This is a genomic window from Ruegeria sp. CK2 (assembly GCF_056536585.1).
In genome coordinates this window covers 115343-172065 of the sequence record NZ_JBQFPW010000006.1, presented here as the reverse complement: position 1 = coordinate 172065, position 56723 = coordinate 115343, and the positions used below count along the sequence as shown (strand labels likewise).

Annotated in this window: 56 protein-coding genes (2 of these 56 running past the window's edge); 32 read left to right on the top strand and 24 right to left on the bottom strand. The window is 56.3% G+C overall.

Translation table 11 applies throughout. The annotated features are described in order from the left end of the window. From addA to ACR0BU_RS11690, 4 genes are all read left to right on the top strand, one after another. Window positions 1-2709, top strand: the 3' portion of a protein-coding gene (gene addA, locus ACR0BU_RS11705) for a double-strand break repair helicase AddA (protein WP_480737399.1). It extends 651 nt beyond the left edge of the window; 2709 of the gene's 3360 nt are visible here — the last part of the coding sequence; the start codon falls outside the window, past its left edge; its stop codon occupies window positions 2707-2709. Window positions 2710-2769: 60 nt separating this feature from the next. Further along, the gene (trxA, locus tag ACR0BU_RS11700; RefSeq protein ID WP_298935853.1) at window positions 2770-3090 is read left to right on the top strand and encodes a thioredoxin; all 321 of its coding nucleotides are present in this window, start codon (window positions 2770-2772) and stop codon (window positions 3088-3090) included. 73 nt (window positions 3091-3163) lie between these two features. Further along, complete coding sequence (locus ACR0BU_RS11695) at window positions 3164-3514, top strand: Lin0512 family protein (RefSeq protein WP_480737401.1); 351 nt, start codon at window positions 3164-3166, stop codon at window positions 3512-3514. Beyond that, window positions 3511-3873 carry a Lin0512 family protein gene (locus tag ACR0BU_RS11690; RefSeq protein ID WP_298935855.1) on the top strand — a complete coding sequence of 121 codons (363 nt, stop codon included), beginning with the start codon at window positions 3511-3513 and terminating at the stop codon, window positions 3871-3873. Before ACR0BU_RS11695 ends, ACR0BU_RS11690 begins: the two co-directional genes overlap by 4 nt. Window positions 3874-3933: 60 nt before the next feature. Here ACR0BU_RS11690 and ACR0BU_RS11685 read toward each other — a convergent pair whose 3' ends face one another. After that, complete coding sequence (locus tag ACR0BU_RS11685; protein ID WP_298935856.1) at window positions 3934-4128, bottom strand: DUF1127 domain-containing protein; 195 nt, start codon at window positions 4126-4128, stop codon at window positions 3934-3936. Window positions 4129-4325: 197 nt separating this feature from the next. On the opposite strand from ACR0BU_RS11685, the gene hslV reads away from it, so the two are divergent. Next, window positions 4326-4883, top strand: coding sequence for an ATP-dependent protease subunit HslV (gene hslV / locus ACR0BU_RS11680; RefSeq protein WP_298935857.1), 558 nt, complete (start codon window positions 4326-4328; stop codon window positions 4881-4883). On the opposite strand, the gene ACR0BU_RS11675 is transcribed toward hslV, so the two are convergent. Next, window positions 4875-6116, bottom strand: a complete 1242-nt coding sequence (locus ACR0BU_RS11675) for an MFS transporter (protein WP_480737402.1) — start codon at window positions 6114-6116, stop codon at window positions 4875-4877. The two genes, hslV and ACR0BU_RS11675, sit on opposite strands and share 9 nt — an antisense overlap. Window positions 6117-6319: 203 nt before the next feature. On the opposite strand from ACR0BU_RS11675, the gene hslU reads away from it, so the two are divergent. The 3 genes from hslU to ACR0BU_RS11660 all read left to right on the top strand — a co-directional run bounded on the left by hslU (window position 6320) and on the right by ACR0BU_RS11660 (window position 10048). Beyond that, window positions 6320-7627 carry an ATP-dependent protease ATPase subunit HslU gene (gene hslU / locus ACR0BU_RS11670; RefSeq protein ID WP_480737404.1) on the top strand — a complete coding sequence of 436 codons (1308 nt, stop codon included), beginning with the start codon at window positions 6320-6322 and terminating at the stop codon, window positions 7625-7627. A gap of 106 nt (window positions 7628-7733) precedes the next feature. Next, entirely contained in the window at window positions 7734-8831 is a 1098-nt protein-coding gene (locus tag ACR0BU_RS11665; protein ID WP_480737405.1) for an alpha/beta hydrolase, read from the top strand. Further along, window positions 8828-10048 (top strand): MFS transporter, encoded by a 1221-nt coding sequence (locus tag ACR0BU_RS11660; protein ID WP_480737406.1) that lies wholly within the window; start codon window positions 8828-8830, stop codon window positions 10046-10048. The genes ACR0BU_RS11665 and ACR0BU_RS11660 overlap by 4 nt, the downstream gene beginning before the upstream one ends. Here ACR0BU_RS11660 and ACR0BU_RS11655 read toward each other — a convergent pair. Genes ACR0BU_RS11655 through ACR0BU_RS11645 form a run of 3 tightly spaced genes read right to left on the bottom strand, consistent with a single transcriptional unit; the run spans window position 10045 to window position 12331 of the window. After that, a complete protein-coding gene (locus tag ACR0BU_RS11655; RefSeq protein ID WP_480737408.1) occupies window positions 10045-10632 on the bottom strand; it encodes a Smr/MutS family protein in 588 nt (195 codons plus the stop codon). The two genes, ACR0BU_RS11660 and ACR0BU_RS11655, sit on opposite strands and share 4 nt — an antisense overlap. Beyond that, window positions 10632-11672: a murein transglycosylase A gene (gene mltA, locus ACR0BU_RS11650; protein WP_300071238.1), complete on the bottom strand. Its 1041-nt coding sequence runs from the start codon at window positions 11670-11672 to the stop codon at window positions 10632-10634. The genes ACR0BU_RS11655 and mltA overlap by 1 nt, the downstream gene beginning before the upstream one ends. Continuing rightward, complete coding sequence (locus ACR0BU_RS11645) at window positions 11669-12331, bottom strand: Tim44/TimA family putative adaptor protein (protein WP_120633028.1); 663 nt, start codon at window positions 12329-12331, stop codon at window positions 11669-11671. Before ACR0BU_RS11645 ends, mltA begins: the two co-directional genes overlap by 4 nt. 108 nt (window positions 12332-12439) lie before the next feature. Between ACR0BU_RS11645 and ACR0BU_RS11640 the strand changes: the two genes are divergently transcribed. Together ACR0BU_RS11640 and secB are read left to right on the top strand one after the other, a co-directional pair. After that, window positions 12440-12940, top strand: a complete 501-nt coding sequence (locus ACR0BU_RS11640) for an FxsA family protein (RefSeq protein WP_480737410.1) — start codon at window positions 12440-12442, stop codon at window positions 12938-12940. A 54-nt stretch (window positions 12941-12994) separates the two neighbouring features. Further along, entirely contained in the window at window positions 12995-13495 is a 501-nt protein-coding gene (secB, locus tag ACR0BU_RS11635) for a protein-export chaperone SecB (RefSeq protein ID WP_298935867.1), read from the top strand. A 24-nt stretch (window positions 13496-13519) separates the two neighbouring features. Here the strand turns inward: secB and dnaQ are convergent, their stop codons facing one another. Genes dnaQ through ACR0BU_RS11615 form a run of 4 tightly spaced genes read right to left on the bottom strand, consistent with a single transcriptional unit; the run spans window position 13520 to window position 16254 of the window. Continuing rightward, on the bottom strand, window positions 13520-14242 hold the full coding sequence (gene dnaQ / locus ACR0BU_RS11630; protein ID WP_298935868.1) for a DNA polymerase III subunit epsilon: 723 nt from the start codon (window positions 14240-14242) through the stop codon (window positions 13520-13522). After that, window positions 14235-14828 (bottom strand): dephospho-CoA kinase, encoded by a 594-nt coding sequence (coaE, locus tag ACR0BU_RS11625; protein ID WP_480737412.1) that lies wholly within the window; start codon window positions 14826-14828, stop codon window positions 14235-14237. The genes dnaQ and coaE overlap by 8 nt, the downstream gene beginning before the upstream one ends. Next, entirely contained in the window at window positions 14825-15658 is an 834-nt protein-coding gene (locus tag ACR0BU_RS11620; protein ID WP_299890590.1) for a shikimate dehydrogenase, read from the bottom strand. The genes coaE and ACR0BU_RS11620 overlap by 4 nt, the downstream gene beginning before the upstream one ends. Next, window positions 15655-16254, bottom strand: a complete 600-nt coding sequence (locus ACR0BU_RS11615; RefSeq protein WP_299890592.1) for a Maf family protein — start codon at window positions 16252-16254, stop codon at window positions 15655-15657. Before ACR0BU_RS11615 ends, ACR0BU_RS11620 begins: the two co-directional genes overlap by 4 nt. A 403-nt stretch (window positions 16255-16657) precedes the next feature. Here ACR0BU_RS11615 and ACR0BU_RS11610 point away from each other — a divergent pair, with 403 nt between their 5' ends. From ACR0BU_RS11610 to ACR0BU_RS11580, 7 genes are all read left to right on the top strand, one after another. Further along, window positions 16658-17107: a CopD family protein gene (locus ACR0BU_RS11610; RefSeq protein ID WP_480737414.1), complete on the top strand. Its 450-nt coding sequence runs from the start codon at window positions 16658-16660 to the stop codon at window positions 17105-17107. A 125-nt stretch (window positions 17108-17232) separates the two neighbouring features. After that, window positions 17233-18504, top strand: coding sequence for a transcription termination factor Rho (rho, locus tag ACR0BU_RS11605; RefSeq protein WP_298935873.1), 1272 nt, complete (start codon window positions 17233-17235; stop codon window positions 18502-18504). Window positions 18505-18534: 30 nt separating this feature from the next. Beyond that, window positions 18535-19821, top strand: coding sequence for a tRNA uridine-5-carboxymethylaminomethyl(34) synthesis GTPase MnmE (mnmE, locus tag ACR0BU_RS11600; RefSeq protein ID WP_480737415.1), 1287 nt, complete (start codon window positions 18535-18537; stop codon window positions 19819-19821). Between the two features lie 12 nt (window positions 19822-19833). After that, window positions 19834-21696, top strand: coding sequence for a tRNA uridine-5-carboxymethylaminomethyl(34) synthesis enzyme MnmG (gene mnmG / locus ACR0BU_RS11595; protein WP_480737417.1), 1863 nt, complete (start codon window positions 19834-19836; stop codon window positions 21694-21696). Then, on the top strand, window positions 21693-22313 hold the full coding sequence (gene rsmG / locus ACR0BU_RS11590; protein WP_480737418.1) for a 16S rRNA (guanine(527)-N(7))-methyltransferase RsmG: 621 nt from the start codon (window positions 21693-21695) through the stop codon (window positions 22311-22313). The genes mnmG and rsmG overlap by 4 nt, the downstream gene beginning before the upstream one ends. Further along, window positions 22306-23109 (top strand): ParA family protein, encoded by an 804-nt coding sequence (locus ACR0BU_RS11585; protein WP_298935878.1) that lies wholly within the window; start codon window positions 22306-22308, stop codon window positions 23107-23109. Before rsmG ends, ACR0BU_RS11585 begins: the two co-directional genes overlap by 8 nt. A gap of 20 nt (window positions 23110-23129) precedes the next feature. After that, a complete protein-coding gene (locus ACR0BU_RS11580; RefSeq protein ID WP_480737420.1) occupies window positions 23130-24026 on the top strand; it encodes a ParB/RepB/Spo0J family partition protein in 897 nt (298 codons plus the stop codon). Here the strand turns inward: ACR0BU_RS11580 and ACR0BU_RS11575 are convergent. The 4 genes from ACR0BU_RS11575 to rph are packed head-to-tail and all read right to left on the bottom strand — an operon-like array spanning window position 24016 to window position 26841. Further along, complete coding sequence (locus tag ACR0BU_RS11575) at window positions 24016-24369, bottom strand: YbaN family protein (RefSeq protein WP_299081172.1); 354 nt, start codon at window positions 24367-24369, stop codon at window positions 24016-24018. The two genes, ACR0BU_RS11580 and ACR0BU_RS11575, sit on opposite strands and share 11 nt — an antisense overlap. 3 nt (window positions 24370-24372) lie before the next feature. Beyond that, complete coding sequence (gene hemW, locus ACR0BU_RS11570; protein WP_480737422.1) at window positions 24373-25527, bottom strand: radical SAM family heme chaperone HemW; 1155 nt, start codon at window positions 25525-25527, stop codon at window positions 24373-24375. Then, the gene (rdgB, locus tag ACR0BU_RS11565) at window positions 25517-26131 is read right to left on the bottom strand and encodes an RdgB/HAM1 family non-canonical purine NTP pyrophosphatase (protein WP_298935882.1); all 615 of its coding nucleotides are present in this window, start codon (window positions 26129-26131) and stop codon (window positions 25517-25519) included. The genes hemW and rdgB overlap by 11 nt, the downstream gene beginning before the upstream one ends. Further along, the gene (gene rph, locus ACR0BU_RS11560; RefSeq protein WP_480737423.1) at window positions 26128-26841 is read right to left on the bottom strand and encodes a ribonuclease PH; all 714 of its coding nucleotides are present in this window, start codon (window positions 26839-26841) and stop codon (window positions 26128-26130) included. Before rph ends, rdgB begins: the two co-directional genes overlap by 4 nt. A gap of 112 nt (window positions 26842-26953) precedes the next feature. Here rph and hrcA point away from each other — a divergent pair, with 112 nt between their 5' ends. Continuing rightward, entirely contained in the window at window positions 26954-28018 is a 1065-nt protein-coding gene (gene hrcA, locus ACR0BU_RS11555; protein ID WP_298935884.1) for a heat-inducible transcriptional repressor HrcA, read from the top strand. A gap of 10 nt (window positions 28019-28028) precedes the next feature. Then, window positions 28029-28592 carry a nucleotide exchange factor GrpE gene (locus ACR0BU_RS11550; protein WP_298935886.1) on the top strand — a complete coding sequence of 188 codons (564 nt, stop codon included), beginning with the start codon at window positions 28029-28031 and terminating at the stop codon, window positions 28590-28592. A gap of 57 nt (window positions 28593-28649) precedes the next feature. Here ACR0BU_RS11550 and mutS read toward each other — a convergent pair whose 3' ends face one another. Then, on the bottom strand, window positions 28650-31265 hold the full coding sequence (mutS, locus tag ACR0BU_RS11545) for a DNA mismatch repair protein MutS (RefSeq protein ID WP_480737567.1): 2616 nt from the start codon (window positions 31263-31265) through the stop codon (window positions 28650-28652). 160 nt (window positions 31266-31425) lie between these two features. On the opposite strand from mutS, the gene ACR0BU_RS11540 reads away from it, so the two are divergent. Further along, window positions 31426-33681 (top strand): NADP-dependent malic enzyme, encoded by a 2256-nt coding sequence (locus tag ACR0BU_RS11540; protein WP_299081167.1) that lies wholly within the window; start codon window positions 31426-31428, stop codon window positions 33679-33681. A gap of 3 nt (window positions 33682-33684) precedes the next feature. Beyond that, entirely contained in the window at window positions 33685-34557 is an 873-nt protein-coding gene (locus ACR0BU_RS11535; protein WP_299890609.1) for a ribokinase, read from the top strand. Here the strand turns inward: ACR0BU_RS11535 and msrA are convergent. The 3 genes from msrA to ACR0BU_RS11520 all read right to left on the bottom strand — a co-directional run bounded on the left by msrA (window position 34554) and on the right by ACR0BU_RS11520 (window position 37003). After that, on the bottom strand, window positions 34554-35225 hold the full coding sequence (gene msrA / locus ACR0BU_RS11530) for a peptide-methionine (S)-S-oxide reductase MsrA (RefSeq protein WP_480737425.1): 672 nt from the start codon (window positions 35223-35225) through the stop codon (window positions 34554-34556). The genes ACR0BU_RS11535 and msrA overlap by 4 nt on opposite strands. Before the next feature lie 115 nt (window positions 35226-35340). Next, window positions 35341-35622, bottom strand: coding sequence for an SCP2 sterol-binding domain-containing protein (locus tag ACR0BU_RS11525; protein WP_480737427.1), 282 nt, complete (start codon window positions 35620-35622; stop codon window positions 35341-35343). A gap of 154 nt (window positions 35623-35776) precedes the next feature. Next, a complete protein-coding gene (locus tag ACR0BU_RS11520) occupies window positions 35777-37003 on the bottom strand; it encodes an argininosuccinate synthase (RefSeq protein ID WP_480737429.1) in 1227 nt (408 codons plus the stop codon). A 118-nt stretch (window positions 37004-37121) separates the two neighbouring features. Between ACR0BU_RS11520 and ACR0BU_RS11515 the strand changes: the two genes are divergently transcribed. Both ACR0BU_RS11515 and ilvA read left to right on the top strand, forming a co-directional pair. Beyond that, a complete protein-coding gene (locus ACR0BU_RS11515; protein ID WP_480737430.1) occupies window positions 37122-37718 on the top strand; it encodes a hypothetical protein in 597 nt (198 codons plus the stop codon). A 133-nt stretch (window positions 37719-37851) separates the two neighbouring features. After that, a complete protein-coding gene (ilvA, locus tag ACR0BU_RS11510; protein ID WP_299081153.1) occupies window positions 37852-39078 on the top strand; it encodes a threonine ammonia-lyase IlvA in 1227 nt (408 codons plus the stop codon). Between the two features lie 2 nt (window positions 39079-39080). Here the strand turns inward: ilvA and ACR0BU_RS11505 are convergent, their stop codons facing one another. Then, window positions 39081-39410, bottom strand: coding sequence for an Hpt domain-containing protein (locus tag ACR0BU_RS11505; RefSeq protein ID WP_299890620.1), 330 nt, complete (start codon window positions 39408-39410; stop codon window positions 39081-39083). Window positions 39411-39553: 143 nt separating this feature from the next. Between ACR0BU_RS11505 and ACR0BU_RS11500 the strand changes: the two genes are divergently transcribed. After that, window positions 39554-40849, top strand: a complete 1296-nt coding sequence (locus ACR0BU_RS11500; RefSeq protein WP_480737432.1) for a PP2C family protein-serine/threonine phosphatase — start codon at window positions 39554-39556, stop codon at window positions 40847-40849. On the opposite strand, the gene ACR0BU_RS11495 is transcribed toward ACR0BU_RS11500, so the two are convergent. Then, window positions 40846-41289, bottom strand: coding sequence for an NUDIX hydrolase (locus ACR0BU_RS11495; RefSeq protein ID WP_298935898.1), 444 nt, complete (start codon window positions 41287-41289; stop codon window positions 40846-40848). The genes ACR0BU_RS11500 and ACR0BU_RS11495 overlap by 4 nt on opposite strands. Before the next feature lie 76 nt (window positions 41290-41365). Between ACR0BU_RS11495 and hslO the strand changes: the two genes are divergently transcribed. The 8 genes from hslO (at window position 41366) to ACR0BU_RS11455 (ending at window position 50611) form a co-directional block, all read left to right on the top strand. Beyond that, window positions 41366-42352, top strand: a complete 987-nt coding sequence (gene hslO / locus ACR0BU_RS11490) for an Hsp33 family molecular chaperone HslO (protein ID WP_480737434.1) — start codon at window positions 41366-41368, stop codon at window positions 42350-42352. Beyond that, entirely contained in the window at window positions 42345-42941 is a 597-nt protein-coding gene (locus ACR0BU_RS11485; protein WP_480755746.1) for a CoA pyrophosphatase, read from the top strand. The genes hslO and ACR0BU_RS11485 overlap by 8 nt, the downstream gene beginning before the upstream one ends. Further along, window positions 42938-44092, top strand: coding sequence for a CCA tRNA nucleotidyltransferase (locus ACR0BU_RS11480; RefSeq protein ID WP_480737437.1), 1155 nt, complete (start codon window positions 42938-42940; stop codon window positions 44090-44092). Before ACR0BU_RS11485 ends, ACR0BU_RS11480 begins: the two co-directional genes overlap by 4 nt. 197 nt (window positions 44093-44289) lie before the next feature. Further along, complete coding sequence (locus ACR0BU_RS11475; RefSeq protein WP_480737439.1) at window positions 44290-46128, top strand: ABC transporter ATP-binding protein; 1839 nt, start codon at window positions 44290-44292, stop codon at window positions 46126-46128. Next, window positions 46125-47957, top strand: a complete 1833-nt coding sequence (locus tag ACR0BU_RS11470; RefSeq protein WP_480737441.1) for an ABC transporter ATP-binding protein — start codon at window positions 46125-46127, stop codon at window positions 47955-47957. Before ACR0BU_RS11475 ends, ACR0BU_RS11470 begins: the two co-directional genes overlap by 4 nt. A 39-nt stretch (window positions 47958-47996) precedes the next feature. Further along, entirely contained in the window at window positions 47997-49226 is a 1230-nt protein-coding gene (locus tag ACR0BU_RS11465) for a class I SAM-dependent RNA methyltransferase (RefSeq protein WP_480737443.1), read from the top strand. 21 nt (window positions 49227-49247) lie between these two features. Then, window positions 49248-50033: an ion transporter gene (locus ACR0BU_RS11460; RefSeq protein WP_480737444.1), complete on the top strand. Its 786-nt coding sequence runs from the start codon at window positions 49248-49250 to the stop codon at window positions 50031-50033. Between the two features lie 59 nt (window positions 50034-50092). Continuing rightward, complete coding sequence (locus ACR0BU_RS11455; protein WP_298935907.1) at window positions 50093-50611, top strand: L,D-transpeptidase family protein; 519 nt, start codon at window positions 50093-50095, stop codon at window positions 50609-50611. Between the two features lie 4 nt (window positions 50612-50615). Here ACR0BU_RS11455 and ACR0BU_RS11450 read toward each other — a convergent pair whose 3' ends face one another. From ACR0BU_RS11450 to galE, 5 genes are all read right to left on the bottom strand, one after another. Beyond that, window positions 50616-52052 (bottom strand): nodulation protein NodH, encoded by a 1437-nt coding sequence (locus ACR0BU_RS11450; RefSeq protein WP_480737446.1) that lies wholly within the window; start codon window positions 52050-52052, stop codon window positions 50616-50618. A gap of 6 nt (window positions 52053-52058) precedes the next feature. Then, window positions 52059-53759: a DUF5927 domain-containing protein gene (locus ACR0BU_RS11445; RefSeq protein WP_480737447.1), complete on the bottom strand. Its 1701-nt coding sequence runs from the start codon at window positions 53757-53759 to the stop codon at window positions 52059-52061. Beyond that, window positions 53756-54742 (bottom strand): glycosyltransferase family 2 protein, encoded by a 987-nt coding sequence (locus ACR0BU_RS11440; RefSeq protein ID WP_299081116.1) that lies wholly within the window; start codon window positions 54740-54742, stop codon window positions 53756-53758. The genes ACR0BU_RS11445 and ACR0BU_RS11440 overlap by 4 nt, the downstream gene beginning before the upstream one ends. Window positions 54743-54928: 186 nt before the next feature. Next, complete coding sequence (locus tag ACR0BU_RS11435) at window positions 54929-55972, bottom strand: glycosyltransferase family 2 protein (protein WP_480737449.1); 1044 nt, start codon at window positions 55970-55972, stop codon at window positions 54929-54931. Between the two features lie 7 nt (window positions 55973-55979). Beyond that, a protein-coding gene (gene galE, locus ACR0BU_RS11430) for a UDP-glucose 4-epimerase GalE (protein ID WP_298935913.1) crosses the window boundary here: on the bottom strand, window positions 55980-56723 show its 3' portion. The gene runs 240 nt beyond the window's last position; only the last 744 of its 984 coding nucleotides appear in the window; its start codon lies beyond the right edge, outside the window; the stop codon is at window positions 55980-55982.

Genomic DNA, 56723 nt, shown 5'->3' with positions numbered 1-56723 from the left:
TTTGATGAGAACGCTTTGGTATCTCGGGTTTTTTTAGGCGGTGAGGTCGACCTGATCCGGTCAATGCTTCCAGCTTTGATCGAAAGCGGTGGCAATAACGCCAAGGCGGCAGAGAAGCTCGCCGCATTTACCGATGCTGGATTTGGCTCACTACGCCCGTTAGAAGGCGTGTTCTTGACCGGTAAGTCCGCGAAAGACCCCTTTACCGCCAAAATCAACGGGTTTCCGACCAAAGCTCTGCGCGAAGGCGTACTCGCTGATCGGATACCGCAGCTAGAGGCCTTCATGCTTCGGATCGAAGCCGCACGGGAACACCGCCTGGCCCTTGTTGCTGCGGAAAAAACGGCTGTTCTGCATCGATTTGCCGCTGCCTTCCTGCCCGAATACGAACGACGCAAGCAATTGCGTGGCTGGCTGGATTTCGATGATCTGATCCTGCGTGCGCGTCAGGTACTGAACGATCCGGCGGTGGCTGAGTGGGTGCTTTATCGTCTTGACGGCGGCATCGACCATATTCTGGTGGACGAGGCCCAGGACACCAGCCCGGATCAATGGGATGTCGTCGAAAAAATGGCGCAAGAATTCACCAGCGGGGAAGGCGCCAGATCCGGGGTTGAGCGCACGATCTTTGTGGTCGGCGACAAGAAGCAATCAATCTATTCCTTTCAAGGTGCAGACCCGCAGGCGTTTGATCGAATGCAGCTCGAATTTGGGCGAAAACTGGCGGAATCAGGCTCTAAACTGTGGGATTCAACGCTTGAGTATTCCTTCCGATCCTCCAGCGCGATCTTAAACCTTGTCGATATCCTGTTTGAAAACCACACAGAGGCGGGGTTTCACAAGGAAGCCCAGCACCGCGCCTTCAAAGCCGATCTGCCCGGTCGCGTGGATTTGTGGCCGGTGGTGGAAAAAGTCGAAGATGACACCGAGGGAGACTGGACCGATCCAGTCGATCGCCCCGGCGCGCGCCATCACACGATGATCTTGGCAGAGCGCGTCGCCAAAGCGATCAAGACGATGATAGATGACGGAACAACGATCCCTGAGGATGGTGAAACTTCGGGGCGGTTCGTGCGCCGGAAAGTTGAACCGGGTGATTTCCTGATACTGGTTCAGCGCAGATCCGACTTGTTTGCCGAGATCATTCGCGCCTGTAAGTCCGAAGGCCTGCCTATTGCGGGGGCTGACCGGCTGAAGGTTGGCGCCGAGCTCGCCGTCAAAGACTTGGCCGCTTTGCTGAGTTTCCTTGCTACCCCAGAAGACAGCCTATCGTTGGCCACCGTCTTGAAATCGCCGTTGTTTGGATGGTCAGAACAACAGCTTTTTGATCTGGCCCACCGCCGGGATGAACAATTTCTATGGGCGGCCTTGCGCAAGCGCAGCGCTGAATTCCCTGAAACGCTGTCCGTTCTCAACGATCTGAGGGGTCAGATCGACTTTTTGCGCCCTTATGACCTGATCGAGCGCATCCTGACCCGCCATGACGGACGGCGCAAATTGCTTGGCCGTTTGGGAGCCGAGGCTGAGGACGGTATTAACGCGCTGCTGTCGCAGGCCCTGGCGTATGAGCGGACTGATATTCCCAGCCTGACCGGATTTCTGGTGTGGATGCAGACCGATGATCTTGAAATCAAACGCCAGATGAGCGGTGTCGGCAATATGATCCGGGTCATGACGGTGCATGGCTCCAAGGGTTTGGAAGCACCCATTGTCATACTACCGGACACCGGCAAACGACAGCCCCCCCGCGACGCCGAGATTATGGTCGCGGGTGGCACACCGTTGTGGAAAGTTCCTGCGGATGCGTCGCCCAAGCTTGTGTCGCAAGCGCGGGATGAAGCGCGCAGCAAGGAAGAAAACGAACGGCTGCGATTGCTATATGTGGCTCTAACACGGGCAGAAAAGTGGTTGATCGTTGCGGCCGCTGGCGATGTCGGCAAAGATGGAACCAGCTGGTATCGGATGGTCGAAGCCGCGATGGAGCGGGCAGGGGCAACCGAATTGCCGAACTCGGACATCCGAAGATTATCGCATGGGGATTGGGACACCCTCCCTGTGGTCGAGCATGCTGAAACAATGCGGCCGCATATCGATTTGCCGGATGTATTCCTAAAACCCGCGCCAGAGCCGGTGATCCCCGCAGAAACACTCAGCCCGTCAGATCTGGTTGGCGCCAAAGCGTTGCCCAGCGATGTCGGGCAGGATGAAGTGGCGGCCAAACTTCGCGGAACCCGCCTGCATCTGCTGCTGGAACACTTACCCGGAACCGAGCAGGACCTATGGCCACAGCTTTGCGCCAGGGTTCTTCCCGATATGCGCGAAGCAGAACGGCAAGACCTTTTGTCCGAGGTCAACCGCGTCCTAACCGCTGATCATTTGCGACCGATCTTTACTGATGACGCGCTGGCCGAGGTCCCGATTTCGGCAGACCTGAATGGGCAGCGCATACACGGCGTTGTGGACCGTCTGATCGTGACGGAAACTGAAGTCCATGTGGTTGATTTCAAATCAAATGTGACCGTTCCAGCCCAGGCCGGGAGGTGCCCTGAGGGCCTGCTGCGGCAGATGGGCGCCTACGCGAAAGCCCTGGCGCAAATCTATCCGGACAAACAGATCCGAACCGCAATTCTGTGGACCCGAACAGCCGAGTTGATGTGGCTGCCACACGATCTTGTGACGGACGCGGTGTCGCGTAACCAGATATCTTGACCTCCCCCGCGGCGGCACCTACGTTCACTCCCCAAGCGCATCTCATTCAGGAGACAGAGTATGTCGACCGTAGCCGTCACCGACGAAACATTTGACGCCGAAGTCAAGAACTCGGACGTCCCAGTTGTTGTAGATTTCTGGGCCGAATGGTGCGGACCCTGTAAGCAAATCGGTCCCGCCCTGGAAGAACTGGCCTCTGAGTACAACGGCAAGGTGAAAATCGCCAAGGTCGATGTGGACAGCAATCCAAATGCCGCCGCCGCTATGGGCGTGCGCGGCATCCCCGCCTTGTTCATTTTCAAAGACGGTGAGGTGGTATCCAACCGCGCTGGTGCCGCCCCCAAAGCCGCGCTGCAAAGCTGGATCGACGAATCCATCTGATCTGGCAGTAACAGTATCATCAAAAGGCGCCTCAGATCGGGGCGCCTTTTTTGTTGAGCGAAGGGAACAGCTGATGGCAAAAACGCGGGTTCTTGTGGAATTCGGAATGGGCACGTCGCTGCGACGCACGGACTACACCGAGGCAGCGTTGCGTGCCGTCAAAGACGCGCTGTGGCACAACTCGGTCAATATGGCCGAGCTGTTCGGGTTTCCGAAGGAAGCGATGATCATTGATGTCGAGATCGGGGTGCAGCAACCGGATCAGGTTGATGTGGAGGCGCTAAAAGCTGTCTTCCCGTACGGCCAGCCCAACATTTCCGTGACCAAAGGCGGTTTGGACATCAACAAGCCGCATGGCGATGGCCGCACGGTCATAGCCAACGCTGCCCTGATTGTCTCGTTTAACATGGAGCCCGCGCAATGAGTGAAAAACGTATCATTCTGGAAATGGGCACGGGAAACGACCTGTATGGTCAGGATTACACCAAGGCCGCGCAACGCGCCGTGCAGGATGCGTTGCACCATTCTTCAATCACACTGTTTTCCAAGCTTGGCATCGACCATTCGGAAATGCGTGTATCCGTGACGATCGGTGTGCAGCAGCCCGACGCCGTGGATTGCGATCTGGTTGCCGCCGATCTGCCACGGGGTCGCGCCAAAGTTCGCGCCGTCAAAGGCGGGCTGGACGTCACCGACGATGAAGCGGGCACACGCCATGTTATCGCAACGGCCGCGATCGAGGCATTTTTGCCGGATCAAGCCGGCAAATATGTGCAGAGATGACAAAGAAAAAGCCGCTCGGATATCCGGGCGGCCGTTCCGTTACCTAGATCCGGGTTGGGATCAGAAGTTTGCGATATCCGCGCGCACCAGCCCGATGTCTTCCAGCTGAGCGTCAGTCAGATTCACCAGAATCTTGCGTGTCTTGCGGGCTTCATTCCATTCGACGGCACCGTCGAAAGCTTTGATGAAGGCGTCCACTACGTGCAGGATGAAAGCTGCTCCGAGCGGCGCATGAATATTTGCGGTCGTTGCCATTTGCGCAGTCCTTGTATTTGAAACAGCCGACCCCTTGTCGGTTGTAGGGCTCATGTAGTCTGTAGGGTGCGGACTCACAATTGCTGGTCCGGTAACCCCGGATTGCGTCCTGTGCATATCTTTTGTGCGGTTTATGAACGGGTTGCGCCAAAGACCTACCCGACCCATATAGGGTGCCGACGATAGTGGAGGCTTACATGGCAGACAGCGACTTTCCCGGATGGCACGGCACAACGATCATTGGCGTAAAAAAGGGCGGTCAGGTCGTCATCGCCGGTGACGGGCAGGTCAGCCTTGGCCAGACCGTGATCAAGGGCACTGCGCGCAAAGTGCGTCGTCTGTCACCCGGTGGGTTTGAAATTGTCGCCGGGTTTGCAGGATCCACAGCAGACGCTTTCACGTTGTTGGAGCGTCTGGAAACCAAGCTTGAGGCAACGCCTGGCCAACTGGCCCGCGCCTCGGTCGAGCTGGCGAAGGACTGGCGCACAGACAAATACCTGCAAAAACTTGAGGCGATGTTGATTGTCACCGACGGTAAAGACTTGTTTGTGATCACCGGGGCAGGGGACGTGCTGGAACCCGAACATAACGTGGCCGCCATCGGATCGGGTGGAAACTTTGCCCTTGCCGCCGCCCGCGCCATGATGGAAAGCGACAAATCGGCCGAAGACGTCGCCCGTCAGTCCATGGCGATCGCGGCTGATATTTGCGTTTACACCAATGGCAATCTGACGGTCGAGGCGATCTCAGGCTAACAAAGCTGAGATTTCTTTGCCCTTCCAGCGGCGGTGCATGCCGATCAGCCCGAGGATCGCCGCAACAATCACGATGTAATAGGGCACACGGATGTCGATGCTCATCAAGCCTCCGCCGATCAGGGACATCACCCCGCCAGCAAGGCAGAACACTGCCGTTGTGACCCCCATAACCCAACCCTGATCCGTTTCACTGACAGCCGAGGAAAACAGGCCCAAAAGGGTTGGGTATGAAACGCCGAAGAAGAAGTAGAAGAAGAACACGGGGATGTAGCTGAGCACGCCGCTGGGGCTAAAAGCAAAGGCGAACCCGCTAACCATCATGACCACAAGCGACGTGTAGATGATCGCGTGTTTGCTGAACCTCTCTTGCGCGGGTTTGACAAGGAAGGTGCTGGAAAAGGCCAGCGCAACGCCAATAACCACCATCGCCATGCTGCCGCCGATCACCCCATAGCCAAAAGCACTAGTGAGGAAATTGTCGACAAAGACATAAAAGGTGACATTCGCGATCATGAACAGCGCATAGACAGGCAGAATTTTCAGGACCATCGGATGTTCGCGCACCGCAATCAGGCTGTCTGTGATGTCGCGTGGACGGAACACAAACGCGGCGCGTTCAGTCCGGGTGTCCTTGAAGAAAAACGTCACCAGGAAGATCGCGATGAGAACCAGAACAAACGCGCCAAAGAACGGCGTTTTCAATGTTGCTACGCTGCCCAGCAGGGCGGTATCTGACAGCACTGCACCGATGATTGGCCCTCCGACCAGACCAAAGCTGACGCCGGTGATGATGTAACCCATATTGCGGTCGCGATCCGCCGCATCAGTGCTGCCATCAATCATGGCCGCCTGCGCAATAGGCTGGTTTCCGGCGGTGAACCCGGTGATGGACCGACCCACGATCAAAAGCAGCAGACTGTTTAGGTACAAGGCCACAATGGTCAGCGCGTAGCCCGCCAATGCGCCTGCCAGACAGACCAGAAGCGCATTTTTGCGACCGATCGAGTCCGAGACTTTCGAGACATAAACAACGCCCAGAAACCAGGACAGAAAGAAGCAACCGATCACCAGGCCATAATACAGGTGCCTACGGCCAGATGGCGTACTTTCCGGAAGGAATCCTGATTTTGTCTCCATGATTAGTGAGTTGATAATCGGGAAAACCAAGCCCTGCCCGATCAGGTCGACAAACACGACAAACAGCAACGTGATTTTGGCAATCTTTGTCATTTCGCAATCCTGACCACTCAAACCATTGAAATCACTTTAGCAGACGCTGATCGTTTGACCTATGGCGCTGTTGGTGGAAAGCAATTGCAAACCAAAGACGCCGTTGCTAACCAACGCTGCCAGCGAAATTGGCTTGGTTGTTTTCATGGTCGCCGTGATTACCTATGCCAAATGTCACCAATGCCGACCGAAAGGACTGCCCCTTGACCGACCTAACCCCGCGCGAGATTGTCTCGGAACTGGACCGTTTTATCATCGGTCAGAAAGACGCGAAACGCGCAGTGGCGGTGGCGTTGCGCAATCGCTGGCGGCGCAAGCAGTTGGCTGATGATATTCGTGATGAGGTCTATCCAAAGAACATCCTGATGATCGGGCCCACCGGCGTGGGTAAAACCGAAATCAGCCGACGTCTGGCCAAGCTGGCACGCGCGCCTTTCATCAAGGTCGAGGCAACCAAATTCACCGAGGTCGGCTACGTCGGTCGCGACGTGGAACAGATTGTCCGTGATCTGGCCGACGCTGCCATTCTGCAAACCCGCGAATTCATGCGCGAAGATGTGAAAGCAAAAGCCTATGAAGCCGCCGAAGATCGCGTGATCGAGGCCATTGCCGGAATCGACGCCCGCGACGGCACGCGCGAAATGTTTCGCAAGAAGCTTAAAGCAGGCGAACTGGATGATACGGTCATTGAGCTTGAGGTTGCCGACAGTTCGAACCCGATGCCGATGCTCGACATTCCAGGCCAACCCGGCAGCCATATGGGCATGATGAACCTGAGCGATATCTTCGGCAAAGCCTTTGGCGGACGTACTGTCAGACGCCGGATGACCGTCGCGGAAAGCTATGATCTTCTGATCGGGGAAGAAGCGGACAAGCTACTGGACGACGAAACCGTCAACCGAACCGCATTGGAGTCCGTGGAGCAAAACGGCATCGTATTCCTGGACGAGATCGACAAGGTCTGCGCGCGCGCCGACGCCCGCGGTGGCGATGTAAGCCGCGAAGGTGTGCAGCGAGATCTGTTGCCCCTGATCGAGGGCACGACTGTGTCCACCAAACACGGCGCGGTGAAAACTGACCATATCCTGTTTATTGCGTCGGGCGCGTTTCACATCGCCAAGCCGTCGGACCTGTTGCCAGAACTTCAGGGCCGTTTGCCTATCCGGGTCGAGCTTCGGGCGCTGACTGAAGAGGATTTCGTGCGTATCCTGACGGAGACCGACAATGCCCTGACCCGTCAATATACGGCCCTGATGGGCACCGAAAAGGTCACCGTTGATTTCACCAAGGATGGCATCGCCGCGCTGGCACGCATTGCGGCCGACGTAAACCAAAGCGTTGAAAACATAGGCGCACGTCGACTGTACACGGTGATGGAGCGTGTTTTCGAAGACCTGTCCTTTGCTGCACCCGACAAAGCAGGGGCGGAAATCACCGTCGATGCGCAGTTTGTTAGTGACAATCTGGGTGAATTGACCAAATCCGCTGACCTGAGTCGTTACGTTCTGTAACCAAATCAGCCAGAATTCGCTGCTTTATCGCAAGCGTTCACCTGTTGTCACTGGACGCGGTGCAGGAAATGAATAGCGTAGCGCAACGACACTCCGAGGTCTGATTGTGCTGCGCTATTTTATTATTCTCCTGACTGCTGTTACCTTGACTGCTTGTGTGGATCGCTCGATTTCCGAAACCGTCCCAAGCGCGCTACGGGTTGGAACACCCGAAACGGTCTTTGCCGTGACGTCGCGCGCACGCGAACCGGATGGGTCATACGGGTATCGCAGGGCAGAGCAGCTGCGGTATCTGGAGATGACGGTGTCAATTCCGCCGTCCCATACGCCGGGGACCCTGAAATTCTCTTACGCCGACCCGAATCCAGACAAACAATTTGTCTTGGCCGATGTTACCGAGTTTTCCGGCCCGCAAGATCTCCGGAAACGGCTGACAGGTGTGAAAGAAGTCACCATTTTTGTTCACGGGTACAATGCAACTCAGACCGAAACCGCGTTTCGGGCTGCACAGCTGTCGCATGACATCGGAATTCCTGGGTCGATCCTGATTTATTCCTGGCCAAGCCAGGCCCGCGGGATTGGCTATGCTTATGATCTGGACAGCATGTTGTTTGCGCGGGACGGGTTAGAGCGCACGATCCGCGAGCTAAAAGCGATGGGGGTGACCCATGTGAACGTTCTGGCGCATTCCATGGGCGGCGCCCTGACAATGGAAATGATGCGTCAAGCAGAGCTGCGGAAACCTGGCTGGTCCAGACGTAACATTGAAGGCGTCATTCTGATTTCGCCGGATCTGGACGTAGATCTGTTTCGAACGCAGATGGACAGCATCAAAAACCCTCCGGATCCGTTTGTTGTGATGGTGTCAAAAAAGGACAAGGTCCTGAATATCTCGGCCCGGCTGCGCGGCACTGCTGACAGCAAAAGGTTAGGCAACATAGACTCGATTGAGCAACTGGAAGACTACCCGATCAGCGTGATCGACACGACCGCGTTCAACAGCGATGCTGGGTCATCGCATTTCGTTGCAGCGACGTCGCCTGCGCTTTTGTCCATCCTCAGCTCTGTTCGGCGCGTCAACAACACCTTCGGACGCGACCGACCGGGGGTGAAAGCCCTGGTTCCAGCGACCGAAATCAATACTGACGGCGCCACAGAAATCGTATTGACCGAGACGGGAGCGGCACAGGTCACCTCTCCGTGACACAGTTTCACCTGCGCCAATACCTGCGCCAAAATGCAACCTGGCTTGGCGCAGGGGTTTTGTTGACCTTTCTGTCCAGCTTTGGTCAGACGTTCTTTATCTCGATCTTCGCGGGTGAAATCCGGTCAGAGTTTGGGCTAAGCCATGGCGCGTGGGGTGGGCTATATACGCTGGGCACAACCGTTTCGGCCATCGTGATGATCTGGGCCGGCGGGTTGACCGATGTCTTTCGTGTACGTGTCCTGGGACCGATTGTTTTGGCCGGTCTGACATTGGCAGCCGTTGCCATGGCGCTGAATTCCTGGGTGGTTCTGCTGCCTGTTGTCATCTTCTTGTTGCGTCTTTTTGGCCAGGGGATGAGCACACACCTGGCCCTGGTCGCAATGGCACGCTGGTTCACAGCCACGCGCGGTAAAGCCCTTTCGATTGCGGCAATCGGATTTGCGATTGGTGAGGCACTGCTGCCGCTGACCTTTGTGGCTGCAATGGTGCTTCTGGATTGGCGCTGGCTGTGGATGTTTGCTTCCGGCATCACCCTTCTGGGTATCCCTGTATTGATGCGTTTATTGCGACAGGAAAGAACACCGCAAAGTCTGGCTGACAAATACTCGTCCACCGGCATGCAGGGCCGTCACTGGACCCGGCGTGAGGCTTTGTTCCATCCGCTGTTCTGGTTCATTGCGCCCTCAGTGCTGGCGCCATCCGCCTTCACCACCGCGTTCTTTTTCCACCAAGTCTATCTGGCCGAAGTCAAAGGCTGGCAACATATCCAGCTGGTCGCCCTGTTCCCCATCTTCACCGCCGTATCACTGCTTTCGATGTTCGCCACGGGATGGGCTTTGGACAAATGGGGCACTGCACGCATGATGCCGTTCTATCAGCTGCCCTTTGCCATGGGCTTTGTCACTCTGGCGATGTCGACCACGATCAGCGGCGCCATGGTCGGGTTGGTGTTTCTGGGCCTAACCGTCGGGGCAAACAACACGTTACCCAGCGCCTTTTGGGCCGAGTTCTACGGTACGCGGCATATTGGGTCGATAAAGGCGCTGGTCACGGCAGTCATGGTACTTGGGTCAGCCATCGGACCGGGTCTGACCGGCATTCTGATTGATTATGGCGTTTCGCTCGACACCCAGTTCCTGTGGATCGGGGCATTCTTTCTGCTGGTGTGCCTGTTAGTGTGGATCGGGGTGACCCGTGCCGCACGTACACTCTAACGAGTACGCCGCAAATAGACGTAGTAAGCGCCGTCGCCGCCATGGCTGATATGGGCAGGCGAAACCTGCATCACCGCCTGCGCCAATGGGTGCAGAGACAGCCATTTCGGCACCTGATTGCGCAAGACGCCACGCGGCGTTGGAATCGGCCCGGGCTCATCCCGGTCTTTTCCCTTCCCGGTCACCACCAGAACCAAGCGCTTGCCCTGTGCCTGCGCATTCAAGATGAAGCGGATCAGCGCCGGATGGGCCGTATCAACCCGCATACCATGTAGGTCAAGCTTGCCTTCGGGCTTCAGCTTGCCGCGTTTCATCCGATTGAACGCCTTGACATCCATCTGAACCGGCGCCGCTCTGAGCGTTTCGGTTACTGAAGGCTTGAGGCTGTTCCCGGATGGTTTTGCGCGGTGGTTTTGCCCCAGTTCGAATGCGTCAATCCGGGGTTTCGGACTTTTCTTTGGCTTTGGCTTGGGTAGGGGTGTTGGATGAACAGCCTGCGGGATTTCAGGGTGCAACCGTTCCGCCTTTTGCGCGACCTTCCGCCAAAGCTCCACCTCTTCAGCTGTCAGTTTGCGCCGGGTCATCAGAATTCATCCGGCAACAAGGCGTAAGCGCGTTGTATCGGCAGTAATACCACCATTCGACCCGGATCTTTCAATTGCCCGGCGGCCTGACCCGCTTCATCTCCAGTACCGAAAAAGATATCGGCCCGCTGGGCGCCCTTGATGGCCGATCCTGTATCCTGCGCGATCATCAACCGGCGGATCGGGTCTTTGCCATCCTTTTCCACCCAGACCGGTGCGCCAAGCGGCGTAAAAGCAGGGTCGGCGGCAATGCTGCGCATCGTGGTCACGGATCGGTTCATCGCCCCCAACGGCCCGAATTCCGGCGCCACCCGTGTGACTTCGCGGAAAAACACATAGGACGGGTTGTGAAATAGAAGCTCTGCGCCGGCCTCTGGGTTCTTGCGCACCCATGCGCGGATCATCTGGGCGCTGACCTCATGCGCGCCTAAGATACCACGCCGAACCAGCTCGACCCCGATTGAGCGATAGGGGTGTCCATTTGCGCCGCCATATCCGACGCGCAAAGCGCCGCCATCTGGCAAGCGCACACGGCCCGAGCCCTGAATTTGAAGAAAAAACAGTTCGACCGGGTCATCGACCCACGCAATCTCTAACCCGCGGCCCTGCATCGCATCGCCAGTCAGAATGTCACGGCGGCTGAGCCATTGCCCGGCTTCGCGGGCCTCGGGCGGCATCTTGTAGATCGGGTATTTGAACCGATCCGAACGCGATCTGGACCCATCAAGTTCTGGTTCGAAATATCCGGTAAACAGCGCGTCATTCCCGTCCTCAACCAGAACAGGCCGGAAAAACAATTCGAAAAATGAACGGGCGGCATCGGCTTCATACGATCGGGCCGCACCACAAAGCGCCCGCCAATCTGGCCCAGCCAGATCACCACATGTGTTCAAAAAAACCGAAAGGGCTGCCCCGTGATCGTCGGCAGCCCAGCCATCAAGATCTTCGAATGACAGGATAGAGCGCGTCGCCTCTGCTCCGGCGGCGCTGGCAGAGGTCATGACACCCACCAATAGTAGCGACCGGAGCGTTGCAATCATGCGTCCGTGGCAACAAGCAGCCAGTTTGGATCGTCCTTGCCCATTACTCGGGCAAAGGTCCAGCTGTCCTTTTGGCGTTTGATCGTATTGGGGTTGCCTTCGATGATATCACCACCGCGATCACGCACGACCGATGTCAGTTCGCCCACAAAGCGCATGGTGATTTCCGCCTGATTGGTATCCTTGTCGAATTTTGCATCCGACAGTGTGGTTTCGCGCACACCAACAAATTCAGCTTCGATTGTCAGACCCTGATCTTCGCGCGCGGAAACAACCGATACGAAGGTGTCGAACACCTCTTCCGACAGGAACGGCTGAATCTCGTCAAGATTTCCCTTCTCGAAGCCCATCACGATCATCTCGTAAGCGCCGCGCGCGCCCTGCACGAATTCTGTGACGGAAAAACTGGGCTCGACCCGCTTCATCGCAGCCAAAGTCTGGGCCTGATCGCTGTCTTCGGGCACATGATCCGTAATGTCATGATCCGGACCACCTTCAATAACTTCGAAATCGCCACGGGATTTGCTTGCATTGGGCTGCTGTTGCAGCGGTGGTTTTTCGAAACCTTCGCGCGTGCCCAAAACGCTTCTCAGGCGGAGGATCAGGAAAACAGCAATGCCAAGTAGCACCAAAAGCTGGATCATGGGGTGGTTGCTCATTTCATTCTCTTTTCAGCGCCGAGACTTTGTGTACACGGCCTCATGCCACTATGTAGGTGACAGTTGGTGGCAAGTCCACAGCCCCAGCTATGAGAAAGGATAGCGCAAATGTACCTGTTCTTGGCATTTTTGTTGGTGCCTATCATCGAAATCGCTCTGTTCATTCAGGTTGGCGGGTTGATCGGTCTTTGGCCTACGCTTGCGATTGTAGTCCTGACAGCGGTTTTGGGCACCGTTCTGGTTCGGACACAAGGTCGCATGGCACTGGGACAATTGCAGCGTTCATTTGCCGAACTTGATGATCCGACCGAGCCGCTTGCCCACGGCGCCATGATCCTGCTGTCGGGGGCATTGCTGCTGACGCCGGGCTTTTTCACAGACGCAGTTGGGTTTGCCCTGTTGATCCCGGGCTTCAGGATGGCGGTTTTTCGCTATCTGAAATCCAAAGTCAAAGTCACTCAGTTTCAGATGGGTCCAGGCCCTGGCTTTCAAAACACCAAAGCCCCGTTTGGTCAGGGTGACGTGATTGACGGAGAATTCACCGAGGTTCGGCCCAGAAAAAACCCTTCAAAGCCGTCCAAATGGGTAGAAGGCCCGCCCGAGCATTGAGGTGTCGCGCCCAACTTGCTAAGCAGTGGCGATTTTTACATTTGGAGTAGATCCATGGCCGAAGAAAACGCTGCAGAAAACACTGCGGCACCATCCGCCCCGCAGGTTCAGATGCGTGTTTTGGGGCAGTTCATCCGGGATATGTCGTTTGAGAACGTGATGGCTCAAAAAGGCGTGTCCGGGGATGTTCAGCCCGAAATCGCCGTTCAAGTGAACCTCGATGCCAAGAAGCGCCCGACCGATAATCAATACGAAGTGTCGATCAAGCTGAACCTGAAATCTAAGGCCAAAGGTCTGGAAGACGTGCTGTTCCTTTGCGAGCTTGACTACTGCGGTCTGTTCCACATCGAAGGTGTGCCAGAGGATCAACTGCATCCGTTCCTGATGATCGAATGCCCGCGGATGTTGTTCCCATTCCTGCGCCGCATCGTCAGCGATATTACCCGTGACGGTGGCTATCCGCCGGTCAATCTGGACAATATCGACTTTGTCAGCCTGTATCGCAATGAGTTGGCGCGCCGCCAGGCGCAGCAGGCGCAAAGCGCTGACGCTTAAGGTTTTAACCCGCGCCTGACCGGATCAGGCGCGGGTCCAAAGGGCGTTTTCGCCCAGCTTCTCAACAAAAGTCTCATGCGCTGCTTGCTCATCTTCGGTAATTCGAGATGGCAGTGCCGTTGCGCGTGGGGATGGGCGCCAGTCATCACCGCCACCTGCGGCTGTCGAACCCGATGCAGACAGGCCAAAATCGGGTTGCCGCCCGCCGATCAGCTCCAGATACACCTCGGCCAGAATTTCAGAGTCGAGCAAAGCGCCATGCAATACCCGGTTCGAGTTATCGATGTTGAACCGCCGGCACAGAGCATCCAGCGACGCGGGCGAGCCCGGAAAGCGTTTGCGCGCAATCGCCAGCGTGTCGAGCGCCTGATCCATCGGCAGCGGCGGCAGGCCCATCCAGCCAAGTTCGGCGTTCAGGAACTTCATATCGAACGACGCATTGTGGATCACCAGTTTCGCGTCGCCAACAAAATCGCGGAATCCCTGACCCACTTTGGCGAAGACTGGCTTGTCTTTCAGGGTCACCTGACCTTTTTCAATCGGGCGCGGTGGCTCCAGAAGGTCGGGTCCAATGCCGTGAACACCAAACGCCTCTTCGGGCATGGATCGTTCCGGGTTGATATAGACATGATAAGTTTCGCCGGTGGCCACGTGGTTCCACAGCTCAACCGCGCCGATCTCTACAATCCGATCACCGCTTTCGGGGTCAAATCCCGTGGTTTCGGTATCGAGTACAATCTCACGCATCTGCCAATCTCGCCCGTATCTGCCTGACCACATCCTGCACCTGTGCGCGGGCATGGTCCAGTGTGTCGGTGACAATCACATAATCCGACCGCGCAGATTTTTCGTCATTTAGCATCTGTTTGGCGCGGATCTGTTCAAACTGTGCCTCGGTCATCGTTCCACGCTCCATCACACGGCGCGTCTGCTCCTCGGCTGGGATCGACACGCAAGCCACGGCGTCCATTGCCGCGTCACCCCCAGTTTCAAACAACAGTGGGATGTCAAACACCAAAATATCTGCGGTCGTGCTGTCGCGAAATGCGGCCCGATCTGCAGCCACCAGTGGATGCACAATCGTTTCAATGGTTTTCAAGGCTGCCGGATCACCTGAAATAATCTGCTTTAGCGCGTCCCGGTTCACGGCACCATCCGCGACCGCAGAAGGAAAGGCAGTTCTCATGGGCTCAACCGCTGCGCCACCTTTTGAATACAGCCGGTGAACGGCATCATCCGCATCCCAAAGCGCACATCCTTCGTCGACAAACATTTGTGCTGTGGTGCTTTTGCCCATTCCAATGGACCCAGTCAGACCCAAGGCGAAGCTCATGCCAAAGCAGCAGCGCGGGTGTCTGCGTCTACGTCAGGGCGAATTCCAAACCAGCGCTCGAATCCAGGTACGGCTTGGTGCAACAGCATTCCCAATCCGTCGACCGTGGTGCATCCAGCATCGTCAGCTGTTTGCAAAAGACGCGTTTTCAAAGGGGTGTAGACCAAATCGGTGACCACAGCACCGGGCTGCAACCCATCCAACGGCACCCGCAATTCCGGCTGGCCCTGCATGCCCAAAGATGTTGTGTTGACCACCAGCTCTGCGTTTTCAATCACATTACCCGCCTGAACCCAATCGACCACTCTAATGCGCTGGCCGAACTCCTCTTTCAAATGATCCGCTCGGGCCCGAGTTCGATTGGTCAGCAGTATTTCCGGAACTCCGGCATCCGCAAGGGCCTGCAAGACAGCACGCGCCGCGCCTCCGGCGCCAAACACAACGGCCGGGCCATCCGAGGCGCTCCAGTCGGGCGCACCGCTGCACAGGTTTTCCATGAATCCGTATCCATCCGTGTTGTCGGCATGAATTGACCCGTCGTCACGAAACACCAGCGTGTTCGCAGCGCCGATGACCGTCGCCCTGTCCGACGCGTGATCGGCCAGCCGCAACGCAGCCTCTTTATGTGGAACCGTAACGTTTGCGCCGACAAAGCCCGCCTTTGGCAATGTTCGCAAAACGGTCTCGAGATCTACCGGAACCACGTCCATTGGAACATAATGCCCCGGCAAACCATAGGTTTTCAGCCAATGACCATGCAGCTTGGGTGAGCGCGAGTGCCCAATGGGATGCCCAATCACACCAGCCAGCGGAACCCGAGTGTCCGTCATTGATCAATCACCCCTTTGACAGCCAGAAAATTTAGCAGCTCCAGTAAAGGCATACCCAAGACGTTAAAATAGTCCCCGTCAATGGTGGCGAACAGGCGCACGCCTTCTTCTTCCAGCTTGTAGGCCCCGACAGCATGGCGGATGCTGTCCCAATTCCGCGCGACATAATCGTTCAGATATGCATCGGAACTGGCGCGCATGCGAAGACGTACCTGGCCAACATGCCGCCAGACCGGTTCACCATCCTGATAGATCACCGCAGCTGATAGCAGCATGTGCCGCTTGCCCCGCATCATCTTAAGCTGCGCCAACGCCTCTTCTCGCGTATCGGGCTTTGACAACAATCGGCCCTCAAAATCCAGAACCTGATCGCACCCAAGAACCATTGGCCCCGGGTTCTTGTCACTGATCCTGCGCGCCTTCATTTCTGCCAGCGCGTCCGCAACATCGCGGGGCGGGGCATCCTCTGCCAACAGCGCGCGTTTCATGGTATCCTCATCTACGCGCGCGATCTGAACGGTATGAGGCACCCCTGCGTTTTCCAGCAGCTGCGTTCGGATTGAAGACCCTGATGCCAGGATGATGGGGACAGACATGTGGACAACCCCGTGCGCAAATCATTGAGAGTTCTGGGGTGCTTTTTATGGTTTTCCGGTTGACACGCAACCCTGGGAGTCTCGCGTCAGACTTCCCCGAGTCGCCCTAAAAAAGTCCAGCAGGGACAAGAATAATTGTGACAAAAGGAACAACTCAAGTTTCCGGAACTACCCAGAGAGTTATCCCCACCAGAGTGATGATATTTTCGTTATAAGTACTTGTTTTAATTGTGTTAAATTTCGTATTAACAGAATCACTTGTGATGGAAAAGATTCTGTCCACCTGGGGAAAACATAGGTGTAAAAAAGTAATCCACTGATTCCGGCCTCCCTACAAAACCATCATCCTTTTTCTTTTCTTATATTTTTATTAGGTAGGTCCCGAACAAAGCCGAGAACCAAAATGACCGATCTTCTTTTCACGCTGTACCCATGGGTGAAGTCGCTTCATATCATGGCCGTCATCTCGTGGATGGCTGGTCTGTTCTATCTTCCCAGATTGTTCGTCTATCACGTCGAAAAAGCGCAGTCCGTCGATGGGGCGCAAGAGATTTTCTTCGAAATGGAGCACAAGCTGCTGCGCGTGATTATGGGACCCGCAAGTATGGTGGCCTGGGTGTGCGGATTGATCATGGTCTTTACTCCCGGCATCGTCGGCTGGGATTACAGCTGGCCCTGGGTCAAAGGCGCAGCTGTGATCGGCATGACGTGGTTTCATCATTGGCTGATGGCACGGCGTAAAGACTTCTTAGAGGGGCGTAACACGCTCACAGGGCGTCAGTACCGCATGATGAACGAGGTTCCCACCGTCTTGATGGTAGTGATCGTTCTGGCCGTGATATTGAAATTCTGAGGCCTGTTTGACTCCGACCGCTTTGGCGCTTATGAAAGGCGCAACACGCCCGTCCGGGCGGCGTATCTTCCAAGTTGAAATTCCATTCTGGTGCCGCGATCCCTGCGGCCGAGGTCCGTATCATAATGACTACTGAATCCCTAAATCTGGCTGATCTGAAAGCCAAAAGCCCCAAAGACCTTCTGGCCATGGCCGAAGAGCTGGAAATCGAAAACGCCTCGACCATGCGAAAAGGCGAAATGATGTTCCAGATCCTGCGCGAACGCGCAGATGAGGGCTGGGTCGTGGGCGGTGACGGTGTGCTTGAGGTTCTGCAGGATGGGTTCGGCTTTCTGCGGTCGCCCGAGGCGAACTATCTGCCCGGCCCGGATGATATCTATGTCTCTCCGGATATGATCCGCCTGCACTCGCTGCGCACCGGTGACACGGTCGAGGGTGATATCAAAGCCCCTGATGAGAGTGAGCGCTATTTCGCGCTAACCAAAGTTACCAAGATCAACTTTGAAGAGCCCGAGAAAGCCAAGCACAAGGTTGCTTTTGACAACCTGACACCGCTCTATCCGGATGAGCGTCTGAAGATGGAGATCGAAGATCCGACCATCAAGGACAAATCGGCCCGCGTGATTGACTTGGTCTCACCCATCGGGAAAGGCCAGCGGTCGCTGATCGTGGCACCTCCACGGACCGGTAAAACGGTCATCCTGCAAAATATCGCGCATTCGATCGAACAGAACCATCCGGAGTGCTACCTGATCGTTCTGCTGATCGACGAACGCCCGGAAGAGGTGACCGACATGCAGCGTTCGGTGAAGGGTGAGGTTGTTTCTTCTACCTTCGACGAACCGGCGACGCGCCACGTGGCTGTGTCTGAGATGGTGATCGAAAAAGCCAAGCGTTTGGTCGAACATAAACGAGATGTTGTTATTCTTCTCGATTCAATCACAAGACTTGGTAGGGCTTTTAACACAGTAGTCCCATCTTCGGGTAAAGTTCTAACCGGTGGTGTGGATGCAAATGCCCTGCAACGACCGAAGCGTTTCTTTGGTGCGGCACGGAATATCGAAGAGGGTGGCTCGCTGACCATCATCGCCACCGCGCTGATCGACACTGGTAGCCGGATGGACGAAGTGATCTTTGAAGAATTCAAAGGCACCGGTAACTCGGAAATCGTGCTGGATCGCAAGATCGCAGACAAGCGCGTGTTCCCTGCGATCGACATCCTCAAATCCGGTACGCGGAAAGAGGACCTGCTGGTCGATAAGGGCGATCTGGCCAAGACCTTTGTTCTGCGCCGCATCCTCAACCCGATGGGCACCACCGACGCGATTGAGTTCCTGTTGTCCAAGTTGAAACAGACCAAGACGAACGGTGAGTTCTTCGATTCGATGAATACCTGACACAGGTCTTAACCGACGCGAGGCCTTCGAATGGATACGATCTTCGCCTTGGCCAGCGCACAAGGCAAAGCCGGAGTGGCCGTCATTCGCTTGTCTGGCCCGCACGCGCATCACGCTGCAGCCACTCTTACTGGCGGAGAGTTGTTTGCCAGAGGTATGAAGCTGTGTACGCTTCGTGACTCGTCTGGGTCACGTTTAGATGATGGGCTGGTTCTGACCTTCCAGGCACCCGCAAGCTTTACCGGCGAAGATGTGGCCGAACTGCAGATCCACGGAAGTACGGCTTCAGTAAACGCTGTGCTGCGGTGTCTGTCCGAGGCGGATGGCCTGCGCTTGGCAGACCCCGGTGAGTTCACACGTCGGGCCTTGGAAAACGGAAAGATGGATCTGACGCAGGTCGAAGGACTTGCGGATCTGATTGACGCCGAAACTGAGGCGCAGCGGAAGCAGGCTCAGACCATTCTTGCCGGTAAGCTGGGCGGGCTGGCGGAACGATGGCGACGCGATTTGATACGTGCAGCCTCTCTGTTGGAAGCGGTCATCGACTTTGCTGATGAGGAGGTTCCAACAGATGTGACACCCGAAGTACATGATCTTGTATCGGGTGTCATGACCGATCTGAAACGCGAGGCGGCCGGTGTTAAGATAGCCGAACGGATCCGAACCGGGTTTGAAGTTGCCATTGTTGGTCTGCCGAATGCAGGAAAATCCACATTGTTGAATGCATTGGCCGGGCGTGAAGCGGCGATTACATCTGAATACGCGGGAACGACCCGGGATGTCATCGAAGTCCGAATGGATCTGGCGGGATTGCCGGTGACTTTGTTGGACACGGCAGGATTGCGGGACACCCAGGACTATGTAGAAAACCTGGGAATCGAGCTGGCCAGAAAGCGCGCCGAGGCGGCAGACCTTCGGGTGTTCTTGACGGAATCACCAAAGGAACTGGGTGTTCCAATGCAAGACGGTGACATCCAGGTTTTGCCCAAAGCAGACCTGCGAGCAGAGTCAGACGGTGGCATCTCTGGTAAGACGGGGCAGGGTATCGATACGCTGATATCCCAGATTTCGTATATAATCGGTCATAGATATACTAGCCATGGTATCGCCACACGCGAACGTCATCGTGTTGCGATTGTTAAAGCTGTGGATGCTCTTGGATCAGCAATGGCGGTTCTGGAATCAGGCCCAGACTTGTATGATATCGCAGCGGAAGAGCTGCGAACTGCGATCCGGGCCCTTGAATCTCTGGTCGGAAGAATAGATGTCGAAACCCTGTTAGATGAAATCTTCTCCAGCTTTTGTCTCGGTAAGTGAGGAGTGTTTCACGTGAAACATTCGAATTTCGATGTGGTTGTGATTGGTGCAGGTCATGCGGGCACCGAAGCTGCGCATGCGGCCGCGAGAATGGGTGCGGCCACAGCTCTGGTAACGCTGTCGGCGGCAGATATCGGTGTTATGTCCTGTAACCCGGCAATTGGAGGACTGGGAAAAGGGCACCTGGTGCGAGAGATTGATGCACTGGATGGTGTCATGGGCCGAGTTGCGGATCGTGCGGGTATCCAGTTTCGCTTATTGAACCGTAGGAAGGGACCTGCCGTTCAAGGACCGCGCACGCAAGCGGACCGGTCGTTGTACAAGGCAGCGATGCAACAGGAAACTCAGGGCCAAGAACATCTTTCGGTGATCACTGGCGAAGTCGTTGATTTTCTGATGGATGGTGATCGCGTTGCAGGAGTGAAGCTAGGCGACGACTCAGAGATCCCGGCACGTGCTGTCATCCTGACATCCGGCACCTTTCTGCGCGGCGTTATCCATATCGGCGACATTTCTCGCCCGGGTGGCCGTATGGGGGACCGCCCCTCTGTCAAGCTGGCCGAGCGTCTGGACAGCTATAAACTTCCCATGGGGCGGCTCAAAACTGGTACTCCACCGCGTCTGGATGGCCGAACAATTGACTGGTCCGATCTGGCTCGTCAGGACGGTGACGACGAACCGATACTGTTCTCGTTCCTTTCCACATCGGTTATTGCGCCGCAAATCGCTTGCGGAATCACACACACGAACGAACGCACACACGAAATCATCGAAAAGAACCTGGCCAAATCTGCGATGTATGGCGGCCATATCGATGGCGTAGGGCCAAGATATTGTCCTTCGATCGAAGACAAGATCGTTCGGTTTGCCGACAAGGACTCTCATCAGGTCTTCCTCGAACCCGAAGGTGTCAACGATCATACGATTTACCCAAACGGTATTTCGACCTCTCTGCCACAGGATGTTCAGCTAGATTACGTGCGCTCGATCAAAGGGCTTGAAAAAGCTGATATTCTGCAACCGGGATATGCGATTGAGTACGATTACGTAGATCCGCGCGTGCTGACCGCGTCCTTGTCGCTGCCAGAAATCCCGGGACTATATCTTGCGGGTCAAATCAACGGTACAACAGGATATGAGGAGGCGGCGGCCCAAGGTATGGTAGCTGGCCTGAATGCGGCGCTGGAAGTTCATGCCCGTGAGCCTGCTCACTTCACTCGGGCGGACAGCTATATTGGCGTTATGATCGATGATCTGACGACACGTGGTGTTGCTGAACCTTACCGCATGTTCACCTCTCGGGCCGAGTTCCGCCTTTCGTTGCGCGCGGACAATGCCGATCAACGCCTGACACCACTCGGCCTGAATCTGGGGTGCGTAGGCGCGACCCGACGATCTCATTTTGAGAAGAAAATGCACCAACTTGATGCAGTAAAATCAAGACTGACCGACCGAACTTTTACGCCAAAAGAGGTGCGGTCCGCGGGCATAAACATCAATCAGGATGGGAATCGTCGCGACGGTATGGCGATCCTTGCATTCCCGGATGTTTCTTTTGATGGTTTGTTGCCTTTGATTCCTGATCTTCACGATGTTGAACCGGGAATCCGCCAGCAAGTCGAGCGTGATGCACTGTATGCGAATTACATTGCCCGACAACAAAGGGATGTCGACGCAATGAAGCGCGATGAAGCTTATGTAATCCCGCGGGTATTTGACTATTTCGCGCTGGATGGATTGTCATCCGAGATGAAGCAGAAGCTTTCTCAGGCCAAGCCAGAGAACATCGCGCAGGCCAGTCGGGTGGAGGGGGTTACGCCGGCTGCCCTAACACTGGTTCTTGCCAAACTTCGCAAAGAAGCCAGGCGCGCATGACACCCGAGTATTCTCTTTTTAAGGATTTGAATGTTTCACGTGAAACATTTTCCCGGCTCACAACATACGTCGATTTGGTAAGGCGATGGAATCCCAAGATCAATCTGGTCTCTCGAAACAGCCTGTCGGAAATCTGGGAGCGTCACATCCGTGATTCCGTTCAAGTTTACAGATGTGCTGATGAGTTTCGAAGCTGGGTGGATCTTGGCAGTGGTGGCGGTTTCCCGGGTATGGTTTGCGCCATAATGGCAGCTGATGAATCGCCGCGAGCCCGTTTTTCGCTTGTAGAAAGCGATCAAAGAAAGTCCGCGTTTCTACGCAGTGTCGCGCGGGAATGCGGCCTTGATTGCAAAGTCATCTCCAAGCGAATCGAGGCTGTTGATGGGCTGGGCGCAGATATAGTATCAGCCCGAGCTTTGGCAGATCTGCGCACGTTATTGTCGTTTTGTGACAGGCATTTAAGTAAAAATGGGACAGCTTTGTTGCCGAAAGGCGCAAACTGGAAAAAAGAGCTAGGCGAAGCGCGCGAGGAATGGAATTTCGACGCGGAGCCGATTACAAGTTTAACTGAACCCCAGGCCGTTATCCTTAAGATCAAAGGAGTATCACGTGGTTGATCTGTCTCGTCCTTCAGGGCCTCGTATTATTGCGGTAGCCAATCAGAAGGGCGGGGTTGGAAAAACGACGACGGCGATCAATCTGGCAGCGGGTTTGGCTGAAGCTGGCTGCAGGGTTTTGGTGGTTGATCTTGATCCACAGGGAAACGCATCAACCGGCTTGGGTGTAGAGGATCGGGATTGGACCACTTATGATCTGATCCTTGATGACGCGCCGCTTGAGGCGGTTGTACAGGAAACGGAAATCGGCGGCTTATATGTTGTTCCGGCGACTGTGGATCTGAGCTCGGCTGATATTGAGCTCATTTCGAATGAAAAACGCAGCTATCTTTTGCATGATGCATTGCGCCAAACCGCAATCGATCCATTTGAGCTAGATTTTGTCCTGATTGATTGCCCGCCATCGCTGAACCTGTTGACCGTGAACGCAATGGTCGCGGCCCATTCCATACTGGTTCCGCTGCAAAGTGAATTCTTTGCTTTGGAAGGGCTTTCGCAACTCATGCTCACGATTCGAGAGGTGCGGCAGACCGCGAATCCGGACCTGAGAATCGAAGGTGTTGTGTTGACCATGTATGACAACCGCAACAACTTGTCCCGTCAGGTCGAAAAGGATGCACGTGACAATCTGGGAGAGATGGTCTTTAAGACCAAGATACCCAGAAATGTGCGGGTCAGCGAAGCGCCGTCTTATGCGCTGCCAGTTTTGCAATATGACTCGGGCTCGCTTGGAGCGATGGCTTATCGGCATCTGGCACGCGAGGTCATGCACAAGAACAATAAAGCCGCCGCCTGAGCGGTAGTGAGGAGGGCGACGTGAGCGCCAAAAAGACAAAACCAAGGGGCTTGGGGCGCGGGTTGTCTGCCCTAATGGCCGATGTCACGCAGGATTCCGAGGGGCGCTTGCCGACGACGTCGCGGCGCCCTGACCTGAATGTTCCGATTGAAAAGCTGCGCGCCAACCCAAACCAGCCACGCCGGACCTTTATGCCCGAGCAGCTAGATGAACTGGCTGCATCGGTGAAGGAAAAAGGCATCATTCAGCCTTTGATCGTCCGTTCAGTGGGTGGTGGCGCGTACGAGATCGTAGCGGGCGAACGGCGCTGGCGCGCTGCGCAAATGGCACAACTGCATGAAATCCCTGTAATTGTTCGTGAATTTGACGACACCGAGGTTCTGGAAGTCGCGATTATCGAAAACATTCAGCGGGCAGATCTGAACGCGGTGGAAGAAGCGGCAGGCTACAAACAGCTTATGGACCGCTTTGGCCACACTCAAGAAAAGCTTGCCGAAGCGCTGGGAAAAAGCCGAAGCCATATCGCCAACCTTCTGCGCCTGCTTTCGCTGCCAATGGATGTGCAGTCGTTTGTAATACAAGGAAAACTATCTGCCGGGCATGCAAGGGCTTTGATCACCGCAGAGAATCCGTCAGAGCTGGCCAAGATCATCGTTCGCGATGGTTTGTCGGTGCGTGCGACGGAAAGCCTGGTTAAAAAACAGCAACAAGGCGAAGTAGAGCGCCCAACACCTCGGTCCAGAAACCTAGATTCGGGGAAAGATGCGGATACGCGCGCCTTGGAAAAGGATTTGTCAGCCATCCTTGCGATGAAAGTGACAATCAATCACAAGCCGGGTACGGAAACGGGGCAGGTGGTGCTGACCTATGAAAACCTGGACCAGCTTGACGATCTTTGCGCCAAGCTCAGCCGTTAGGGCGGGTCCAGATAAAGACCATAACGCCAGACAAGACGATGGCCTGAATGATCAGTACATGATTTGGCGCCGACATCACGACGGATAATCCAAACACGGCGGCAACGGACACAGTTGCCGCTTTTTTTGCACCGGGTCGAATTGCGCCCGAGTTTTGCCAATCCTGGATCATTGGGCCAAATACCCGGTGGCTGAGCAGCCAATTGTGCAGCCTGGACGAAGAGCGGGCGAAAAAGAACGCGGCCAGTAAAAGAAAAGGGACCGTTGGCAACAGTGGTAGCACGATTCCGATCACGGCCAGTGCGACACATAGCAATCCCAGCGCAGCCCAAAGATAATGCATGCGCTACCCTAATAGCTCTCGGATGACAGCGTTCAGAACAGCGCGCCCGTCCTTGGTTGCAATAAGCCTGCCGTCTTGAAGCGTGATCATGCCTATTTCAGAAAGCTCATCAATTTTTGAAGCAGATAAAGAATTTCCTGACAGCTGCTCGAATCTATCTATATGTAGACCTTCGGATAACCTCATACACATCATAAGGTATTCACTGGCCTGGTCCTGAGAGGAAAGTACGCTGCGTTCCTTTTCACCCGACCCTGAAGCAGCGGCAGTCAGCCACCCATTCGGAGACAGGTAGGTCTCGGTTGCAAATTTGCGATCATCTAACGTGACCCGGCCGTGTGCACCCGGCCCAATGCCGACGTAATCGCCGTAGCGCCAATAGATCAGATTGTGCTGCGACTCGGCCCCGGGGCGCGCATGATTGGAGACTTCGTAAGCCGGTAACCCATGGGCTTCGCAAATATCTTGTGTGGCTAGATACATATCAGCTGCACTGTCGTCTTCTGGCAGGCCGCGCAGTTTGCCAACGGCGTAGCGGTCTCCAAAGGCTGTCCCGTTCTCAATCGTCAGTTGATATAGCGACAAGTGATCCACCGCCATGGACAGAGCCTCGGTCAACTCAGAGCACCAGGCATCCAGTGTTTGGTGCTGTCGTGCGTAGATCAGGTCAAAGCTGACGCGATCAAAGCAGTTGCGGGCAATGTCAAAGGCCGATCGTGCTTCGGCCACTGTATGAATGCGCCCCAACTGACGCAGATCATCGTCGTTCAACGCCTGAACGCCCATCGAAATCCGATTGACACCGGCGTCGCGATAGGCGGCAAACCGACCGGCTTCGACGGACCCGGGGTTGGCCTCGAGAGTGATTTCCATGTTATTGGAGGGGCGCCAGAGTGCGCGGGCTTCATCAATTACCGCAGCCACGGTTTCCGGTGCCATCAACGACGGCGTACCTCCGCCAAAGAAGATGGTGTTCAATACCCGGTCCGGCGTTTCCACTGCAGATCGCTTTAGCTCACTCAGATACGATGTAAGCCATTGTTTTTGATCAATATTACGTGACACATGGCTGTTGAAGTCGCAATAGGGGCACTTGGCCTCGCAAAAGGGCCAGTGCACGTACAGGCCAAAGCCCCCGTTGCGCCAATCATCTGCCAAAACAGCCTTTCACGAACATCTCCATTGCGCGACCGCGATGGCTGATCTTGTTCTTTTCCCAGCGATCCATCTCGGCAAAGGTAATGTCGTGACCGTCGGGGACAAACATTGGGTCATAGCCAAACCCATCTTTACCGCGAATAGGCCAGACGAGGTGGCCGGGGGCGATGCCCTCGAACACTTCGTCATGGCCGTCGGGCCATGCTAAAACCAATGTGCTACGGAACTGTGCGGTACGCGGATGCGCTGCGTTCCTGGCTTCAAGTTCGTTGTGGGCACGGGTCATCGCCATCAGGAAATCCCGGCCATTGCCGGTTTCGGCCCAGTCAGCGGTGTAAACGCCCGGCGCGCCGTTCAGCGCATCGATGGTGATCCCGGAATCGTCCGACAGGGCAGGCAGGCCGGTGGCCTTCGCAGCGGCATGTGCCTTGATCCGGGCATTGCCGACGAAAGTATCCTCGGTTTCCTCCGGCTCGGGCAAGTTCATATCACCAGCGCCAACAACACTTACGCCAAAAGGCTCAAGCAGATGCGCCATTTCCTCAAGCTTGCCGTTGTTATGCGTGGCCACCAACAGCCTGTCACCGTCGAACTTGCGGGTCATGCGGCGGCGGCCTTTTGCGCGGCAACCAATTCGCCGACGCCTTTTTCGGCCAGATCCATCAGTTGATTCATCTGATCACGGCTAAAGACCGAGCCTTCGGCGCTCATCTGCACTTCGATCAGCTTTTTTGAGCCGGTCATGATGAAGTTACCATCAACACCCGCTTCACTGTCTTCGGGATAGTCCAAGTCGAGCACTGGCTGACCGGCATAGATACCGCAGGACACGGCAGCCACCGGATCGATGAGCGGGTCCGAAATCACATCACCTGTTTTCATCAATTTGTTCACCGCCAGACGCAGCGCGACCCAGCCGCCGGTGATCGAGGCACAACGGGTGCCGCCGTCGGCCTGGATCACATCGCAATCCACGGTGATCTGACGCTCACCCAGCGCAACCCGGTCCACGCCCGCGCGCAAGGATCGGCCGATCAGTCGTTGGATTTCCACAGTGCGACCACCTTGCTTGCCACTGGCTGCTTCGCGCCGCATTCGCGTGTTGGTTGCGCGGGGCAGCATGCCGTATTCGGCAGTGACCCAACCTAGCCCTGACCCCTTGATGAACGGTGGTACGCGATCCTCGATTGTGGCGGTGCACAGCACATGAGTGTCACCCATTTTGATCAGGCAGGAACCTTCGGCATGTTTGGTGAAACCGGTCTCAATTGAAACCGCGCGCATTTCGTTTAGATCACGTCCTGAGGGTCGCATTGGAAATCCTTTGTTTGCTGGGTTGGGGATAACGCCCCGTAGCGTTACGATGCAACCCCGATTGACCTTTCGTATGCCTGCTATTTAATGACAATCCAGCAAGGGATTGCCGATGAGCGAAGCGAGCAAAATTCTGGACGAGATGAATGACCGGTCCCGCGAGGTGTTCCGACTGATCGTCGAAAGCTATCTGGACAGCGGCGAACCGGTCGGCAGCCGCACCTTGACGCGCACCCTGTCGGAAAAGGTCAGCGCCGCGACCGTGCGCAATGTCATGCAAGATCTGGAGTTTCTGGGGCTGCTCGACAGCCCTCATATCAGCGCCGGCCGAATACCGACCCAGCAGGGACTGCGGATGTTCGTGGATGGGTTGCTGGAAGTCGGAGATCTGGGCGCGGATGATCGTCAAAAGCTGGACGACACGCTTGGCGGCAATGCCGGTGATGTTGGCGGAATGCTGGATCGGGTAGGATCGGCCCTGTCACACGTGACCCATGGGGCGTCCCTTGTTCTCACGCCCAAGCAAGAATCCGAGATTAAGCACATCGAATTTGTTGCACTTGCTCATGATCGCGCTTTGGTGGTTTTGGTTTTTGCTGACGGGCACGTGGAAAACCGCCTCTTCACGCCGCCGCCCGGCCAAACGCCTAGTTCCATGCGCGAGGCGGCGAATTTCCTGAATGCGCTGATCGAGGGCCGGACCCTCAGCGAAGTACGTCGTCAGATGCAAACCCAGATAACAGCCCGCCGCCAAGAGATCGATGTCCTGGCCCGCGAAATGGTTGATAGCGGAATGGCGGCCTGGGACGGAGATGGATCAGATTCCGCTCGCCTGATCGTCCGGGGGCGGGCGAATCTGCTGGGTGATCCGGGTGAAGCAGAGGAGTTGGACCGTATTCGCACGTTGTTTGACGACCTAGAACGCAAGCGTGACATTGCCGAATTCCTTGAATTGACCGAAGAAGGTGAAGGTGTGCGCATTTTTATTGGGTCTGAGAACAAACTTTTCTCACTTTCGGGTTCCTCTTTGGTGGTGTCTCCATATATGAACGCTGATCGTAAGATAATCGGTGCGGTCGGGGTCATCGGGCCCACACGTCTGAATTACGGACGGATCGTGCCGATCGTGGATTATACGGCGCAACTGGTTGGCAAGCTGATATCCGACCGGAGCTAGAGGTTAAGAAATGGCAGAGCCCAAGAACGAAGATTTTCTGGACGACATCGCAACCGCCGAGGCGGAAGAGCTGGCGGATGAATTTGCAGAAATCAGCGATGACGCGCTGGAGCTTGATGAGCTGCGCGCCGAGCGTGATGAATACAAAGACAGATTCATGCGCGCGCTGGCGGACGCGGAAAACGCCCGAAAGCGGGGCGACAAGGCGCGTCGCGATGCTGAGCAATATGGCGGATCGAAACTGGCGCGCGACATGTTGCCGGTTTACGACAACATGAAACGCGCCCTGGAAGCCGCGACCGACGAGCAGAAAGAAGTCGCTGGCGCCCTGCTGGAAGGCGTTGAGCTGACCATGCGCGCCCTTAAGGACGTGTTCCAAAAACATGGGATCGAAGTGATCACACCCCAGGTCGGCGATCGGTTTGATCCAAATATGCACGAAGCGATGTTCGAAGCGCCTTTGCCCGGCACCCGTGCCGGAGATATCATTCAAGTGTCGGCCGAAGGCTTCATGTTGTACGACCGCCTGCTGCGCCCGGCGCAGGTTGGCGTGTCATCCATGCCTGCAAGCTGATTGGCTTCTTGAAGCCAAGCCTTCGGCGAGAGTATTTTTGAAAAGATGAAGGGGCGGTCAGGGTTTGGCCGCCTCTTTCAATTTGTAGATCAGGTCGAGCGCTTCGCGTGGGGACAGCTCATCCGGTAAAATGTCATCCAGCATATCCGTGACGGGTGACGATTTGGGTGTCGGGGGCGGTGGCGGCGCTGCGGCCGAAAACAAGGGCAGGTCATCGATCAATGCCTTTTGCTTGCCGCCCTCTCGTTCGGTTTTTTCCAACTGATCGAGAACAATGCGGGCGCGGTCGACCACGGAAGCAGGAAGGCCAGCCAATTGGGCCACCTGAACCCCATAGGACCGATCAGCGGCCCCTTTGTGGACTTCATGTAAGAAGATGACCTCGCCTTCCCATTCCTTGACGGCAACGGTGGCATTTTCGACGCCTTCCAGCTTTCCGGCTAGCGCTGTCAGTTCGTGGTAGTGGGTGGCAAACAGGGCTCGACATTGGTTTGCCGCGTGTAGATGTTCCAGCGTCGCCCAGGCGATTGACAGACCATCGTAAGTGGCCGTTCCGCGACCGATTTCATCCAATATGACCAAAGCGTGCTTATCAGCCTGATTTAGGATCGCGGCTGTCTCGACCATTTCAACCATGAAGGTTGAGCGCCCTCGTGCTAGGTCATCCGATGCGCCGACGCGGCTGAATAACTGGCTGACAACACCGATATGTGCCTGCTCTGCAGGAACGTAGCTGCCCATTTGGGCGAGCAGTGCGATCAGTGCATTTTGGCGCAGGAAGGTTGATTTACCGGCCATGTTCGGCCCGGTTAGCAGCCAGACGGCAGATCCTGCGTCCGCACTTAGATCACAGTCGTTGGCGACGAAGGCATCACCGCTTTGCTGGTGCAGCGCGTGTTCGACGACCGGATGGCGCCCACCCTGTACGTCAAATGCACGCGAAGCGTCGACATACGGACGGCACCAGTTTTCACCCCGCGCCAGATCGGCCAGTCCGGTGGTCAGATCCAGCTCAGCTAACCCGCGGGCGGCTTGGTTCAGATGTGCTGCTCTGGCTAAAATCTCGCCAGAAAGCCTTTGGTAGAGCCGTTTCTCGATTTCTAACGCCAGATTTCCCGCATTCAGGATACGCGTTTCAATCTCGGACAGTTCTACCGTTGTGAACCGCACTTGGTTGGCGGTGGTTTGACGGTGGATATAGGTTTCGCTGAACGGCGGGCTCAGCATCTTCTGCGCATGGGTGGCCGTGGTTTCGATGAAATAGCCGAGCACGTTGTTGTGCTTGATTTTCAGCGAAGTGATGCCGGTGTCCGCTGCGTATTTCTGTTGGAAGCCAGCGATGACCGAACGGCCCTGGTCGCGCAATGTGCGGGCCTCGTCCAGTTCGGCGTCAAGGCCGGGGGCAATGAAACCGCCATCGCGAGTCAGCGAAGGGGGTTCGGCCACGAGCGCTTCGTCCAGCAAAGCCAGAAGATCATCGAATCCAACCAGGTTTTGCACGGCGGTCGCGAGCAAGACCGGCAGATCGTGATCAGAGCAAAGCGCCGCAATGGCAGAAGCCTGCGTCATGCCATTGCGAATGGCGGCCAGATCACGCGGGCCGCCGCGGTCCAGCGAAAGGCGGGACAGGGCGCGGTCTAAGTCAGGGGTTTTGCGCAGGGCTTCGCGCAGGTCCGAGGAAATCAGGCTGTCTTCGGCGGCAAATGCAACCGCGTCCAGTCGCCCGTTGATGATATCCAGACTGCGCGATGGGCTGGATAAGCGCTGCTCCAGCAAGCGTGCGCCGCCCGGTGTGACAGTACGATCCACCACTGACAGCAGCGACCCAGCGCGACCGCCAGATAGCGACCGGGTCAGTTCCAGATTGCGCCGTGTGGCGGCATCGATCTGGACAACGCGGTCCTCGGATTCTTTCAATGGCGTTTGCAGCAGGGGCAGTTTGCCCTTCTGCGTAATCTCGAGATAGTCGATCAGCGCGCCCATTGCGGATACTTCGGCGCGACTGAAATTCCCGAATGCGTCCAGAGCGCCCACGTGAAACAGCCCGCAAATGCGTTTTTCTGCCGCCGTGCTGTCGAAGCTGGCGCGTCCCACTGGGGTCAGCGAAATGCCGAGATCGCGAACTGGTTCCGGCAACGTTTGCTCGGAGCCATCGGGCACAATCAACTCGGATGGCGCCAACCGTGCCAACTCAGGGCTTAGCCGAACCGAGGTCAATGACATCACGTGAAACGCTCCGGTTGAGATATCGGCCCAGGCCAGCGCGGTGTCCTCCCGAACTTTGGAATACGCGGCCAGAAAGTTATGCCGCCGCGCCTCTAGCAGAGCGTCTTCGGTCAGTGTGCCAGGGGTGACCAAACGCACAACATCCCGCTTTACGACCGATTTAGAGCCTCTTTTCTTTGCTTCAGCCGGGCTCTCCATCTGCTCACAAACAGCCACACGGAACCCTTTGCGGATCAGCGTCAGCAAATAGCCTTCGGCCGCATGAACCGGCACGCCGCACATCGGAATGTCGTTACCATTGTGCTTACCGCGCTTGGTCAGGGCGATGTCCAGTGCCTCCGCGGCGTTGACCGCGTCTTCAAAAAACATCTCGTAGAAGTCGCCCATACGGTAGAACAGCAGGGCGTCTGCATGGGCTTCTTTGATCGCGAGATATTGCGCCATCATCGGCGTGACTGTGGACAAGGCTGATCCCTTCAGGCGTTTTCCGGTCGCGACCTTACAAACCCCCTATCCGCTGTGAAAGGTGAAAACGTATTGTCGTTGAGGCGCGCACCGGCCTGCGCTATGACGCATCAGCCCCGAAGTCATGGAAACGACCTGTCAAATGCCCAAAGCGAAGATAACCAAAGAAGAGGCTCTGGCCTTTCACCTGGACCCAACCCCCGGCAAGTGGGAGGTGCAGGCCACCGTCCCGATGACCACGCAACGGGATCTGTCGCTGGCCTACAGCCCTGGTGTCGCAGTTCCATGTGAAGCAATCGCGGAAAACCCCGAAACGGCGTATGACTACACCAACAAAGGCAATCTGGTCGCCGTGATCTCAAACGGGACGGCGGTTCTGGGCCTTGGCAATCTAGGGGCGCTGGGCTCGAAACCGGTGATGGAAGGGAAATCGGTTCTGTTCAAGCGGTTCGCTGATGTGAACTCGATCGATATCGAGCTCGACACCGAAGACCCGGATGAGTTTTGCCGCGCCGTGCGGCTGATGGGACCCACGTTCGGCGGTATCAACCTCGAAGACATCAAGGCGCCTGAGTGCTTCATTATCGAACAGCGCCTGAAGGAAGAGATGGATATTCCCGTCTTCCACGATGATCAGCACGGTACGGCGGTGATCTGTGCGGCCGGATTGCTGAATGCGCTGCAGATCTCGGGCAAGAAGATTGAAGATGTGAAAATCGTTCTCAACGGCGCAGGCGCTGCTGGGATTGCGTGTATCGAACTTCTCAAGGCGATGGGTGCGCGGCATGAAAACTGCATCGTTTGTGACACCAAGGGCGTGATCTATCAGGGCCGAACCGAGGGAATGAACCAGTGGAAATCGGCCCACGCTATCTCCACTGAATTGCGCACCCTGGAAGAGGCAATGAAAGACGCGGATGTGTTCCTAGGCGTGTCGGTCAAGGGCGCGGTGACGCAGGATATGGTTGTTTCGATGGCCGACAACCCGGTCATTTTTGCGATGGCCAACCCTGATCCGGAAATTACGCCAGAGGAGGCGCACGAGGTCCGCGTTGATGCGATCGTCGCCACGGGCCGCAGTGATTACCCCAACCAGGTGAACAACGTGCTGGGCTTTCCGTACCTGTTCCGGGGTGCGTTGGATATTCATGCCCGGGCCATCAATGATGAAATGAAAATCGCCTGTGCCCATGCGCTTGCGCGGCTTGCGCGCGAGGATGTGCCGGATGAGGTGGCTATGGCCTATGGCAAATCGCTGACTTTTGGTCGCGACTATATCATTCCGACGCCGTTTGATCCGCGCTTGATCCACCGGATACCACCCGCTGTGGCTAAGGCTGGTATGGACACCGGGGCCGCGCGGCGTCCGATCATCGATATGGATGCCTATGAGCTGAGCCTCAAATCCCGCATGGACCCAACCGCCAGCATCCTGCGCGGCCTGAACGCCCGCGCCCGCGCGGCACAAAGCCGGATGGTCTTTGCCGAGGGCGATGATCCCCGCGTGCTGCGTGCAGCGGTGATGTACCAGCGCTCGGGCTTCGGGAAAGCTTTGGTTGTGGGCCGTGCCGATGACGTCAAAGAAAAGCTTCAGGCAGCCGGGCTGGGCGATGCCGTGCGCGAACTTGAAGTTGTGAATGCGGCAAACACCACGCATCTCGAGACGTATAAGGAATTTCTATATAAACGGTTGCAGCGTAAGGGCTTTGACCACAAAGATATCCATCGCCTGGCAGCCCGTGACCGGCACGTGTTTTCGTCCCTGATGTTGGCCCATGGGCATGCAGACGGGCTGGTGACCGGTGCCACCCGCAAATCGGCACATGTTCTGGATCGAATCAATCATGTGTTTGACGCAGACGCGGTCCATGGCGCCGCAGGTGTCACGGCGCTGCTGCACAAGGGTCGGATCGTTTTGATCGGCGACACGCTGGTGCACGAATGGCCGGATGAAAACGACCTGGCCAATATCGCCGAACGCGCCGCCGCCGTTGCGCGCCATATGGGGATCGAGCCGCGCGTCGCCTTTGTCAGCTTCTCGACTTTTGGCTACCCGGTCTCCGAACGGGCCGAGAAGATGCACGTCGCACCGACGGTCTTGGATGCCCGGGGTGTTGATTTTGAATATGAGGGTGAGATGACGGTGGATGTGGCGCTGAATGTCGATCAGCAAGAAGCCTATCCCTTCTCGCGCCTGACCGGTCCTGCAAACATCCTGATCGTGCCTGCGCGGCATTCGGCATCGATTTCAACGAAACTGATGCAGGAGATGGGCGGGGCCACGGTCATCGGGCCGATCCTGTCGGGGATCGACAAGCAGATCCAGATTTGCTCGACCGGTTCGACGGCAAATGACATTCTGAACATGGCCATCCTGGCCTCCTGCGATATTGAGTAAGCGATGACGATCTGGAACCTCGGCTCGATCAATGCGGATATGGTTTATGCCTTGCCGCACTTACCTGCGCCCGGAGAAACCCTTGCGGCCAGTGGGCTGGACCGGTTTTTGGGAGGCAAAGGCGCCAACATGTCGGTCGCCGCTGCACGGGCAGGGTCCCGGGTCAGCCATATCGGAGCCGTGGGTACGGATGGGCGCTGGGCAAAGGATCGCCTGACAGAATATGGCGTCGACACACGGTACATTGCCGAGGTTGAGGTTCCCACAGGCCACGCAATCATTGCCGTAGACGCACATGGTGAAAACCTGATCATCCTTTTCCCGGGCGCCAATCACGCGCTGGACACAGCGCAGTTGGGGCAGGCGCTGGCCTCAGCCAATACCGGCGATCTGTTGGTTTTGCAGAACGAAACCAATGCGCAGGTCGAAGCGGCGCGATTGGGGCGCGAGATGGGTTTGACAGTCTGTTACGCCGCAGCGCCGTTTCAGGCGCAGTCGGTTCAGGCCGTTCTGCCTTATCTGGATTTTCTAATCCTGAATGAGGTTGAGGCTGAGCAGCTGCATCAGGACACTGGCCTGGACGCAAAGGATCTGCCCGTTCGGCATGTGATTGTGACCCTGGGCTCCAAGGGCGCACGGTATCTGCAACAGGGATGCGATCCGCTCGAATTTGCCGCACATAAAGTGCAAGCCGTGGATACGACTGGCGCGGGCGACACCTTCACGGGATACGTTCTGGCTGGCATGGACCGGGGTATGCCAATGGAACATGCAATTGCACAGGCGAACCGTGCTGCGGCCCTGATGGTCACGCGGCACGGCACCGCTGATGTCATTCCGGATTTACGAGAGGTGCGCGACGCGCAGTTCGACTAGGACCCGGCGAAAGGCGCAGCGCTTCCCCAAAGCTGTTTGACCCGTGCATCCCGTCCGCAAGCCTGGCGATAGGCTTTATAGGCTTTTTTCTGACGTTTTGGACCAAACCGGGTAAACACCAGTTTTTCACCTTTGTAGTAATCCTGATGGTAAGCCTCGGCCGGGTAAAAGGTCGATTGCTGCAGGATCGGGGTCACGACGGTCTGGTTCAAAGCCGCTTGCGCATTGGCTTTTGCTGCCTCTGCCTGGGCTTTTTCGCCTGTGTTAGAGACGAAAACAGCGGTGCGGTAGCTGTCGCCTCGGTCGCAGAATTGGCCGCCTGCATCGGTGGGATCGACCGACCGGAAGAACATGTTCAGCAGCGTTTCACGTGACACACGGGCCGGATCGAACGAGATCTGGACGGCTTCATAGTGGCCCGTGCCCCCTTTGGTCACTTCGTCGTAGGTTGGGCTGGCGGTTGTGCCGCCCGTATAACCGGATACCGCCCCGATCACGCCGGGGACGGATTCGAAATCGGATTCAACACACCAAAAGCACCCGCCCGCCACGGTCAGCGTTTCTGTTCCCGCAGCTGGCGCTGGTTGGGCACGCAACAGGGCAACAAAGACAATCAGTGCAAACAACAGGGTGGGTTTGATGCAGTCGTGATACACAGTCCGTGTCATGGCAAGTCTCCTTCCTGGATCAGCGTGGCCCGACTCCGATCAACTTGCAATTGGCTGACATGGTTTGTCACGCGCTGGTGAGACGAGTTTATCGCCAGCGCAGCGGTGATGGATTTTAACCCAGCAACTGTCCCAGTTTCATCGCAACACCCATGTTGCCCGAAACCTTAAGTTTGCCCAGCGCCACGCCGGTCATCGGGTTCAGCTTGCCTGTCAACAGCTTGGTGAGGTTGTCTTTGGAGAGGCGAATGGTGCAGTCTGCATCCCGATCCTGTGTCGAGGCCTGATTATCCGCCAAAACGATCACGCCGTCCTCACCACAATCGAATTTCAACGACCCGTCAAAGGTCTTGCCATCCAGCCCCTTTTGAATGCCGTTGGCGATGTCCTCAAGCATGATCTTTGTCCTTTCACTGTTGACGCATGCGTAAAGACAAAATCTCGGCTGCGGCAAGAGTGACCCAACGGGAACTTGAATGTCACCTAACTGAAAAAGAAAACCCCGGCAGCGTATCCGCGTGCCGAGGCAGTGTTTTGGTCTAAAGCGTTGACTACTTGGCCAGACGCTTGTCCCGTGCCGCCAGCAGCTTCAGGCGCAGTGCGTTCAGCTGGATGAACCCGGCGGCGTCTTTCTGATCATAGGCGCCGGCGTCTTCCTCAAAGGTCACATGAGCCTCGGAATACAGCGAATGATCAGACCAGCGACCCACGGTCGAGGCCAGACCTTTGTACAGTTTCACGCGCACGGTGCCGGTGACGTGCTCCTGAGACTTGTCGATGGCGGCTTGCAACATCTCACGCTCGGGCGAGTACCAGAAACCGTTATAGATAATTTCGGCATATTGCGGCATCAGCTGGTCTTTCAGATGCATCGCGCCACGATCCATTGTGATCGACTCGATGCCGCGATGTGCCTCCAGCAAGACTGTGCCGCCGGGCGTCTCGTAGATGCCGCGTGACTTCATGCCCACAAACCGGCCTTCGACCAGATCCAGACGGCCAATGCCGTGCTTGCCACCGTATTCGTTCAGCTTGGTCAGGATAGTCGCGGGGCTCATTGCTTCGCCGTTGATGCTGACCGCGTCACCTTTTTCAAAGCCGATCTCGATGAATTCCGGTTCGTTCGGCGCATCCTCGGGGTGCACGGTGCGCTGATAGACGTAATCGGGCGCCATATCGGCGGGGTCTTCCAGAACCTTACCCTCGGACGAGGTGTGCAGCAGGTTGGCATCGACCGAGAACGGCGCTTCGCCACGTTTGTCTTTTGCAATTGGGATCTGGTTGGCTTCGGCGAACTCCAGCAGGCGGGTACGGCTGGTCAGGTCCCATTCGCGCCACGGCGCAATCACTTTGATATCGGGGTTCAGCGCATAGGCGGCGAGTTCGAACCGCACCTGATCGTTGCCCTTGCCGGTGGCGCCATGGGCCACGGCGTCCGCGCCGGTGGCTTCGGCAATCTCGACCAGACGCTTTGAGATCAGAGGGCGGGCGATCGATGTGCCCAGCAGGTACAGACCCTCATACTGCGCATTGGCGCGGAACATGGGGAAGACGAAATCGCGAACGAATTCCTCGCGGATATCCTCGATATAGATGTTCTCGGGCTTGATCCCCAGCAGTTCAGCCTTTTGGCGGGCAGGGTCAAGCTCTTCGCCCTGACCCAGATCGGCGGTGAAGGTCACGACCTCACACCCATACTCGGTCTGCAGCCATTTCAGAATGATCGAGGTATCAAGGCCACCGGAATAGGCCAGAATAACTTTCTTGGGCGCGGACATCTGACTTCCCCTTATTCGTAAGACGATTGGCCCCTAACTGGTTTTGTTTCCGGGGGCAAGTTGTGTGGATTGACGCAGGGCTGGAATTGAGGTGAAACGGTCGGATTGAGAACAAGGATTGGTTGAAGAGGTGGATTTCGTGAACTTAAGGCAAGTTCTACAGATCAAAGTCGGGCCAGCATTTATTTTGACGACATGTGTCGCAGGATTGCTTTCAATTGGCGGCGAGGCAGTGGCGCAAGAGGTTCTGGATTGTGGCCGTACTATTTTCCATGTTCAGGATGACGGGCAAAAAAAGCGACTAACTGTTCCCGGGTTTATGTCATTTGGACTAACAACGGAATCGAAATGTGAGCTGCAAAAGGAATGTCAGTTCTCAATTCAAATTGGCGGCTCGGAAAAATCTTGGAGACAAGTATTCGAAACCGAAATTGACGGGCTTTGTTCGTCGACTCGAACAGGATCAAAGACACACGCCAACAGTCACTTCAAAGAACGTGGCGACTATCGTTTTGGCTTTAAAGAAGTTTCGGTCACGACAACGAAGATTCCCATGGCATCGGGCATGATCAACTTAACCGAGATACGCTATTATAATCTGCCTGACGATTACATGTGGAGTCTGTTTCACGGAGGCGATGTGAATGGAGTCACAATCAAACAAGACATAGTTCGTCGAACTATTTCGATCACTGATGAGAAGCCAAAGGACTAGACCAGACCTAGGCCCCAACCAAGCTACTTCAGGTCAAACATGAAGAACATTTTACGAGGTCGTAACCGAGTTTGAGCGATTGATACTTTTCGATTTGTTGCTCTTTTGCTCAGGATGAGTCACAGAAACTGACATGACCGATTTCATGACCCGCGCCCGTGCCGCTGAACAGGCGATGCGTTCTGTTTTTCCTGCAACTCCAATGCAGCGGAATGCCCATCTGTCCGAGCGCTACGGGGCCGATATCTGGCTGAAGCGTGAAGATCTGAGCCCGGTTCGATCTTACAAGATTCGCGGTGCCTTCAACGCGATGCGCAAGCAGACAGGGCAGGATCTGTTCGTTTGCGCCAGTGCGGGTAACCACGCCCAGGGCGTCGCGTTCATGTGCAAGCACATGAACGTCCGGGGTGTGATCTTCATGCCCGTTACGACACCACAGCAGAAAATCCAAAAAACCCGCATCTTTGGCGGCGACAATATCGAGATCCATCTGACTGGCGACTATTTCGATGATACGCTCGCCGCCGCTCAGACATGGTGCGCCGAACAGGGTGGGCACTTTCTGTCTCCGTTCGATGATGCAGATGTGATTGAAGGGCAGGCCTCGTTGGCTGTCGAAATTGAGGCGCAACTGGGCGCGGCTCCTGATCATATCGTGTTGCCGGTCGGAGGAGGGGGTATGTCCGCGGGCGTGGCGACATGGTTTGGTGATCGCAGTCATTGCCTGTTCGTGGAACCTGCAGGTGGTGCGTGTTTGCGCGCGGCCTTGGCTGCCGGGCATCCCGTAGCACTGGATCATGTCGACACTTTTGTTGATGGTGCCGCGGTTGGCCGGATCGGCGAAAAGCCCTTTGAGTTGTTGCGTGATCGCCATTTGTCGGATGTGTTGACCCTGTCCGAGGACCGTATCTGTACCACCATGATCGAAATGCTGAACGTCGAAGGCGTTGTACTGGAACCCGCAGGCGCGCTGGCGATTGAGGCGGTGGGCGATGTTCAAAGCTTTGTGCGCGGCAAAACCGTGGTTTGCGTTACCTCGGGCGGCAATTTTGATTTTGAGCGGCTGCCGGAAGTGAAAGAACGAGCTCAGCGCTATTCGGGTGTTAAGAAATACTTCATCCTGCGCCTGCCACAGCGCCCGGGCGCCTTGAAAGAGTTTCTGGGCATTCTGGGCCCCGAGGATGACATCGCCCGGTTCGAATACATGAAGAAGTCAGCGCGCAATTTCGGGTCGGTCCTGATTGGGATCGAAACCCGCAAGCCCGAAAACTTCATGCGCCTGTTTGCTCATCTAGATGATGCGGGCTTTACCTATACTGACATCACCGAGGATGAGACACTGGCGCAGTTCGTGATCTGAGATCAGGTCAGGTTTGCGGCAAGATTAGCCTGGAACACTGACTTTGACGCATCATACGCGGCCAGAATTGCGGACAAATCGACGTCCATGCTTTTGCCTGCGGCAGCGCTGCGTTCTCCATCCTGACACAGTTTCGAGAACTGATCGAACCCAAGGCTCAGCGCGCTGCCTTTAAGGAAATGCAGGTTTTGCTCAAGCTCGCGCCGCTCAGTATCCGTGTGCAGGCGTGTGATCACTTCCTGAACTTCGTCCAGAAATATCTCGACGACCTCACCGAACTCATCCGCGCCAACCTCGTCCCGCAATTGTTTGACTCTGGGCCAGTGGATCATGGCCATTCTCCTGAATCGGATTGCGCATATCCGTTCGTACTGTGCGCCCGGTAAATAGCTGGTTAAGCGTAGTGAATTTCTTTAGCTGCGGGCTTTCACCGGATGTTAAACTCCACAGGACTAGGCTCGTCATGTTCGCGAAAATGACACAGCGTAGGGGTAGTTGGGTGCAAGGGGTGAGGCTCGAGCAGGCCAATTCAGATTTGGACTTCGGCGCAATCCGAAAGGTGCTGGTCGTCGATGACAGTCGCCTTCAGCGTCGTATTTTGGTCGCATCCCTCAAGAAATGGGGATTTGAGGTGATCGAAGCGGACAGCGGCGACGTTGCGCTTTCCATGTGTTCCGATGATCCGCCCGATCTGGTCCTGAGTGACTGGGTGATGCCGGGGATGAGCGGGCTGGAATTCTGCCGGTCGTTTCGCGCGTTGGATACAAAGCAATACAGCTATTTCATCCTCCTGACATCAAAAAGCGAAAAGCAAGAGGTCGCACGCGGCCTGGACGCTGGTGCAGATGACTTTCTGATCAAACCGCTTGAGGCGGACGAGCTGCGCGCGCGCATTGCGGCAGGCGCCCGCATTCTGGATATGCAGCGCGAGCTTTCTGAAAAGAACCGGATCATCGAATCCGCGCTTGACGACCTCAAGCTGGCCCATGATGCGATTGACAAAGATCTGATGCAGGCCCGAAAGATCCAGGAATCACTGGTGACCGAGTTGACAAGACAGTTCGGGAAATCGCAGGTCAGTTTGTTGCTGAAGCCTTGCGGCCATATTGGCGGTGATTTGGTGGGCATGTTCTCTCCGGGTGAAAACCGGTTGGGGTTCTACAGCATCGATGTGTCTGGTCACGGCATCACATCAGCGATGATGACGGCGCGCTTGGGCGGGTACCTGTCGAGCAGTCATTTTGATCAGAATGTGGCGATGGAACGGCGGTTCAGCAAATTCTACGCACTTTTGCCGCCCGAAGATGTCGCTGACACACTCAACTCGCGACTAATGGCTGATGAGGGGATCGAAGAGTATTTCACGATGGTCTATGCCATCGTCGATTTGCGCAACGGGCATTTGAAAATGGTCCAAGCCGGGCACCCGCATCCTTTGGTGATGCGTCAGGATGGCAACGCTGAGTTTTTGGGCGATGGCGGGTTGCCCGTCGGGCTGTTGCCGGATGTCTCTTTTCAGCAGGTACAAACACAGCTGCGTCCCGGCGACAAGCTCTTGCTATACTCGGATGGATTCACGGAATGCCACCTTGAGGGCGGCGGGATGTTGGACGAAGACGGGCTGCGCGAAATGGCATTGGAATGCGCAGCGGGCCCGGGTGGGCCTGAGTTTCTCGATGATATGTTCTGGCGATTAACGCAGGTGATGTCCCCTGATGATGGCATGGGCGATGATGTGTCAGCCGTGTTGTTTGAATATAACGGGCCCTAAAGCCCTGTAAGGTGAAGACCGGCGAAATGCCGGTCACCGTCATTGCCCAACAGCTCGACCGCGTCGGCGCTATGCATCCAAAGCGCCTCGTGAAAGGCCTCGGTCGGTGGGCCCATGCTGCGAACCGGGCGCGCGCGATAGATCAGGCAGATCTTCTCGGCCCACAGGTCGTATTCCGGCATATAGGTAAAGCGGCGAAATGCGCCGACACGGCGGGGTGCTGCAACCGACCACCCGGTTTCCTCAAAAACTTCGCGATGTAGGGCCGCAACAGGCGATTCGCCCGGATCAATACCTCCGCCGGGCAGTTGTAGATCGGGGCCTGGTTCGGTCTGGCACGTCAGCAAAAGATGACGTCCGCGCGGCAGCAAAGCGTAAACTCCGACCCTTCGTTTGTATGTCCGCCCCGGCTCTGGGGTTTCACCGAACCGCCTGATCATGTATGGCCCCTTAAAACCAAATCTGTTCGACCTATATGGTTGCGGTATGCCAACCCGTGGCGTGTAAGGAAACCCCATGTCTCTTGGAACGAAAATCGCGTGGGACGATACCGTCCTGCCCTTTCAACTTGATGTACCGGATATGCGTGGCCGCGTGGCCCGGCTGGATGGTGTGCTCGACGGCATTCTGAAGCAGCATGATTATCCGGAAAAAGTCGAAGCGTTGGTGGCCGAGATGGCCCTGCTGACAGCATTGATCGGCCAGACCGTATCATTGCGCTGGAAGCTGTCGTTGCAGGTGCAGTCCAAGGGCGCCGTGCGCATGATCGCAACCGATTACTACGCGCCGCAGGCCGAGGGCGAGCCCGCCCGCATTCGCGCCTATGCCAGTTTCGACCCCGACCGCTTGACGAACGGCGCGCCGTTCGATCAAGTCGGCGAAGGGTATTTCGCCATCATGATTGATCAAGGCGAAGGCACGCAGCCGTATCAGGGGATCACACCTTTGGCCGGTGGGTCGCTGAGCGCCTGTGCCGAAGCGTATTTTGCGCAATCCGAACAATTGCCGACACGATTCTCACTGAGTTTCGGCAAATCCACCGAGCCCGATGTCGGAGAGCATTGGCGCGCCGGCGGGATCATGCTGCAGCACATGCCAAAGGCCTCGCCTTTTGTGGCGTCAAATGAGGGTGAGGGCGAAATCCTGTCTGCCAAAGATCTGGTTGATGGCGAAGAAGGCGAAAACTGGGGCCGGGTCAACATCTTGCTGGACACGGTGGAGGATTTGGAGCTGATCGGGCCGTCGATTGCGCCGACCGATCTGCTTGTGCGCTTGTTTCACGAAGAACAGCCGCGGGTCTACGACGCCCAATCGGTGCAGTTTGGCTGTACCTGTTCAGAAGATCGGGTGCGCCAAAGCCTGTCGATTTACTCGGCCAAGGACATCGAAAAGATGACCACGCCCGAAGGCGAAGTCACCGCCGATTGCCAGTTCTGCGGGTCACATTACGTGCTGGATCCTGCGACTGTTGGGTTTGATGCCGAAGACGCCGAAGGTGCATGACCCGTCTGAACAGATCCGGGCGGCCCTGCGCCGCCCCGGTCACGGCTCCAGCGATTTCGACCTGAACCCGGAAACCGTTCTTCCGCCCGGACGCAAGCTGCGTCCGGCAGGTGTGCTGGTACCAATTTCCGTCGTCGATGACGTGCCACGACTGATCCTGACCAAACGGTCTTCGGCCCTGAAACATCATCCCGGTCAGATCGCCTTTCCCGGCGGCAAGCAGGATGAGGGCGATGTTGATGTCACCGCAGCAGCATTGCGTGAAGCACAGGAAGAAATTGGCCTGCCGAGCGATCTGCCCGAGGTGCTGGGGTTCCTGCCGACGCATGAGACAGTGACGTCGTTTTCCGTAACACCAGTGGTGGCCATTCTGCGCCACTCATTCCAGGCGATACCTGAATCCGGAGAGGTGGACGAAGTGTTTTCGGTTCCACTCAAGCACATCCTGGACCCGTCCAATTATGTGGTAGAGTCGCGCAGGTGGCGTGGCCAGCGGCGAAAGTACTTCACAGTGCCATTCGGCCCCTATTACATCTGGGGCGCAACGGCCCGCATATTGCGGGGATTGGCGGCGCGGGTGAGTGAATGAAGCAGATTGAAGAGCCCTGGGTCTCGGAGCAGTCGACTCAAAAGGTATGTGCCGCCCTGACTGCGGCGGGCAGCCAGGCCTTGTTTGTCGGTGGCTGCGTGCGCAATGCGCTGCTGGGTGTGCCGGTCCGAGACATCGATATTGCCACAGATGCGCTGCCGGATCAGGTGGTTGCGTTGGCAAAAGACGCAGGGCTTAAGGCGATTCCAACCGGAATTGAACACGGCACGGTCACGATTGTCAGCCACGGTATCCCGCATGAAATCACCACTTTCCGCCGCGATGTGGAAACCGATGGCCGCCGAGCCGTCGTAGCCTTTTCTGACAAGGTCGAAGAAGATGCGGCGCGTCGCGATTTCACCATGAACGCGATCTATGCGCAGCCCGATGGGGCAATTCTGGACCCGTTAAACGGCTTACCGGATCTCGAAAAACGCCATGTGCGGTTCATCGGCACCGCTGCGCATCGTATTCGCGAAGACTATCTGCGGTCGCTGCGTTACTTCCGCTTTCACGCCTGGTATGGCGATCCGGATGCCGGGTTTGATCCTGATGCGATGGCCGCAATTTCCAAAAACCTGGACGGGTTGGCGTTGCTGTCACGCGAACGCGTTGGGGCAGAGCTGTTGAAACTTTTGGCCGCACCTGATCCTGCGCCATCTGTTGCCGCAATGCGCAGCACCGGGGTTTTGACGCAACTGCTTCCGGGTGCGGATGATCGGGCCTTGGGCCCATTGATCCATCTTGAACAGGCGTCCTCGACCGAACCCGATCCTGTGCGCCGGCTGGCCGCGATGGTGACGTCTGAGGACGCGACAACGCTTCGACTTAGCCGGTCGCAATTGCAACGCCTTGCCCGCATGCGGGATGAGGCGCAGGCGACAACAAGCGTTGCTGAACTGGGATACCGCTACGGCGACGAGGGCGGGTTGCACGAAACCTTGCTGCGCTGCGCGTTCTTCGAGCAACCGTGGACCGAAGACCTGAGGCAGGCCTTGCATTCAGGCGCGTCAGCCCGTTTTCCGATCAAGGCCAAAGACTTGATTCCTGAGTTTTCCGGGCCGGCGCTGGGCAAGAAACTGGCCGAGCTGGAAGGGCGTTGGATTGCATCGGGCTTTACCCTGACCCGCAAAGATTTGCTGGGCGGTTAGCACGAAGTCTCAAAAGGGGATGACAAATCAAATCGAGTATGGTTACTTGCGCCTGTCACTTGATTTGGAGGGAGGCATGCGAATGTATTACGGGATCTGGTTCGGCTAAAGCCGGAACGCTCGACCCGTAGGGGTGGTGTTCTGGCGCCATCTTTCTTCGCACGTCCTATTTATCTTGCTCAATTGGAGCATCCTCCATGTTTCGCTATTTCGAAAACCTTGTAGACCCTTTTGTCGCCTATACGGAATCTGACACACCACCAACGCGGCTGTGGCCGTTCATGCTGGATTATTCACAGCCCTTCATGAAGGTCTTTTTCTGGGCCGGGCTTATTTCCATCATCGTGGCAGGCGTTGAGATCGGACTGATCTATTACATGGGCCGCGTTGTCGATCTGCTGGGCGGCACGCCGACCGAAGTCTGGCAAAACCACGGAACCGAACTGCTGTGGATGGCCGCATTTATTCTATTGTTGCGACCCATCCTGCATCTGGTCGACGTCCTGTTGTTGAACAACACGATCCTGCCGAACTTTGGCACGCTGATCCGCTGGCGCGCGCATAAACACGTGCTGCGTCAATCGGTTGGTTGGTTTGAAAACGACTTTGCAGGCCGTATCGCCAACCGGATTATGCAGACGCCACCAGCTGCGGGCGAAGTGGTGTTTCAGGTCTTTGACGCGATTTCATTCTCGCTTGCTTACCTGATCGGCGCGGCGATTCTGCTGTACGCGGCAGATGCGCGCCTGCTTATTCCGCTCCTGATTTGGTTCGCGTTTTATGCTGTGCTGGTGCGTTGGACCGTAAAACGTGTTGGACCGGCCTCGCAGGCGGCCTCTGATGCACGCTCGACCGTGACGGGTCGTGTAGTGGACAGCTATACCAACATTCATTCGGTTAAGATGTTCGCCCATAACGCGCAAGAATTGGACTATGCGCGCGAAGCGATCGAGGAAACGCGCCGCACATTTCAGGTCGAAATGCGGATCTTCACTGTCATGGATGCTGTTCTGGTCACCCTGAACGGCCTGCTGATAGTTGGTGTTGTGGGTTGGGCGATTTATCTGTGGATGCAGGGCAGCGCGACCGTAGGTGTGGTCGCCGCTGCAACTGCGCTGACGCTGAGGCTGAACGCCATGACCGGCTGGATCATGTGGGCGCTGACCAGCTTCTTCCGTCAGCTCGGTATTGTGGCCGAAGGGATGCAGACGATTGCGCAACCTGTCGATTTGCTGGACGCCCCGGCTGCCAAGCCTCTGCGCCTGACAAACGGCCAGATCGAAATCCGCGATTTGTCGCATCATTACGGGCGCGAAACCGGTGGTCTGGATCATATCGACATGATCGTTCAGCCGGGCGAAAAGATTGGCCTGATCGGTCGGTCTGGTGCTGGTAAATCGACCCTCGTGAAACTGCTCTTACGGTTTTACGACGTTGAACGCGGCGCTATCCTGATTGACGATCAGAACATCGCACAGGTCACTCAGGACAGTCTGCGCAGTCATATCGGTATGGTTCAGCAGGACAGCGCATTGTTGCATCGCTCGGTTCGGGACAATATTCTATATGGCCGTCCTGATGCCACTGAATTGCAGATGATCACAGCGGCGAAACAGGCCGAGGCGCATGAGTTCATCCTTGACCTTCAGGATCCTGAAGGGCGCACCGGCTATGACGCGCATGTGGGGGAACGCGGCGTAAAGCTCAGCGGTGGTCAAAGGCAGCGGGTGACGCTGGCGCGGGTGATCTTGAAAGACGCCCCGATATTGTTGTTGGACGAGGCAACATCCGCCCTAGATTCCGAGGTTGAAGCGTCAATTCAGGAAACCCTCTACGGCATGATGCAAGGTAAAACCGTGATCGCCATTGCCCACCGGCTCAGCACTATCGCACAGATGGACCGCATTCTGGTGATGGATGGGGGCCGCATTGTGGAAGAGGGTGCGCATTCGGAGTTGTTGTCGCAGGGCGGCCTTTACGCGCAGTTCTGGGCGCGGCAGTCTGGCGGCTTCATGAATCCGGAGGCCGCTGAATGAGGGTTGCCGACCTCATAAACCCATTCAAGAACATCGAAACGCCCCCACCGCAGACTTTGGGGGCGTTCATTCGCTGGAGCTTATCCGGCGCGTGGCCGATGCTGTTTATTGCGGCATTCTTCTCGGCAACCGCTGGGGCGATGGAGGCGGGAACCGCCTGGATCCTCGGTTGGGTGATCGATGTGGCGACCTCCAGCGGGCCTGAGGACTTTCTGACCGCAGGAAACATGTGGATGATCTTCGGCGCAGTGGCGTTTTTCATGGTGCTGCGACCCATCTTGTTTGGGCTGTCGTCGCTGTCGAACAATTACATTGTCATGCCTAACATCCCGCCATTGGTTCTGGCCAAGTTGAACCGTTGGACGCTGGGCCAGTCCGTGACCTATTTCGATGACGATTTCGCAGGCCGGATTGCTCAAAAGCAGATGCAGACCTCGAACGCCATGGCCTCGGTCGTGTCGGAAACGATCAGCGCAATTGTCTTCGCTTTGGCGTCACTTGTGGGCTCTTTGCTTTTGTTAGGGTCTATTCACCCGTTGGTGATGTTGCCGTTTGCGGCCTGGCTTGTGGTGTATTTCTTGCTGGTGCGGTGGTATCTGCCGCGCATCCGCAAACGATCGGCAGAACGGGCCGGGGCGCGGGCGATGGTGTCAGGACAGGTGGTCGATACGATCACCAATATCAAAACCGTCAAACTGTTTGCCCACGCGGATTTCGAAGATCAGGCCGCGCGGCACTCGATGGTCGAGCTGCGCGAAAGATCGCTGGATTTCGGCAAACTATCGGCAAGCTTCCGATTCATTCTGATGACGCTCGCTGGGATTCTCCCGGTCCTGTTGCTGGGCGCAACGCTTTGGCTGTGGCAAGCCGGCAGTGCAACTGCTGGCGATATCGTTGCGGCCGGTGCCGTTTCGATCCGCATCGCGCAAATGACAGGCTGGGTCAGTTTCACGCTGATGGGTCTGTACGCCAATGTCGGAGAAATCGAGAACGGCATGAAGACGCTGGCCAAACGCGACCGAGTCGAAGACGCATCACAGGCCAAGGAGCTAAGCGTTACCGAAGGCAGCATCAGTTTTGACGCTGTTAGCTTTGCCTATGGCCGCGATGTTGGCGGTGTCATAGACCTGAATATGACCGTAAAGCCGGGTGAGAAACTGGGCATCGTCGGTGCTTCCGGTGCCGGGAAATCAACCTTGGTTTCGTTGTTATTGCGGCTCTATGACGGGGAAAAAGGTACAATTAGCATCGATGGGCAGGATGTGTCACATGTGACGCAGGACAGCCTGCGCCGCCAGATCGGCATGGTCACGCAAGAAACCGCGATGTTCAATCGCTCGGCCCGCGAGAATATCCTCTATGGTCGCCCTGACGCCCGAGAGGCTGAGATGGTCGAGGCGGCCAAAAAGGCCGAAGCGCATGAGTTCATCCTCAGCCTTCAGGATGCGCATGGTCGCACCGGATATGATGCGCATCTGGGAGAACGTGGAGTGAAACTCAGCGGCGGTCAGCGTCAGCGGATCGCTTTGGCGCGCGCCATTCTGAAGGACGCGCCGATCCTGGTGTTGGACGAGGCGACATCGGCGCTGGATTCCGAGGTCGAGGCATCGATTCAGACCGCACTACACCGGGTGATGCAGGGCAAGACGGTTCTGGCCATTGCGCATCGTTTGTCGACGCTCAGCGAGATGGACCGCATTGTCGTGTTGGACCATGGACAGATCGTGGAAACCGGCACCCATGATGCGTTGTTGGAAAAAGGCGGGCTATATGCTCGGTTTTGGCATCGTCAATCGGGCGGGTTCATTCAGGCGGAAGCTGCCGAATAAGGGTTTTGTTGCGGGTAATCCCCCGGTATCAGGCCAGCTATGACGCAACAATTCACCATAAACCGCCTTGGGCACCAGGGCGATGGCATCGCGGATGGCCCAGTCTATGCGCCGCGCACCCTGCCGGGTGAGGTGGTCAGCGGCACGCTTCTGGATCAATTCCTGACTGATATTCGGGTGGATACGCCTTCCGACCAGCGGGTGAAGGCGCCGTGCCGTCACTATAAGGCGTGTGGCGGATGCCAGCTGCAGCATGCGTCTGATGCGTTTGTTGCAGATTGGAAAGTCGACATCGTCCGCAACGCGCTTGCGGCACAAGGGTTAGAGGCGACTATGCGCCCGATCCACACGTCGCCGGAACGATCTCGTCGCCGCGCGACGATCACTGTGCGTCGGACGAAGAAGGGCACGCTGGCCGGTTTTCATGGACGCGCTTCGGATACCATCACAGAAATTCCCGATTGCCATCTGTTGGACCCGGCCCTGATTGCCGCGATTCCAGTGGCCGAGGCGCTGGCCGTGTTGGGCGGCAGCCGAAAGGGGGCTCTTGCCGTTACCCTGACCCTGTCCGAGGGCGGTTTGGATGTGGCCGTCAAAGGTGGCAAGCCACTGGATGGACCTTTGGAACTGGCGCTGGCGCAAGCCACGGAGAAACATGCGCTCGCGCGGCTCAGTTGGGATGGCGAGGTGATTGCCATGCGCCACGCCCCTGTTCAACGGTTTGGAGATGTCGCGGTCGTGCCCCCTTCGGGCGCGTTTCTGCAAGCAACCAAAGACGGCGAACAGGCTCTAACATTGGCGGTTTTGGAGGCTGTTCAGGGCGCTAAGCGAGTTGTTGATCTGTTTTCCGGCAGCGGTACGTTCTCTTTGCCATTGGCAAAAATGGCGGAAGTCCACGCAGTTGAGGGTGAAGCCGTCATGACCCAAGCCTTGGATAAGGGATGGCGCCGGGCGCAAGGCCTCAAGCGTATAACGACCGCGGCGCGGGATCTGTTTCGCCGTCCGTTGATGCAGGATGAGTTGAACTCCTTTGATGCTGTTGTCCTGGACCCGCCGCGCGCAGGGGCCGAAGCGCAAGTGGCCGAATTGGTTCAGGCGCAACGCCCGGTGATTGCCTATGTCTCGTGCAACCCGGTGACCTTTGCGCGCGACGCCAAATCCCTTGTCGATGCAGGATACACTCTTAAATGGGTACAGGTTGTTGACCAATTTCGATGGTCGTCACATACGGAACTTGCCGCGCGGTTTGTGCTGAACCCCGGATCTTGAACAGACAGGAGAGAGCGAGACATGGGGTTCAATCAGCGCTTGTTGGCGATCATCGAAGCGCCAGCCTTCGGGCGGTTCATTACCGGTGTCATTATCTTCAATGCTGTGTTGCTGGGGATGGAAACGTCGCCCACGCTGATGGCACAAGCGGGTCCATTGATCGTATTTCTGGACAGCGTTTGCCTGGGCATCTTTGTTGTCGAGATCGGGATCAAGCTTATCGCCACTGGCCGCAGGTTTTTTACCAGCGGCTGGAACATCTTTGACTTTCTGATCGTCGGGATTGCGCTGGTTCCGGGGGGCGGAGGGCTGTCAGTATTGCGGGCCCTGCGTATCCTGCGGGTGCTGCGTGTCATTTCCGTCGCGCCACGTCTGCGCCGCGTGGTCGAAGGCTTTATCTCGGCCGTTCCGGGTATGGCCAGTGTGTTCCTGCTGATGGCAATTCTGTTTTACATCGGTGCGGTGATCTCGACCAAACTGTTCTCGCAATCTTTCCCCGACTGGTTCGGTGATCTTGGGCTGTCGGCCTATACCTTGTTCCAGATCATGACGCTGGAAAGCTGGTCGATGGGCATCGTCCGCCCGGTGATGGAGGTGTATCCTTATGCCTGGTTGTTTTTTGTCCCATTCATCATGGTCACGACATTTGCGGTGGTGAACCTGCTGGTCGGCCTGATCGTAAATTCGATGCAGGATGCCCATCATGCCGAAGATGAGGTGAAAACAGACGCCTACCGGGACGAGGTAATTGCGCGACTTGAAATCATCGAACGCCATTTAATTGAGCAGTCGAACATCAAAAAGTGATTTCAGTTTTTATTTTTTTTGGCATAATAACCGAAAAAAAGAAGCAGGCAGTGAAAAATATGGATCGTCGAGTATTTGGATTGGGTGCTATGGCAACGCTGAGCCTTTCGGCTTGTGCCTCAGCTGGCCCGAGAATTTTGACTTACAATGGGCCCGAGGTTACCTCGCTTGTTGTGAACAAGGGATCACGCAAACTCTATCTTCTTCATCATGAGCAGGTCCTTCGGGAATATGATGTTGATTTGGGATTTGCTCCGAACGGCACGAAGATAAAACGCGGTGATGGTCGTACCCCGGAGGGCACGTATCTGATCGATCGCCGAAATCCCCGAAGCCGATATCACCTGTCGCTAGGAATCTCTTATCCGGACTCGCAGGACATCGCTTTGGCGAAAGCTGCAGGTGTTGATCCGGGTGGCGATATTTTCATTCACGGACAGCCCAATCTGCGGTCTGAGTTCAAGCGCGCGAAAAAGACGCCGGACTGGACAGCGGGCTGCATCGCGGTGAAGAACGACGAAATTGAAGAGATCTATGCGATGGTCAATCGCGGCACGCTGATCACCCTGCGCGCATAGGGTTTTACGACTGCGGCCGCCATGGGCCGAATCCAAATTGCAAATAGTCGCGGTGGTATGCTTCGGCTGCGAGCGCCTCGAGTTGTTCGTCGTAAATCTGTTCCAGCGTATAGGGCACGTCTTCCGGGCAGACCTCTGGTTCGGGTGGGTTTGTATGACCCATTGAACGGGCGAGCGCGGGCAGGGCCGTTCTCAACTCCTCTTCTCGCAGGATCAGATCTGGCATGGCGAACCCCGACATCCCCTCGATCACCAAAGACTGACTGCACCAGGCTCCGTCAACACGGATCGGCGTCTGGCCATCTAGGTTGTGGCGCAGAAAGGTCAGAAAGGTAGCAAATGCCTCATAGTGCTGGTCGAGGGAATAGTTGTTGGCTCGCACTTGTCCCGGGATCGGCAATTTGAACCGATTGCGCAGCGTGTGTCGGATCACTTGATAGCTGCCCGGTCCCTTGTTCAGAATACGGGTACAAAAGGCGGTGTGCGCCCGAGCCAACGGGTGACGCAGAACGGTGAATTTGCGGTGCCCCGTTTGGGATTGCATCCATGCGCGGGTTTGCTTGCGATTGCGATCAGTGATCAGATCGTCAGGGTGGGTTTCGTCCAGTTTCGCCAGCCAATCCCTGATCACCGGATCAACACCGCTGCGGATGGGCAGATACATAAGTGGGGTTTTGGCCGCAGCCACATAAAGTACCGCTGCCGGACCGCGCCGGGGTTCAAAATTCGGGGTGCGGTGCAGGTTGAACCAATCCACTCCAATCAGCGATTGTTCCATATCGTCCGGATTGGTCACCTTTGACAAAGGCGGGGCCGGGTTTTGCGGCTTTAGCGTATCGTCCAATTGATCCAGACGCCCTTCAACACCCAACCACCCAGCCAACCCATTCAGGACATTCAGCTGGTTCAGATCGTCGTAACCAATGTAAAACGCGGTCTGGCCGGATTTCTGCAGGTTGTTTAGCAGAAACTCCTGATGGCGCTGCAGGTTATCGAGATAGAATGCAAATTCTTCGGGATCAAATTCAACCTGCGCGTCCATGCGGCGTTTGATGTTCTTCAGTTGCCACTGTTTGGTCGCGCGCGCAATTTTCAGCGAAAGATAGCTGTCCAGCGGATTGCGGGTCAGTATGATCTTGGCGCATTTAGGATCGTTTAGCGCAGGCTCGAGAACCCGCGGCTCGTGATCCTGGAAATAGCGGAAGCCGTTCAGGCATCCCGGGGCTGACCGAATGGCGTTGATCAGTTGTGTTGGGTCAGTGTCGCGTTCAGCCAGCGAAACACCCAGCAGGTCTTCGGATTTTAGTCGGCCGATGAAATGTGGGTTGAACGCCTCACCATGGCAGGTAATGCCGTCAATCGCATTCAGATTGGCTTCCAACAGGTTCGAGCCAGTGCGCATTGCGGCCAGAACGATGAAGTAGTCGAACTTGGCTGACATCGGCGATCACTTCACCAGATAGGGTTTGCGGTAGGGTTTGGTCTGGGTTCCGAACACATCATCGGCGGGGAAATCACCCATCAGGTACGGGTGCATTCCCTGGTTCTTCAGGTTCTGAAGGAACTGACCGAACCCGGACAGGTCGACCATCGTCGGTGCTTCGGTCAGGTGGCTTGCCTGCTGTGTTCCGATTTCATCGATAATGCTTTGCAATGGCTCCATCGGGGATTCGATGAACTCTGCCAGGGTCCAGCTGCGCATCCGGGCTTTGGTCCAGACCGAGGTCAGAATCTCGAGTTGTTTGGATTCGATCTGCTGCAGACGGGCGGCTTCGGTTCTGATATCTGCGAAATTCATGTTTGATCGGAACAGGTCAATTGCCCAGGCCCCGGTGATCACCGAAATCTGGGCGTTTTTGTCCCGCGCCAGCAACCAGTTGATGTCTTGAGTGTCGGCTGGTCCGAATTGAAAACACTGGCGTTCACCGCGCGTGTTCCAGATCAGGTTCGACAGAAACGCTGTCGGGTTGTAATCGCGCAGGGTCGCGCTATCGGTGAGCGCACCGTTGATGATGGTTTCACCTTGCGCAAACTCGGCCCGGTCGGGGCCGAACAAATGTCCGTGGACCTTGGCGCCAGTAGTGTCTGACAACCAGGCTTCGAACCCCTCGAACACTTCGGAAAAGCCCTGAAATACGCAATACGGGGATGAGGTCAGGCCGTTTTCGCTGCCATGTCTGGGAAAGCGGCTTTGCATGTACAAACCATCGCGGCCATGCGTTCGTCGTTCAACGGCCTTGGCGAACACCCGGTCGATCTTACCGGGATTGGGCTCGGCTGGTTTCATTGCTCCGGCCTGATCAGTCAGAAAGGACTGATACAACCGATCCGCGCGCCACCAGATTTTCCGAGCGACAAAGCAATCCGACCGGCGCAACAGCTGCAGATGATCATCATAGAAAATATGCGGCCGGCCTTGATAGTCGAATTTGGACAGAGTCAGCGATCGGCTCTCGATATGGGTTGAATACAGACGCGCCAGAGTTTGAAAGTAGCTTTCATCCGGGATCCAGACGTGGCGAAAATATGCGTCATAGATTTTGCGCTTCGGATCCTGCAGGACCGCCGACAGTGTTTGACGGGTCAGGCACCACCACTGGCTGCCCATATGCGGCATCAATCCTTCGGGTATCCGTCGGCGGATGCCCAACGCGCGTTGCAATTTGACATATGTGTCAAACAGCTTGCGATGCTTGCGCCATGAAAACGGGAAGCGCAGCGTGAAACGTTCGTGATCCAAGCCACCGATGGTCCAGCTGACGTCAGCGGTTGTTGCGCTTTCGATAAAGTCGATGCGGGGCCGGTCGGCAAGATAATCGATCAGTTCCTGAACCGGGCGCAAGGGCAGGCAGGCACCCGAAGACAAGAACACGTGGCGGACATCAGGGAAGGATTCCAGCAGCCGTTCGGATGCGCATTGCGAGGCGGCGACGATGCCCCAGCCACCCCAGTCACAGATATGACGGTCCGAGAAGACGATCAGCGGGTTGTCCGCGCAAGACGAAACAAATCTGGAATAGTCCACGTCTGGCACTTTGCGATCTACATGGATCACGACTGGGCAGTCGGTTGCAGTCCAGTGCCGCGCCACCTGCTCAGCGCGATCAAGTGCGGTATGCACCAGCATGACGATGCCAAGACTGCTCATGCCCAGTTTCCTTTTGACATGAGACCCAGAATCTCAAGCTGCCGCCAGTTGATGAACTTCTCTGAACAGGTGCACCAGAAAACGGGCTTACCCTCAAGCTGCTGCGCATAGGCTTTGTATTCGCCGGACCCACGGTAGTGTTCTCCGCGCTGCAGCTCCTCATGCGCCTTGTCGCCCAATGTGTTGATCAATTTAGCATGCAGCAGCGCGCCGCTGGTTTTCTCTCCGCCCCACTCATCGTAGACTTGGTTCAGGCCGCGCGGTAAAAGCGAATGAGTTGAACTTACATAGACATAGCGCCTATCCCATTTGACCAGTGGGATTTTGTTCAATGCAGGCGCTTTGGCCGGAGTCTCTTGAAAAAACACACGTGCCCTCGGCCCACCCTGAATCCAAAGATTTTTGTAAACTGGATTCTTTGTGATCGTGTAGTTTCCTGCATCAAACCAGCGCGCGATATCAAAGGGGTTTTGTCCTTCGGTGTAAGGTTCCGCGTCCACTGGCCCCTGCGGATACATGTCGATCAACATGGTGCCAAAGCTGCGCACGGCGCAGCCGTCCAGCCAGTCGGTCAGGGCGCGGATCGGTCGTGTATCGCAAAACGGATAGATAAAGAACTCATCCGGATCGACGGTCAGAACCCAGTGCCCATGCGCATATTTCCGAAGCAGATAGTTTGACCAGTCCAAACCATAAGACGCTTTCTTGTAGCTGGTCTTTGTGCGCCAGACCGAGACATCCGGCTGCGCTTGCAGAAACTCAAAGCTGCCGTCATCACTGTCATTGTCGACAAACAGAAAGTGATTGATGCCCAGTTTGCGATAATAATCCAGAAGATAGGGCAGGCGGATCTTTTCGTTGCGGATGACGCTCATCAGTAGAATATCGTCCGAACGGATCGCTGCGGTGTTGGTGCTGGCCGGCTTCAACTCGCGTCGTTTTTTGACACATCGCAAAATACGGCGCTTGCGCCGCAATCTCATTCGATATGATCCCCATAGGCTCACGCGACTGCCCAACCTTTTGTATAACGCGAGCGTTCCCCGGGTCTGCCAAGACGTGTTTGGCACCAGGGTCTTGCCGGTTTATGCCATTTTTGCATCTTGCAAAGCAATGGATTTAAAAGCCGTTAGTGACGAGCATGGTTTTTATGCCCTTGTTTTCTGTGATCATTCCCAACCTCCGGCGTTCATCAGACCCATTTGCTGCAACTGCGCCCAGCCTGTGTATTCGGTAGAGTGTGGGGTCCACATGTCTGGGCAATTAATTATCTCATCGTAGTATGGCCCGAATTGGTCCGGATCGTGAAAATGCTGTCGTCGCTGCTTTTCGATTTCCGACTTTTCGACAATTTCCGGCAGGAACTTGGTGTGCAGCAAGACACCAGACGGCGTTTCCCCACCTGGCCCGTCATAGGCCGAGTTCAGCTTTCGGGGCAAAGCGGAATGACAGGAGTTCACGAAAGCATAGCGGCGCGACCATCGAACCAGTGGTATTTTGTTTAAGGTCGGAGAGCACTGCCGCACCTGCGTAAAGAACGTCCGTTCACGCGCGCCGCCCTGTACCCAAAGATTGCCTGCCGGGCTTTGTCGCTGCGCCCGGTACGGCCCGGCATCGAACCAGCTCAGAACCGCTGTCGGGTCGGTTTCGGCGTCATAGGATTGGGACCCCAGCGGACCCTTGGGGTACAGATCCAGCATCAGCGTACCAAACGCCACGCGCCCTTGCAGATCCAGCCAAGTGGTCAGATCGTGGAGCGAGCGGTCGCCATGATTGGCATAGATCAACAGCTCATCGGCATCGACCATCAGACACCAGTGCCGGTGGCCGTATCGCATCTGCAGCCCCGTCAGCCAGTCCAGCCCGTACCTGGACGCCCGATAACTGGCATGCGTTTGCCACAGTGAGACGTCTGGCTGTTCCAGCAGATACTCGGTTGATCCATCGTCGCTGCCATTGTCCACAATCAGAAAATGATCGACTCCCAACCGACGATAGTGGCGAAAAAACCAAGGCAGGCGGGTGATTTCGTTGCGCAGCGTCGTAAAGACCAGAATGTCACCGCGGTTGATTGTGTGTGTGCGGTCCATCAGGGATGAAAGCTGCTTTTGGCTGCGCCATGACCTCCACAACAGGCGGCGACGTTTCCAGCGCAGGCGGTACTTCTGCCCCCATCCGATCTGGGGGAGCATCTGTGCCGCGTTGCTGGTCACAGGATCCTCATTTCTCGTAGTGGCCGTTCTGGTGCCAGCGCCAAGCATCTGAGATCATAATCTCTAAGGTAGAGCGTTTGGGATTCCAGCCCAGTTCGGTCTCGGCGCGCACCGAGCCTGAAACCAGCTTGGTGCAATCACCTGCCCGCCGGGCACCGACGGTATAAGGGACCGGGCGATTGGTCACGGACTTGGATTGTTCGATGACCTCGAAAACCGAAAACCCGGAACCGGTGCCCAGATTGAACACCCGGCTGTCCTTGCCTTGTTCCAGCCAATCCAGCCCAAGCACATGGGCATCCACCAGATCACAGACATGCACATAATCGCGAATGCAGGTGCCGTCCGGCGTTTCGTAGTCCGTGCCGAAAACGGTCAACCCATCCCGTTTGCCGTCAATTGCATCCAGCATCAATGGAACAAGATGAGTTTCGGGTCGATGGAATTCGCCGACCTCGCCATCCGGGTCCGCGCCTGCGACGTTGAAATAGCGGAAGATCACATGGCGCAGACCATGGGCGGCCTCGAAATCGCGCAGGATATCTTCGATCGCCCGTTTAGAGGCCCCGTACGCGTTCAGCGGGTGCTGCGATGTGGTCTCATCCAAAACCACATTGTCATGCTCGCCATAGGTGGCGCAGGTGGACGAGAATACAAAGTCCAGACATCCCGCAGCAACCGCGGCCTCGATCAGTGTCAGGGAACCGGTGACGTTATTCGACCAGTACTTTCCGGGCTTTGCCATAGCCTC

Excerpts from the sequence above, each read along its gene's own strand:
- trxA (WP_298935853.1), top strand. The coding sequence starts at position 2,770 with ATGTCGACCGTAGCCGTCACCGACGAAACATTTGACGCCGAAGTCAAG.
- ACR0BU_RS11695 (WP_480737401.1), top strand. The coding sequence starts at position 3,164 with ATGGCAAAAACGCGGGTTCTTGTGGAATTCGGAATGGGCACGTCGCTG.
- ACR0BU_RS11690 (WP_298935855.1), top strand. The coding sequence starts at position 3,511 with ATGAGTGAAAAACGTATCATTCTGGAAATGGGCACGGGAAACGACCTG.
- ACR0BU_RS11685 (WP_298935856.1), bottom strand. The coding sequence starts at position 4,128 with ATGGCAACGACCGCAAATATTCATGCGCCGCTCGGAGCAGCTTTCATC.
- hslV (WP_298935857.1), top strand. The coding sequence starts at position 4,326 with ATGGCAGACAGCGACTTTCCCGGATGGCACGGCACAACGATCATTGGC.
- ACR0BU_RS11675 (WP_480737402.1), bottom strand. The coding sequence starts at position 6,116 with ATGACAAAGATTGCCAAAATCACGTTGCTGTTTGTCGTGTTTGTCGAC.
- ACR0BU_RS11655 (WP_480737408.1), bottom strand. The coding sequence starts at position 10,632 with ATGACCCGGCGCAAACTGACAGCTGAAGAGGTGGAGCTTTGGCGGAAG.
- mltA (WP_300071238.1), bottom strand. The coding sequence starts at position 11,672 with ATGATTGCAACGCTCCGGTCGCTACTATTGGTGGGTGTCATGACCTCT.
- ACR0BU_RS11645 (WP_120633028.1), bottom strand. The coding sequence starts at position 12,331 with ATGAGCAACCACCCCATGATCCAGCTTTTGGTGCTACTTGGCATTGCT.
- ACR0BU_RS11640 (WP_480737410.1), top strand. The coding sequence starts at position 12,440 with ATGTACCTGTTCTTGGCATTTTTGTTGGTGCCTATCATCGAAATCGCT.
- secB (WP_298935867.1), top strand. The coding sequence starts at position 12,995 with ATGGCCGAAGAAAACGCTGCAGAAAACACTGCGGCACCATCCGCCCCG.
- dnaQ (WP_298935868.1), bottom strand. The coding sequence starts at position 14,242 with ATGCGTGAGATTGTACTCGATACCGAAACCACGGGATTTGACCCCGAA.
- coaE (WP_480737412.1), bottom strand. The coding sequence starts at position 14,828 with ATGAGCTTCGCCTTGGGTCTGACTGGGTCCATTGGAATGGGCAAAAGC.
- ACR0BU_RS11620 (WP_299890590.1), bottom strand. The coding sequence starts at position 15,658 with ATGACGGACACTCGGGTTCCGCTGGCTGGTGTGATTGGGCATCCCATT.
- ACR0BU_RS11615 (WP_299890592.1), bottom strand. The coding sequence starts at position 16,254 with ATGTCTGTCCCCATCATCCTGGCATCAGGGTCTTCAATCCGAACGCAG.
- ACR0BU_RS11610 (WP_480737414.1), top strand. The coding sequence starts at position 16,658 with ATGACCGATCTTCTTTTCACGCTGTACCCATGGGTGAAGTCGCTTCAT.
- rho (WP_298935873.1), top strand. The coding sequence starts at position 17,233 with ATGACTACTGAATCCCTAAATCTGGCTGATCTGAAAGCCAAAAGCCCC.
- mnmE (WP_480737415.1), top strand. The coding sequence starts at position 18,535 with ATGGATACGATCTTCGCCTTGGCCAGCGCACAAGGCAAAGCCGGAGTG.
- rsmG (WP_480737418.1), top strand. The coding sequence starts at position 21,693 with ATGACACCCGAGTATTCTCTTTTTAAGGATTTGAATGTTTCACGTGAA.
- ACR0BU_RS11575 (WP_299081172.1), bottom strand. The coding sequence starts at position 24,369 with ATGCATTATCTTTGGGCTGCGCTGGGATTGCTATGTGTCGCACTGGCC.
- rdgB (WP_298935882.1), bottom strand. The coding sequence starts at position 26,131 with ATGACCCGCAAGTTCGACGGTGACAGGCTGTTGGTGGCCACGCATAAC.
- rph (WP_480737423.1), bottom strand. The coding sequence starts at position 26,841 with ATGCGACCCTCAGGACGTGATCTAAACGAAATGCGCGCGGTTTCAATT.
- hrcA (WP_298935884.1), top strand. The coding sequence starts at position 26,954 with ATGAGCGAAGCGAGCAAAATTCTGGACGAGATGAATGACCGGTCCCGC.
- ACR0BU_RS11550 (WP_298935886.1), top strand. The coding sequence starts at position 28,029 with ATGGCAGAGCCCAAGAACGAAGATTTTCTGGACGACATCGCAACCGCC.
- mutS (WP_480737567.1), bottom strand. The coding sequence starts at position 31,265 with ATGATGGCGCAATATCTCGCGATCAAAGAAGCCCATGCAGACGCCCTG.
- ACR0BU_RS11540 (WP_299081167.1), top strand. The coding sequence starts at position 31,426 with ATGCCCAAAGCGAAGATAACCAAAGAAGAGGCTCTGGCCTTTCACCTG.
- ACR0BU_RS11535 (WP_299890609.1), top strand. The coding sequence starts at position 33,685 with ATGACGATCTGGAACCTCGGCTCGATCAATGCGGATATGGTTTATGCC.
- msrA (WP_480737425.1), bottom strand. The coding sequence starts at position 35,225 with ATGACACGGACTGTGTATCACGACTGCATCAAACCCACCCTGTTGTTT.
- ACR0BU_RS11525 (WP_480737427.1), bottom strand. The coding sequence starts at position 35,622 with ATGCTTGAGGACATCGCCAACGGCATTCAAAAGGGGCTGGATGGCAAG.
- ACR0BU_RS11520 (WP_480737429.1), bottom strand. The coding sequence starts at position 37,003 with ATGTCCGCGCCCAAGAAAGTTATTCTGGCCTATTCCGGTGGCCTTGAT.
- ilvA (WP_299081153.1), top strand. The coding sequence starts at position 37,852 with ATGACCGATTTCATGACCCGCGCCCGTGCCGCTGAACAGGCGATGCGT.
- ACR0BU_RS11505 (WP_299890620.1), bottom strand. The coding sequence starts at position 39,410 with ATGATCCACTGGCCCAGAGTCAAACAATTGCGGGACGAGGTTGGCGCG.
- ACR0BU_RS11500 (WP_480737432.1), top strand. The coding sequence starts at position 39,554 with ATGACACAGCGTAGGGGTAGTTGGGTGCAAGGGGTGAGGCTCGAGCAG.
- ACR0BU_RS11495 (WP_298935898.1), bottom strand. The coding sequence starts at position 41,289 with ATGATCAGGCGGTTCGGTGAAACCCCAGAGCCGGGGCGGACATACAAA.
- hslO (WP_480737434.1), top strand. The coding sequence starts at position 41,366 with ATGTCTCTTGGAACGAAAATCGCGTGGGACGATACCGTCCTGCCCTTT.
- ACR0BU_RS11480 (WP_480737437.1), top strand. The coding sequence starts at position 42,938 with ATGAAGCAGATTGAAGAGCCCTGGGTCTCGGAGCAGTCGACTCAAAAG.
- ACR0BU_RS11475 (WP_480737439.1), top strand. The coding sequence starts at position 44,290 with ATGTTTCGCTATTTCGAAAACCTTGTAGACCCTTTTGTCGCCTATACG.
- ACR0BU_RS11470 (WP_480737441.1), top strand. The coding sequence starts at position 46,125 with ATGAGGGTTGCCGACCTCATAAACCCATTCAAGAACATCGAAACGCCC.
- ACR0BU_RS11465 (WP_480737443.1), top strand. The coding sequence starts at position 47,997 with ATGACGCAACAATTCACCATAAACCGCCTTGGGCACCAGGGCGATGGC.
- ACR0BU_RS11460 (WP_480737444.1), top strand. The coding sequence starts at position 49,248 with ATGGGGTTCAATCAGCGCTTGTTGGCGATCATCGAAGCGCCAGCCTTC.
- ACR0BU_RS11455 (WP_298935907.1), top strand. The coding sequence starts at position 50,093 with ATGGATCGTCGAGTATTTGGATTGGGTGCTATGGCAACGCTGAGCCTT.
- ACR0BU_RS11450 (WP_480737446.1), bottom strand. The coding sequence starts at position 52,052 with ATGTCAGCCAAGTTCGACTACTTCATCGTTCTGGCCGCAATGCGCACT.
- ACR0BU_RS11445 (WP_480737447.1), bottom strand. The coding sequence starts at position 53,759 with ATGAGCAGTCTTGGCATCGTCATGCTGGTGCATACCGCACTTGATCGC.
- ACR0BU_RS11440 (WP_299081116.1), bottom strand. The coding sequence starts at position 54,742 with ATGAGATTGCGGCGCAAGCGCCGTATTTTGCGATGTGTCAAAAAACGA.